At 54.2% G+C, this 57671-nt stretch carries 51 protein-coding genes, 7 tRNA genes and 2 other RNA genes (1 of these 60 running past the window's edge); 47 read left to right on the forward strand and 13 right to left on the reverse strand.

What is annotated here, in order from left to right; genetic code table 11:
• The first annotated feature begins 135 nt into the window (after positions 1-135).
• Together EPIR_RS00940 and EPIR_RS00945 are read left to right on the forward strand one after the other, a co-directional pair.
• A tRNA-Asp gene (locus EPIR_RS00940) sits at positions 136-212 on the forward strand.
• A 7-nt stretch (positions 213-219) separates the two neighbouring features.
• Positions 220-295: transfer RNA gene (locus tag EPIR_RS00945), tRNA-Trp, on the forward strand.
• A gap of 138 nt (positions 296-433) precedes the next feature.
• Here the strand turns inward: EPIR_RS00945 and hdfR are convergent.
• On the reverse strand, positions 434-1261 hold the full coding sequence (gene hdfR, locus EPIR_RS00950) for an HTH-type transcriptional regulator HdfR (protein WP_023653416.1): 828 nt from the start codon (positions 1259-1261) through the stop codon (positions 434-436).
• A gap of 120 nt (positions 1262-1381) precedes the next feature.
• On the opposite strand from hdfR, the gene EPIR_RS00955 reads away from it, so the two are divergent.
• Positions 1382-1720, forward strand: a complete 339-nt coding sequence (locus EPIR_RS00955; RefSeq protein ID WP_023653417.1) for a MaoP family protein — start codon at positions 1382-1384, stop codon at positions 1718-1720.
• Between the two features lie 34 nt (positions 1721-1754).
• Here the strand turns inward: EPIR_RS00955 and EPIR_RS00960 are convergent, their stop codons facing one another.
• Complete coding sequence (locus EPIR_RS00960; protein WP_023653418.1) at positions 1755-3275, reverse strand: YifB family Mg chelatase-like AAA ATPase; 1521 nt, start codon at positions 3273-3275, stop codon at positions 1755-1757.
• A 337-nt stretch (positions 3276-3612) separates the two neighbouring features.
• Here EPIR_RS00960 and ilvL point away from each other — a divergent pair, with 337 nt between their 5' ends.
• The 6 genes from ilvL to ilvA all read left to right on the forward strand — a co-directional run bounded on the left by ilvL (position 3613) and on the right by ilvA (position 10162).
• Positions 3613-3711: an ilv operon leader peptide gene (ilvL, locus tag EPIR_RS18640; RefSeq protein ID WP_157037486.1), complete on the forward strand. Its 99-nt coding sequence runs from the start codon at positions 3613-3615 to the stop codon at positions 3709-3711.
• A 139-nt stretch (positions 3712-3850) separates the two neighbouring features.
• On the forward strand, positions 3851-5497 hold the full coding sequence (gene ilvG / locus EPIR_RS00965) for an acetolactate synthase 2 catalytic subunit (protein WP_023653419.1): 1647 nt from the start codon (positions 3851-3853) through the stop codon (positions 5495-5497).
• The gene (ilvM, locus tag EPIR_RS00970) at positions 5494-5751 is read left to right on the forward strand and encodes an acetolactate synthase 2 small subunit (protein ID WP_004154896.1); all 258 of its coding nucleotides are present in this window, start codon (positions 5494-5496) and stop codon (positions 5749-5751) included. The genes ilvG and ilvM overlap by 4 nt, the downstream gene beginning before the upstream one ends.
• 18 nt (positions 5752-5769) lie before the next feature.
• Positions 5770-6696, forward strand: coding sequence for a branched-chain amino acid transaminase (locus EPIR_RS00975; protein ID WP_023653420.1), 927 nt, complete (start codon positions 5770-5772; stop codon positions 6694-6696).
• 65 nt (positions 6697-6761) lie between these two features.
• Entirely contained in the window at positions 6762-8612 is a 1851-nt protein-coding gene (ilvD, locus tag EPIR_RS00980) for a dihydroxy-acid dehydratase (protein WP_023653421.1), read from the forward strand.
• Between the two features lie 5 nt (positions 8613-8617).
• Positions 8618-10162, forward strand: coding sequence for a threonine ammonia-lyase, biosynthetic (gene ilvA, locus EPIR_RS00985; protein WP_023653422.1), 1545 nt, complete (start codon positions 8618-8620; stop codon positions 10160-10162).
• Here ilvA and ilvY read toward each other — a convergent pair.
• Complete coding sequence (gene ilvY, locus EPIR_RS00990) at positions 10159-11040, reverse strand: HTH-type transcriptional activator IlvY (protein ID WP_023653423.1); 882 nt, start codon at positions 11038-11040, stop codon at positions 10159-10161. The genes ilvA and ilvY overlap by 4 nt on opposite strands.
• 165 nt (positions 11041-11205) lie before the next feature.
• Here ilvY and ilvC point away from each other — a divergent pair, with 165 nt between their 5' ends.
• Positions 11206-12684 carry a ketol-acid reductoisomerase gene (ilvC, locus tag EPIR_RS00995; RefSeq protein WP_023653424.1) on the forward strand — a complete coding sequence of 493 codons (1479 nt, stop codon included), beginning with the start codon at positions 11206-11208 and terminating at the stop codon, positions 12682-12684.
• 58 nt (positions 12685-12742) lie between these two features.
• On the opposite strand, the gene ppiC is transcribed toward ilvC, so the two are convergent.
• Positions 12743-13024, reverse strand: coding sequence for a peptidylprolyl isomerase PpiC (gene ppiC / locus EPIR_RS01000; protein WP_012439957.1), 282 nt, complete (start codon positions 13022-13024; stop codon positions 12743-12745).
• 88 nt (positions 13025-13112) lie between these two features.
• Between ppiC and rep the strand changes: the two genes are divergently transcribed.
• Positions 13113-15131, forward strand: coding sequence for a DNA helicase Rep (rep, locus tag EPIR_RS01005; RefSeq protein WP_048696635.1), 2019 nt, complete (start codon positions 13113-13115; stop codon positions 15129-15131).
• A 41-nt stretch (positions 15132-15172) separates the two neighbouring features.
• Here rep and ppx read toward each other — a convergent pair whose 3' ends face one another.
• Both ppx and rhlB read right to left on the reverse strand, forming a co-directional pair.
• Positions 15173-16657 carry an exopolyphosphatase gene (ppx, locus tag EPIR_RS01010; protein ID WP_023653426.1) on the reverse strand — a complete coding sequence of 495 codons (1485 nt, stop codon included), beginning with the start codon at positions 16655-16657 and terminating at the stop codon, positions 15173-15175.
• A 6-nt stretch (positions 16658-16663) separates the two neighbouring features.
• Positions 16664-17956 (reverse strand): ATP-dependent RNA helicase RhlB, encoded by a 1293-nt coding sequence (gene rhlB / locus EPIR_RS01015; protein WP_023653427.1) that lies wholly within the window; start codon positions 17954-17956, stop codon positions 16664-16666.
• 130 nt (positions 17957-18086) lie between these two features.
• Between rhlB and trxA the strand changes: the two genes are divergently transcribed.
• The 21 genes from trxA (at position 18087) to EPIR_RS17910 (ending at position 34209) form a co-directional block, all read left to right on the forward strand.
• Positions 18087-18416 (forward strand): thioredoxin TrxA, encoded by a 330-nt coding sequence (gene trxA / locus EPIR_RS01020; protein ID WP_012439961.1) that lies wholly within the window; start codon positions 18087-18089, stop codon positions 18414-18416.
• A gap of 367 nt (positions 18417-18783) precedes the next feature.
• Positions 18784-20043, forward strand: a complete 1260-nt coding sequence (gene rho / locus EPIR_RS01025) for a transcription termination factor Rho (RefSeq protein WP_004154908.1) — start codon at positions 18784-18786, stop codon at positions 20041-20043.
• 292 nt (positions 20044-20335) lie between these two features.
• On the forward strand, positions 20336-21439 hold the full coding sequence (gene wecA, locus EPIR_RS01030) for a UDP-N-acetylglucosamine--undecaprenyl-phosphate N-acetylglucosaminephosphotransferase (RefSeq protein ID WP_048696637.1): 1104 nt from the start codon (positions 20336-20338) through the stop codon (positions 21437-21439).
• 29 nt (positions 21440-21468) lie between these two features.
• Positions 21469-22497, forward strand: a complete 1029-nt coding sequence (gene wzzE / locus EPIR_RS01035) for an ECA polysaccharide chain length modulation protein (protein ID WP_023653429.1) — start codon at positions 21469-21471, stop codon at positions 22495-22497.
• A gap of 50 nt (positions 22498-22547) precedes the next feature.
• Positions 22548-23678: a non-hydrolyzing UDP-N-acetylglucosamine 2-epimerase gene (gene wecB / locus EPIR_RS01040; protein ID WP_048696640.1), complete on the forward strand. Its 1131-nt coding sequence runs from the start codon at positions 22548-22550 to the stop codon at positions 23676-23678.
• Positions 23675-24937 carry a UDP-N-acetyl-D-mannosamine dehydrogenase gene (wecC, locus tag EPIR_RS01045; protein ID WP_023653431.1) on the forward strand — a complete coding sequence of 421 codons (1263 nt, stop codon included), beginning with the start codon at positions 23675-23677 and terminating at the stop codon, positions 24935-24937. Before wecB ends, wecC begins: the two co-directional genes overlap by 4 nt.
• Positions 24934-26007, forward strand: a complete 1074-nt coding sequence (gene rfbB / locus EPIR_RS01050) for a dTDP-glucose 4,6-dehydratase (protein ID WP_023653432.1) — start codon at positions 24934-24936, stop codon at positions 26005-26007. The genes wecC and rfbB overlap by 4 nt, the downstream gene beginning before the upstream one ends.
• A gap of 13 nt (positions 26008-26020) precedes the next feature.
• Entirely contained in the window at positions 26021-26902 is an 882-nt protein-coding gene (rfbA, locus tag EPIR_RS01055; RefSeq protein WP_023653433.1) for a glucose-1-phosphate thymidylyltransferase RfbA, read from the forward strand.
• On the forward strand, positions 26880-27578 hold the full coding sequence (rffC, locus tag EPIR_RS01060) for a dTDP-4-amino-4,6-dideoxy-D-galactose acyltransferase (RefSeq protein WP_048696644.1): 699 nt from the start codon (positions 26880-26882) through the stop codon (positions 27576-27578). The genes rfbA and rffC overlap by 23 nt, the downstream gene beginning before the upstream one ends.
• Positions 27578-28708, forward strand: coding sequence for a dTDP-4-amino-4,6-dideoxygalactose transaminase (gene rffA / locus EPIR_RS01065; RefSeq protein WP_023653435.1), 1131 nt, complete (start codon positions 27578-27580; stop codon positions 28706-28708). Before rffC ends, rffA begins: the two co-directional genes overlap by 1 nt.
• Position 28709: 1 nt before the next feature.
• Positions 28710-29960, forward strand: coding sequence for a lipid III flippase WzxE (gene wzxE, locus EPIR_RS01070; protein ID WP_023653436.1), 1251 nt, complete (start codon positions 28710-28712; stop codon positions 29958-29960).
• Positions 29957-31033 carry a TDP-N-acetylfucosamine:lipid II N-acetylfucosaminyltransferase gene (locus tag EPIR_RS01075; protein WP_023653437.1) on the forward strand — a complete coding sequence of 359 codons (1077 nt, stop codon included), beginning with the start codon at positions 29957-29959 and terminating at the stop codon, positions 31031-31033. The genes wzxE and EPIR_RS01075 overlap by 4 nt, the downstream gene beginning before the upstream one ends.
• Positions 31030-32382, forward strand: a complete 1353-nt coding sequence (wzyE, locus tag EPIR_RS01080; RefSeq protein WP_023653438.1) for an ECA oligosaccharide polymerase — start codon at positions 31030-31032, stop codon at positions 32380-32382. The genes EPIR_RS01075 and wzyE overlap by 4 nt, the downstream gene beginning before the upstream one ends.
• Positions 32379-33119 carry a lipopolysaccharide N-acetylmannosaminouronosyltransferase gene (gene wecG / locus EPIR_RS01085; RefSeq protein ID WP_023653439.1) on the forward strand — a complete coding sequence of 247 codons (741 nt, stop codon included), beginning with the start codon at positions 32379-32381 and terminating at the stop codon, positions 33117-33119. Before wzyE ends, wecG begins: the two co-directional genes overlap by 4 nt.
• Before the next feature lie 178 nt (positions 33120-33297).
• Positions 33298-33374: transfer RNA gene (locus EPIR_RS01090), tRNA-Arg, on the forward strand.
• A gap of 75 nt (positions 33375-33449) precedes the next feature.
• Positions 33450-33525 (forward strand) — tRNA-His (locus EPIR_RS01095).
• 13 nt (positions 33526-33538) lie between these two features.
• Positions 33539-33625: transfer RNA gene (locus EPIR_RS01100), tRNA-Leu, on the forward strand.
• A gap of 28 nt (positions 33626-33653) precedes the next feature.
• Positions 33654-33730 (forward strand) — tRNA-Pro (locus EPIR_RS01105).
• 30 nt (positions 33731-33760) lie between these two features.
• Positions 33761-33886, forward strand: a non-coding RNA gene (locus EPIR_RS17905) — RtT sRNA.
• Positions 33887-33975: 89 nt separating this feature from the next.
• Positions 33976-34052: transfer RNA gene (locus EPIR_RS01110), tRNA-Pro, on the forward strand.
• A 31-nt stretch (positions 34053-34083) separates the two neighbouring features.
• Positions 34084-34209: non-coding RNA, RtT sRNA (locus EPIR_RS17910), on the forward strand.
• 854 nt (positions 34210-35063) lie between these two features.
• Here the strand turns inward: EPIR_RS17910 and hemY are convergent.
• From hemY to hemC, 4 genes are all read right to left on the reverse strand, one after another.
• Positions 35064-36254 (reverse strand): protoheme IX biogenesis protein HemY, encoded by a 1191-nt coding sequence (gene hemY / locus EPIR_RS01115; RefSeq protein ID WP_023653441.1) that lies wholly within the window; start codon positions 36252-36254, stop codon positions 35064-35066.
• A gap of 2 nt (positions 36255-36256) precedes the next feature.
• A complete protein-coding gene (gene hemX / locus EPIR_RS01120; protein WP_023653442.1) occupies positions 36257-37396 on the reverse strand; it encodes a uroporphyrinogen-III C-methyltransferase in 1140 nt (379 codons plus the stop codon).
• A 96-nt stretch (positions 37397-37492) separates the two neighbouring features.
• Positions 37493-38230, reverse strand: coding sequence for a uroporphyrinogen-III synthase (hemD, locus tag EPIR_RS01125; protein WP_023653443.1), 738 nt, complete (start codon positions 38228-38230; stop codon positions 37493-37495).
• Positions 38227-39168, reverse strand: coding sequence for a hydroxymethylbilane synthase (gene hemC / locus EPIR_RS01130; RefSeq protein ID WP_023653444.1), 942 nt, complete (start codon positions 39166-39168; stop codon positions 38227-38229). The genes hemD and hemC overlap by 4 nt, the downstream gene beginning before the upstream one ends.
• Positions 39169-39461: 293 nt before the next feature.
• On the opposite strand from hemC, the gene EPIR_RS01135 reads away from it, so the two are divergent.
• The 9 genes from EPIR_RS01135 (at position 39462) to corA (ending at position 48979) form a co-directional block, all read left to right on the forward strand.
• Positions 39462-42017, forward strand: a complete 2556-nt coding sequence (locus tag EPIR_RS01135; RefSeq protein ID WP_023653445.1) for a class I adenylate cyclase — start codon at positions 39462-39464, stop codon at positions 42015-42017.
• A 104-nt stretch (positions 42018-42121) separates the two neighbouring features.
• Positions 42122-42322, forward strand: a complete 201-nt coding sequence (lptM, locus tag EPIR_RS01140) for an LPS translocon maturation chaperone LptM (RefSeq protein WP_084007824.1) — start codon at positions 42122-42124, stop codon at positions 42320-42322.
• Between the two features lie 27 nt (positions 42323-42349).
• Positions 42350-43174: a diaminopimelate epimerase gene (gene dapF, locus EPIR_RS01145; protein ID WP_023653447.1), complete on the forward strand. Its 825-nt coding sequence runs from the start codon at positions 42350-42352 to the stop codon at positions 43172-43174.
• Entirely contained in the window at positions 43171-43881 is a 711-nt protein-coding gene (locus EPIR_RS01150) for a DUF484 domain-containing protein (protein ID WP_023653448.1), read from the forward strand. The genes dapF and EPIR_RS01150 overlap by 4 nt, the downstream gene beginning before the upstream one ends.
• Positions 43878-44786, forward strand: a complete 909-nt coding sequence (gene xerC, locus EPIR_RS01155) for a tyrosine recombinase XerC (protein ID WP_023653449.1) — start codon at positions 43878-43880, stop codon at positions 44784-44786. Before EPIR_RS01150 ends, xerC begins: the two co-directional genes overlap by 4 nt.
• The gene (yigB, locus tag EPIR_RS01160) at positions 44786-45502 is read left to right on the forward strand and encodes a 5-amino-6-(5-phospho-D-ribitylamino)uracil phosphatase YigB (protein ID WP_023653450.1); all 717 of its coding nucleotides are present in this window, start codon (positions 44786-44788) and stop codon (positions 45500-45502) included. The genes xerC and yigB overlap by 1 nt, the downstream gene beginning before the upstream one ends.
• Positions 45503-45559: 57 nt before the next feature.
• Positions 45560-47722 carry a DNA helicase II gene (gene uvrD, locus EPIR_RS01165; protein ID WP_048696653.1) on the forward strand — a complete coding sequence of 721 codons (2163 nt, stop codon included), beginning with the start codon at positions 45560-45562 and terminating at the stop codon, positions 47720-47722.
• Between the two features lie 93 nt (positions 47723-47815).
• Entirely contained in the window at positions 47816-47872 is a 57-nt protein-coding gene (gene ysgD, locus EPIR_RS19255) for a YsgD/CorL family protein (protein WP_349842145.1), read from the forward strand.
• 147 nt (positions 47873-48019) lie between these two features.
• Positions 48020-48979, forward strand: coding sequence for a magnesium/cobalt transporter CorA (corA, locus tag EPIR_RS01170; RefSeq protein WP_023653452.1), 960 nt, complete (start codon positions 48020-48022; stop codon positions 48977-48979).
• Between the two features lie 19 nt (positions 48980-48998).
• Here the strand turns inward: corA and EPIR_RS01175 are convergent, their stop codons facing one another.
• Positions 48999-49469, reverse strand: coding sequence for a thioesterase family protein (locus tag EPIR_RS01175; RefSeq protein ID WP_023653453.1), 471 nt, complete (start codon positions 49467-49469; stop codon positions 48999-49001).
• A gap of 172 nt (positions 49470-49641) precedes the next feature.
• Here EPIR_RS01175 and pldA point away from each other — a divergent pair, with 172 nt between their 5' ends.
• Positions 49642-50520: a phospholipase A gene (gene pldA / locus EPIR_RS01180; protein ID WP_023653454.1), complete on the forward strand. Its 879-nt coding sequence runs from the start codon at positions 49642-49644 to the stop codon at positions 50518-50520.
• Between the two features lie 63 nt (positions 50521-50583).
• Entirely contained in the window at positions 50584-52416 is a 1833-nt protein-coding gene (gene recQ, locus EPIR_RS01185; protein WP_023653455.1) for an ATP-dependent DNA helicase RecQ, read from the forward strand.
• Positions 52417-52474: 58 nt separating this feature from the next.
• Here recQ and rhtB read toward each other — a convergent pair whose 3' ends face one another.
• Positions 52475-53098 carry a homoserine/homoserine lactone efflux protein gene (gene rhtB / locus EPIR_RS01190; RefSeq protein WP_023653456.1) on the reverse strand — a complete coding sequence of 208 codons (624 nt, stop codon included), beginning with the start codon at positions 53096-53098 and terminating at the stop codon, positions 52475-52477.
• 111 nt (positions 53099-53209) lie between these two features.
• On the opposite strand from rhtB, the gene pldB reads away from it, so the two are divergent.
• On the forward strand, positions 53210-54202 hold the full coding sequence (pldB, locus tag EPIR_RS01195; RefSeq protein WP_023653457.1) for a lysophospholipase L2: 993 nt from the start codon (positions 53210-53212) through the stop codon (positions 54200-54202).
• A 60-nt stretch (positions 54203-54262) separates the two neighbouring features.
• The gene (gene yigL, locus EPIR_RS01200) at positions 54263-55063 is read left to right on the forward strand and encodes a sugar/pyridoxal phosphate phosphatase YigL (protein WP_048696650.1); all 801 of its coding nucleotides are present in this window, start codon (positions 54263-54265) and stop codon (positions 55061-55063) included.
• A 279-nt stretch (positions 55064-55342) separates the two neighbouring features.
• On the opposite strand, the gene EPIR_RS01205 is transcribed toward yigL, so the two are convergent.
• Positions 55343-56371, reverse strand: a complete 1029-nt coding sequence (locus EPIR_RS01205) for a LacI family DNA-binding transcriptional regulator (RefSeq protein ID WP_023653459.1) — start codon at positions 56369-56371, stop codon at positions 55343-55345.
• A 249-nt stretch (positions 56372-56620) separates the two neighbouring features.
• On the opposite strand from EPIR_RS01205, the gene EPIR_RS01210 reads away from it, so the two are divergent.
• Positions 56621-57370 (forward strand): SDR family oxidoreductase, encoded by a 750-nt coding sequence (locus EPIR_RS01210; protein ID WP_023653460.1) that lies wholly within the window; start codon positions 56621-56623, stop codon positions 57368-57370.
• 28 nt (positions 57371-57398) lie between these two features.
• On the forward strand, positions 57399-57671 hold the start of the coding sequence (locus tag EPIR_RS01215) for an FGGY-family carbohydrate kinase (protein WP_023653461.1). Its footprint extends 1359 nt past the window's final position; 273 of the gene's 1632 nt are visible here — the first part of the coding sequence; its start codon is at positions 57399-57401; its stop codon lies beyond the right edge, outside the window.

A 57671-nucleotide genomic window follows, 5' to 3' on the forward strand; every position in this document is an offset into this window, starting at 1 on the left:
GGGTCTCCCCATGCGAGAGTAGGGAACTGCCAGGCATCAAATTAAGACCAGTTATCTGGTCGTGACTTTACCCCTGACAAGGTAAAGGTGATACACCTGAAATCAGACGGTTTCTGATATCAGTACAGAATCGGTGGAGCGGTAGTTCAGTTGGTTAGAATACCTGCCTGTCACGCAGGGGGTCGCGGGTTCGAGCCCCGTCCGTTCCGCCACCCTTTTAGGGGCGTAGTTCAATTGGTAGAGCACCGGTCTCCAAAACCGGGTGTTGGGAGTTCGAGTCTCTCCGCCCCTGCCAAAATAAGAAAAACCTTGCTTCGGCAAGGTTTTTTTTTGCCTTAAATCCCTGCTATTTCCTCGCTATAACTCATCACTCCAGACGGCGTCTTATAAAAAGGGCCAGCAATCTGACCCTGATATTCTTTTCTCCTGCTCTCTACGCTTGAGCATTTACTGGAAATTTGAGCAGCTGACTGATTTGCACCTGCCGATCGCTGCTCTCCAGCCATACTGCATACAGTGGTCTGGAAGCCACGGCCGTATCAGGAATACTCACAAGGTCGCCATACTCTTTGCCCCAGAACTCCGGCAAAAATGCACAGGCCCCTGTGGTATGGAGCAGCTGGCGGGTTAAATGTGCCGATGTTGTGCTTAACACTGGCACGTCATCAGCACCGACGAGAAAACTCGCATGCTGGTGAAAATCAGCACCCCAGTCCATCTTAATATATTGATATTTAGCTTGTTTACGCGAATGTCGTGATCGGAATAGCGACAATGAAATATGACCTATTTGCTGGCTGGCCAGTTCGTCCATTTTTGGTGCTTCAGTCGTAATCAGCAGGTCAAGATGACGTTCATGAAGTTGGTTAACCAGCAAATTCCGTTGTGCGACACGCGCTTCAATATGTAAATTCTCGTGCTGTTCGTACAATGTTTGTAACCAGGGGGTGAGATAAGCTTCCCATAGTGAGGCGCTGGCTCCTATCGACAGCTCGTGATGCAGCTGGGTATGTGCCAATTCTTTTTTTGCCGTCAGCCAGGTACTGATTAAATTTTCTGCATAGGGTAGCAAGCGTTCCCCTGCGGATGTCAGTCTGATGTTATTACGGTGACGTGTAAACAGATTCACCCCCAGCTGATTTTCAAGCTGCCTGATACGAAAACTAACGGCTGATTGAGTGAGGTAGAGCGCTTCGGCGGCGCGTCCGAAGTGTCGTGTCCTGCTCACTTCAAGAAAGGTTTTAAGTAATTCTGTATCCACATCCAACTCCCAAAAAACATTTATCGTCATGATTTAAATGTTTTGTTTTACACTCTGTCAAGCCTATCTAATACTCCGCGCCATAAATAGCACGGCCATATAAGAGTCAGGAGCGTGTACATGGCGGAAAGCTTCGCAACAACGAATCGTTTTTTTGATAACAAACATTACCCTCGTGGATTCTCACGCCACGGTGATTTCACCATTAAAGAAGCTCAACTTCTTGAGCGTTATGGTTACGCTTTCAATGAGCTGGATCTCGCAAAGCGTCAACCGACTACGGAAGAAGAGCATCTGTTTGTTGAGGTATGTCGTGGTGTACGTGAGCCGCAAACCGAGGCGGAAAAGGTGTGGTCAAAATATATGACCCGCATTAAACGCCCTAAACGTTTTCATACTCTTTCCGGCGGCAAACCGCAGATGGAAGGTGTTGAAGACTATTCGGACAGTGATGATTAATAATAAAAGGGCTTCGGCCCTTTTTTCATTTGTGTCAGTTCAGACTATTTTGCAAATGGATCAGCAGTCGATCGATAGCCCGATAGCTAACGGCCTCGGTCAGATGTTCCCGACCTATCGTTTGCTCCCCAGCTAAGTCCGCAATCGTGCGGGCAACCTTGAGTATGCGCTGCCAGGCACGCACTGACAGACCAAGTTGGATCATGACTTGTTCTAGCCATTCTGCATCCATAGGCAACAGTGTACAGCAAGCCCGGATTTCTTGGTTATTCATTGCCGAATTCATTTTATTACAGCGTGCCAGCTGATGCTCACGGGCCAATGCGACGCGCTCGCGCACCTGTTGACTGGACTCACTTTCGTGATGTTGATTGCTCAGCGTTCCTGGTGGTAGCAGCGGCACTTCAAGAGAAATATCGAATCGGTCGAGGAAGGGACCAGACAGGCGGCTGAGATAGCGTAATGTCTGCTGGGGTGAGGTGCGATTATGAGGGCCGCGATAATGCCCGGTTGGACTGGGATTCATTGCTGCAATCAACTGAAAGCGTGCCGGATAGGTAATTTTTGCTCTGGCGCGTGAAATAGTGATCTCTCCTGATTCAAGCGGCTCGCGTAGCGCATCAAGCGCACGGCGTTCAAACTCGGGTAGCTCATCCAGAAACAGTATCCCGTTATGGGCCAGAGATATTTCGCCGGGCTTAGGCAGCGATCCGCCACCGACCAGCGCATACAGTGATGCACTGTGGTGAGGGGCCCGGAATGGCCTCTGACGCCAATTGCGTTGCAGGTCGCTACTGTTGATCAGACTGGCGACACTGGCGCTTTCTAACGCCTCACGATCGTTCAGAGGCGGCATCAGGCCGTTAAGTCGGGAGGCCAGCATGGTTTTGCCGGTTCCCGGAGGACCGATAAATAACAGATTGTGGCCCCCCGCTGCTGCGATCTCAAGTGCGCGCTTAGCCTGCTGCTGGCCGATGATTTCGTTCAGGTCTCCTGAAGCCGGGAGAAGTTCCTGTGGTTCGCCTTGAGCAGCCTGCAACACGGGTTTGCCCTGTAAAAAGGCGCACACTTCCAGCAGGTGCCCGGCGATCAAACTTTCCCCCTGGCGGATTAACCCGACATCATGCTGATTATCTGCTGACAGGATCAGCTGCCGATGGGCGTCCAGTGCTGCCAGCGCGGCAGGTATGGTGCCCTGTACGCCACGTAGCGCACCTGTGAGGGCTAATTCACCCAGGAACTCATACCGCATCAGTTTTTCAGCAGGAACCTGTTCTGAAGCGGCGAGAATGGCGATAGCGATAGGTAAGTCATACCTGCCGCCTTCTTTCGGAAGATCCGCCGGAGCCAGGCTGACGGTGATCCGTTTAGCCGGGAAGGTAAACCCGCTGTTGATGATAGCGCTGCGCACTCTGTCACGCGCTTCCTTGACGGTCGTTTCTGGCAATCCGACCAGCGAAAGTGCGGGTAGCCCATTGCTGAGATGAACCTCTACGGACACCAACGGTGCCTGAATGCCAATTGCGGCGCGGGTGAAAGCAACAGATAGCGACATAAATTCTCCTTGTATCACTACTGTGCGCTGCCTTATTTCATACTGCGAGAAGGAAATCGGAGGATTATGCGCCATCTCGCAATGCTTTTTAATCCGGTCAAAGGCGTATCTTTTTTTTGCGAGGGCGATCGGGGGTTGCCACACGGGTGGATAAAAAAAGTAACGTGAAGTGATTAATGAAGAAAATTCATTAGAGGATTAATGATTGAATAACAGATATATTTTTAAAATCTGCGTCACCGCTCGTAAATAAAATAACGAAAAAAGTTGAATTAAAGCCACTTACTGTGATAACTCTGTAGGCATTACTTCGAACAAGTGAACAAAAAGAATTCCAATGAAAGCCCTTCTACGAGTCGTCAGCCTGGTCCTAATTAACGTCGTCGTGATTATTATCACGCCGTGCGGGGCTACGCTCGGAGAAAGAAAGGCTTAAAAATCAAGCCTGATTTCGAAAGAACCCCCGCACCGAAAGGTCCGGGGGTTTTTTTTTGTCAAGGCATCAAATACAGAGGAACGGATATTGAATAGCAGCATAAAATGCTGTTCTATCCGAAAGAGATGGTGGAATAACTATGAATGGTGCTCAGTGGGTAGTTCAATCTTTGCGTACACAGGGAGTTGAAACGGTTTTCGGCTACCCTGGTGGTGCAATCATGCCGGTCTATGACGCGCTTTATGACGGCGGGGTCGAACACCTGTTGTGTCGCCATGAGCAGGGTGCAGCAATGGCCGCTATCGGATTTGCCCGTGCTACCGGCAAAGTCGGCGTGTGCATCGCCACTTCGGGGCCGGGTGCGACTAACCTGATCACCGGGCTGGCTGACGCCATGCTGGACTCAGTGCCCATTGTTGCCATCACCGGGCAGGTCTCTTCAGCAGTGATGGGTACCGATGCTTTTCAGGAGATTGATGTTCTGGGCCTGTCACTGGCCTGTACTAAACACAGCTTCCTCGTTGAATCGTTGGCTGAACTGCCGTCGGTGATGGCTGAAGCTTTTGCTATCGCTAAATCGGGCCGCCCGGGGCCGGTGCTGGTTGATATCCCTAAAGATATTCAGCTGGCAGATGGCGAACTTACCGCGCACCTGGTGCAGGTTGCACCGGAGATGGCGCTCCCTCACGCAGAATTACAGCAGGCGCGTGAGCTGCTGGCGCAATCTGAAAAACCCATTTTGTATGTTGGTGGTGGAGTGGGAATGGCGGATGCGGTTGGCGCTCTGCGCGCTTTCGCCAGCACCAGCGGAATTCCTACCGTTGCCACCCTGAAGGGACTGGGGACGCCGGATGTCGATGATGCCTGTTACCTGGGGATGCTGGGTATGCACGGGACGAAAGCGGCGAACCTGGCGGTACAGCGCTGCGACCTGTTGATTGCCGTAGGTGCACGCTTCGACGACCGTGTCACCGGAAAGCTCGACACCTTTGCACCCCATGCCAGCGTGATCCATCTTGATATCGACCCGGCTGAACTGCATAAATTGCGTCGGGCGCATGTTGGGTTGCAGGGCGATATCAATAAGCTGTTACCGGATTTGCATCAGCCGACAAACATCAGCGCCTGGCGCGAAGAAGTCATGGCCTTAAAAGCCGAACACGGCTGGCGTTATGATCACCCCGGCGAAGCCATCTATGCTCCGCTGCTGCTGAAGCAGCTGTCAGACCGTAAACCACACAGCGCGGTGGTCACCACCGATGTGGGTCAACACCAGATGTGGGCAGCTCAGCACATGCGCTTCGGCCGCCCGGAAAACTTCATCACCTCCAGCGGGTTGGGCACGATGGGCTTTGGACTGCCAGCCGCCGTTGGTGCGCAGGTTGCGCGACCCAATGACACGGTAATCTGCGTCTCTGGCGATGGATCTTTTATGATGAACGTCCAGGAGCTGGGTACCATTAAGCGCAAACAGCTACCGGTGAAAATTCTGCTGCTGGATAACCAACGTCTGGGAATGGTGCGTCAATGGCAGCAGCTGTTCTTCGAAGAGCGCTACAGTGAAACCAATTTGTCAGATAACCCCGATTTCCTCGTGCTGGCCAGCGCTTTCGGGATTAAAGGCCAGCGTATTACGCGAAAAGATCAGGTCGATGCTGCATTAGACGCTCTGTTGCACAGTGAAGGGCCATACCTGCTTCATGTGGCGATTGACGAACATGAGAACGTCTGGCCTCTGGTTCCGCCGGGTGCCAGCAACGAAAATATGATGGAGAAAACCGCATGAAACAGCACCAATTGTCTATAGAAGCGCGCTTTCGCCCGGAAATACTGGAACGCATTTTGCGCGTCGTTCGCCACCGTGGTTTTCAGGTGTGCTCGATGAATATGGCATCGCTGGTCAATACGTCCAATATTAATATTGAGATGACCGTTGCCAGCCAGCGCTCTGTCGATTTACTGTCAACGCAGCTGAGTAAATTGATGGATGTTGCCTGCGTGCAGATCCAACAACAAACAACACAACAAATCCGCGCATAAGCGCGCAAGGAAACAAGAATGACGAAGAAAGCAGACTTTATCTGGTTCAACGGCGAGATGGTAAAGTGGGAAGAGGCTAAGGTCAGCGTCATGTCCCACGCATTGCACTACGGCACTTCGGTATTTGAAGGCGTCCGTTGCTATGACTCGCACAAAGGGCCAGTGGTCTTCCGCCATCGTGAACATATGCAGCGTCTGCGCGATTCGGCAAAAATCTACCGCTTCCCGGTGAGCCTGAGCGTTGATGAGCTGATGGAAGCCTGCCGTGCCACCTTGCGCAAAAACAACCTGAAAAGTGCTTATATTCGTCCTCTGGTATTTGTCGGTGATGTTGGCCTGGGCGTTAACCCGCCGGACGGTTACGATACTGATATTATTATCGCTGCTTTCCCGTGGGGCGCGTACCTGGGCGCAGAAGCGCTGGAACAGGGTATCGATGCGATGGTCTCGTCCTGGAACCGCGTTGCGCCAAACACCCTGCCAACCGCAGCGAAAGCCGGTGGTAACTATCTTTCATCGCTGTTGGTGGGTAGCGAAGCCCGCCGCCACGGCTATCAGGAAGGCATTGCGCTGGATACCCAGGGCTATATCTCCGAAGGTGCCGGTGAGAACCTGTTTGAAGTGAAAGACGGTATTCTGTTCACCCCGCCATTTACCTCTTCTGCCCTACCGGGGATCACCCGCGACGCCATTATCAAACTGGCGCAGGATATGGGCATTGAAGTGCGTGAGCAGGTGCTGTCACGCGAATCTCTGTACCTGGCCGATGAAGTCTTTATGTCCGGCACCGCAGCCGAAATTACGCCGGTGCGTAGCGTTGACGGCATTCAGGTTGGCGAAGGCAAACGCGGCCCCGTCACCGCACGTATTCAGTCTGCTTTCTTCGGCCTGTTTACGGGCGAGACGGAAGACAAATGGGGCTGGTTGGATCCGGTAAACCCATAAGAAAATATTTTTTCACGGTCGTCAAACGATGGCCGTGCACTGTCTGATTTTTGGAGTAAAAGAGCATGCCAAAGTACCGTTCTGCCACCACCACCCACGGACGCAACATGGCGGGTGCCCGCGCTCTGTGGCGCGCCACAGGAATGACCGATGATGATTTCGGTAAGCCGATCATTGCGGTCGTTAACTCCTTTACGCAGTTTGTACCGGGCCACGTTCATCTGCGCGATCTGGGTAAGCTGGTGGCAGAGGAGATTGAAGCGTCTGGCGGCGTGGCGAAAGAGTTCAACACCATCGCGGTGGATGATGGCATTGCGATGGGGCACGGCGGCATGCTTTATTCACTGCCGTCACGCGAGCTGATTGCCGACTCGGTCGAGTACATGGTTAACGCGCACTGTGCCGATGCGATGGTCTGTATCTCCAACTGCGACAAAATCACTCCCGGCATGCTGATGGCATCGCTGCGCCTGAACATTCCGGTGATCTTTGTTTCCGGTGGTCCAATGGAAGCCGGAAAAACCAAGCTCTCCGATAAAATTATCAAGCTGGATCTCGTTGATGCCATGATCCAGGGCGCGAACCCTAAGGTTAGCGATGCTGATAGCGATCAAATCGAGCGGTCTGCCTGTCCGACCTGCGGTTCCTGTTCCGGCATGTTTACCGCTAACTCAATGAACTGTCTGACCGAAGCGCTGGGCCTGTCGCAGCCGGGTAACGGCTCGCTGCTGGCCACCCATGCGGACCGCCGCGAACTGTTTCTTAATGCCGGTCGTCGCATCGTTGCACTGACTAAACGTTATTACGAACAGGATGATGACAGTGCGTTGCCGCGCAACATCGCCAGCAAAGCGGCGTTTGAAAACGCCATGACGCTGGATATCGCGATGGGTGGCTCGACCAATACGGTTCTGCACCTGCTGGCGGCGGCGCAGGAAGGGGAAATCGACTTCGATATCTCTGATATCGACAGGCTGTCGCGCCTTGTGCCGCATCTGTGCAAAGTGGCTCCCAGTACCCCGAAATACCATATGGAAGATGTCCACCGCGCCGGTGGCGTACTCGGCATTCTCGGCGAACTGGATCGTGCCGGGCTGATGGATAACAGCGTGCGTAATATTTTAGGGCTGAGCCTGCGTGAAACGCTGGATCGCTACGACATTATGCTGACGCAAGATGAAGCGGTGAAGAAGATGTTCCGCGCCGGCCCGGCCGGCATTCGTACCACGCAGGCGTTCTCACAGGATACCCGCTGGGAGACGCTGGATGACGATCGCCAGCAGGGCTGTATTCGCGCGCGTGAATTTGCCTTCAGCCAGGACGGTGGTCTGGCGGTTCTGTACGGCAACCTCGCGGAAAACGGCTGTATCGTGAAGACCGCTGGCGTTGATGAAGGCAGCCTGGTATTCAGCGGCCCGGCCAAAGTGTATGAAAGCCAGGATGACGCGGTGGCGGCGATCCTCGGCGGCAAAGTGGTGGCTGGCGATGTGGTGGTGATCCGCTACGAAGGCCCGAAAGGCGGCCCGGGCATGCAGGAAATGCTCTATCCCACCACCTATCTGAAATCGATGGGGCTGGGCAAGGCCTGTGCGCTGATCACCGATGGCCGTTTCTCCGGCGGGACTTCCGGGCTGTCGATTGGCCATGCGTCGCCGGAAGCAGCCAGCGGCGGCACTATCGCGCTGGTGAAAGATGGCGATATGATCAATATCGATATCCCGCAGCGCGGTATCCAGCTGGACGTGGCGGAAAACGAGCTGGCGGCGCGTCGTCTGGAAGAAGATGCACGTGGTGAAGCGGCTTATACCCCGCACGGGCGTGAGCGCCAGGTTTCCTTTGCTTTACGCGCCTATGCGACGTTGGCCACCAGCGCCGACAAAGGTGCCGTGCGTGATAAAAGTAAGCTGGGGGGCTAACAACAATGGCTGAGTCTCAACCGCTGTCCGCACAACCCAGTGGGGCCGAATATCTGCGCGCGGTGCTGCGTGCACCGGTCTATGAAGCGGCACAGGTTACACCGTTGCAGAAAATGGAAAAAATCTCTGCGCGCCTCGGCAATACGATTTTAGTCAAGCGTGAAGATCGCCAACCGGTACACAGCTTCAAGCTGCGCGGTGCCTATGCGATGATCGCCGGGCTGAATGAGGAGCAGAGAGCGCAGGGCGTGGTCACTGCTTCGGCGGGTAATCATGCCCAGGGGGTTGCGCTGTCGGCGACTAAGTTAGGCATCAAGTCCCTGATCGTGATGCCGGTTGCCACGGCAGATATCAAAGTCGATGCGGTGCGGGCGTTTGGCGGTGAGGCTTACCTGTTTGGTGCTAACTTTGACGAAGCGAAAGCCAAAGCGCTGGAGCTGGCGCAGGAGCATGGCTATACCTTTGTGCCTCCTTTCGATCATCCGATGGTGATCGCCGGGCAGGGCACGCTGGCGATGGAGCTGCTACAGCAGGATGCTCACCTCGACCGCGTGTTTGTTCCGGTGGGCGGCGGCGGGCTGGCGGCAGGTGTTGCCGTGCTGATCAAGCAGCTGATGCCGCAGATCAAAGTGATTGCTGTGGAAGCCGCCGATTCAGCCTGTCTGAAAGCGGCGCTGGATGCGGGTCATCCGGTCGATCTGCCGCGCGTTGGGCTATTTGCCGAAGGCGTGGCGGTAAAGCGTATCGGCAGCGAAACCTTCCGTTTGTGCCAGGCGTATCTTGACGACATCGTTACCGTTGACAGCGATGCCATCTGCGCCGCGATGAAAGATCTGTTTGACGATGTGCGTGCGGTGGCCGAGCCTTCAGGCGCGTTGGCGCTGGCCGGGATGAAAAAGTATATTCAGCAGCACCAGATCCAGGGAGAGCGCCTCGCCCATGTGCTGTCCGGGGCCAACGTCAACTTCCACGGTTTGCGCTACGTTTCCGAGCGCTGCGAGCTGGGCGAACAGCGGGAAGCGCTGCTGGCCGTCACCATCCCGGAGCAGAAAGGCAGCTTCCTGCGCTTCTGCCAGCTGCTGGGGGGGCGTGCGGTAACGGAGTTCAACTACCGCTATGCCAATGCCGACGATGCCTGCATTTTTGTCGGCGTTCGCCTGACGCGAGGAGCGGAAGAGCGGCAGGAGATCCTGCAACTGCTGGCCGAAGGCGGTTACAAGGTGGTGGATCTGTCCGACGACGAAATGGCGAAGCTGCATGTGCGCTATATGGTGGGTGGACGTCCTTCCAAACCGCTGCGTGAGCGCCTGTTCAGCTTTGAGTTTCCGGAAGCGCCCGGAGCGCTGCTGCGTTTTCTGCAAACGCTGGGCACCCACTGGAATATCTCGCTGTTCCACTATCGCAGTCACGGCACCGACTACGGTCGCGTGCTGGCGGCCTTTGAACTGAGCGACAGCGAGCCGCAGTTTGAAGAGCACCTGGCGGCGCTGGGTTATGACTTCCACGATGAAAGCGATAATCCGTCGTTCCGCTTCTTCCTGGCGGGTTAAAGCAGTTTCCAGAAAGCATCAATCAGCGGCTCCATGAGCCGCTTTTTTTGTACGCATACGCCCAGTTCCAGCGGGGCGACCATCTCGACGTCAGCCAGTTCCAGAATGCGGTTGCGCACCGCCTCTGGGCTGTTTTCCAGCACCACGTCCGGCAGCAGGGCAATCCCGCAGCCGACCGCCACCATAGAGACTATCGCCTCATGCCCGGACACCGTGGCATAGATCTGTGGGTTGGCGATGCGGCGGTGACGGAACCAAAGGTCGATGCGGCGGCGCGAAGGCCCCTGATCGGGCAGGATAAAGGGGATCTGCGACCAGTCAGGTTTTGGCTGGGTTGCCTGCACGCGTACCGGGCAGGGTAGCGCCGGGGCTATCAGCACCAACGGGATCAGCCCCAGCGGGGTAAAGCCAACGCTGGCGGGCAGGGTTTCTGGCCGTCCGGCAATGGCGAGATCCATCTCCCCGGACTGCACTTTTTCCACGGCATCGGCGGCGTCACCGGTGGTGAGTTTGATTTCGACTAGAGGATGTTCGGCGCGGAAGCGGTCGAGGATCGGTGGCAGATGGCTGTAGGCGGCAGTCACCGAGCAGAACAGTCTTAATTCTCCGCTGAGTGACGGGCCATTTTGCCCAAGCGCATGGCGCATTTGCTGATATTGCAACAACGTCTGCTGGGCGAACTGGCGCAGACGTTCACCGGCATCGGTCAGGGTCACCGTGCGGTTATCGCGTAAAAACAGCGTCTGACCGAGGTCGTCTTCAAGCCGCTGGATCTGCCGTGACAGCGTGGACGGACTGACGTGCATAGCGCGTGCGCTGCGCCCGAAATGTCGGCTGTCGGCAAGATGGAGAAACAGTTTCAGGTCACGCAGATCCATCGAATTCAGCCCTTATGTTCACGTTGCAAAATGTGCAATATCACGTTGTTAATATATCAATTTAAGCAATGCATTTCCTGTCATATGATAAGGTCTATTCAGGGCGGGGAAAACAATGCCCGGACAACGAACAATAATGCGAACACAACCTCATACGGAGTACCCATGGCTAACTATTTCAACACGTTGAACCTGCGCAACCAGTTGGCGCAATTAGGCAAATGCCGTTTTATGGCGCGCGAAGAATTTGCTGATGAAGCCAGCTATCTGAAAGGCAAGAAAGTGGTCATCGTAGGTTGTGGTGCTCAAGGTCTGAATCAGGGTCTGAATATGCGTGATTCAGGCCTGGACATTGCTTACGCGCTGCGTGCGGAAGCCATCGCCGAAAAGCGCGCCTCATGGCGTAAGGCGACCGAAAACGGCTTTAAAGTGGGCACCTACGAAGAGCTGATCCCACAGGCTGATCTGGTAGTTAACCTGACGCCGGACAAACAGCATACCTCAGTAGTACAGGCGGTTCAGCCATTGATGAAAGACGGTGCTGCACTGGGTTACTCGCACGGTTTCAACATTGTTGAAGTGGGCGAGCAGGTACGTAAAGACGTCACGGTAGTGATGGTTGCGCCGAAGTGCCCTGGTACAGAGGTTCGTGAAGAGTACAAACGCGGTTTCGGCGTACCTACACTTATCGCCGTTCACCCGGAAAACGATCCAAAAGGCGAAGGTATGGCGATTGCTAAAGCCTGGGCTGCCGCAACCGGCGGCCACCGCGCGGGCGTGCTGGAGTCATCCTTCGTGGCAGAAGTGAAGTCTGACCTGATGGGCGAGCAGACTATTCTGTGCGGCATGTTACAGGCCGGTTCGCTGCTGTGCTTCGATAAGCTGGTGGCTGAAGGCACCGACGCAGCCTATGCGGAAAAACTGATCCAGTTCGGTTGGGAAACCATTACCGAAGCGCTGAAGCAGGGCGGCATTACCCTGATGATGGATCGCCTGTCTAACCCGGCTAAAGTGCGTGCTTATGCGCTGTCTGAACAGCTGAAAACCATTATGGCTCCGCTGTTCCAGAAGCATATGGATGACATCATTTCCGGTGAGTTCTCATCCGGCATGATGGCTGACTGGGCCAACGACGATAAGAAACTGCTGGGCTGGCGTGAAGAGACCGGTAAAACCGCGTTCGAAACCGCCGCGCAGTTCGAAGGTAAAATCGGCGAGCAGGATTACTTTGACCAGGGTGTGGTGATGATCGCCATGGTTAAGGCGGGCGTTGAGCTGGCGTTTGAAACGATGGTCGCTGCCGGTATCGTTGAAGAGTCGGCTTACTACGAATCCCTGCACGAGCTGCCGCTGATTGCTAACACCATTGCGCGTAAGCGTCTGTATGAAATGAACGTGGTTATCTCTGATACCGCCGAATACGGTAACTACCTGTTCTCTTACGCGGCGGTACCGCTGCTGAAAGAGTTTATGACTACCCTACAGGCGGGCGATCTGGGCAAACAGGCGCAGGCGTCCACCAGCGTTGATAACGCGCAGCTGCGCGACGTGAATGAAGCGATCCGTCACCACGATATCGAAACCGTTGGCCGCAAACTGCGTGGCTATATGACCGATATGAAGCGTATTGCGGTGGCAGGCTAAGATTGCCGGGCGGATAAGTTATCCGCCCCGATAAAAAAAGCGCCTTGCGGCGCTTTTTTTAGTTGCGGTACAGCACCTTAATGATGTGATACCCGAACTGGGTATGCAGCGGTCCCTGTGGCTCGATCAGCGGGCAGGAAAACACCACTTTATCGAATGCCGGAACCATCGCACCCTGTTTGAATTCGCCTAAGTGGCCGCCTTTCTTACCCGACGGGCAGGTTGAGTGTTTTTTTGCCAGCTTTTCAAAATCAGCACCCTGTTTGAGCTGCTCTAACAGGTCGAGCGCCAGTTTCTCTTCTTTTACCAGAATGTGCAGTGCTGCTGCGTTTTTTGCCATGATGTTGCCTTGAGTTATGTGGATTGCGCTCGCTATACTACCACGCTGTAATTCCCATCCCCCCGCAATTTCACAGAGTAACTTATCTATGCGTCTTAATCCTGGTCAGCAACACGCCGTGGAATTTGTTACCGGGCCTTGTCTGGTACTGGCCGGAGCCGGGTCGGGTAAAACGCGGGTGATCACCAATAAAATTGCCCATCTGATCCGCGAGTGCGGCTATCAGGCGCGTCACATCGCCGCCGTCACTTTTACCAACAAGGCTTCGCGCGAGATGAAAGAACGCGTGGCGCAGACCCTGGGGCGTAAAGAAGCGCGCGGTCTGATGATCTCGACCTTCCATACGTTAGGACTGGAAATCATCAAACGTGAATACGCCGCGCTGGGGATGAAATCAAATTTCTCGCTGTTTGACGATCAGGACCAGCTGGCGTTGCTGAAAGACCTAACGGAACAGTGGCTGGAAAACGATAAAAATTTGTTGCAGCAGCTGGTCTCTACCATTTCAAACTGGAAGAACGATTTGATGGATCCGCCTCGGGCAGCCGCAGGGGCACTGTCAGAGCGTGACAAGCTATTTGCCCACTGTTATGCGCTGTATGATAAGCATCTTAAATCGTGCAACGTTTTGGATTTTGACGACCTGATCCTGCTGCCCACGCTACTGCTTCAGCGTAATCTGGATGTGCGCGAACGCTGGCAGCAGCGCATTCGCTATCTGCTGGTGGATGAATATCAGGATACGAATACCAGCCAGTATGAGCTGGTCAAACTGCTGGTGGGCGCCAGGGCGCGCTTTACCGTCGTGGGCGATGACGATCAGTCTATTTACTCCTGGCGCGGGGCGCGGCCGCAAAACCTGGTGTTGCTACAGGAGGATTTTCCGGCGTTACAGGTTATTAAACTGGAACAGAACTACCGTTCTTCAGAGCGTATTCTTAAAGCGGCTAATATTCTGATTGCCAATAATCCCCACGTTTTTGAAAAACGTCTGTTCTCTCAACTGGGTTATGGTGCCGAGCTGAAAGTGGTGACCGCCAATCACGAAGATCATGAGGCGGAGCGGGTGACCGGGGAGCTGATTGCCCACCACTTTATCAATAAGACGCAGTACAAAGATTACGCCATTCTCTATCGCGGTAACCATCAGTCGCGCGTCTTCGAAAAGATGCTGATGCAGAACCGTATTCCGTATCACATCTCGGGCGGCACGTCATTTTTCTCGCGCCCGGAAATCAAAGACCTGCTGGCCTACCTGCGGGTACTGACCAACGCCGACGACGACAGCGCCTTTATGCGTATTGTTAACACGCCGCGACGCGAAATTGGTTCGGCAACCTTGCAGAAGCTGGGCGAATGGGCGATGCAGCGCAACAAAAGCCTGTTTACTGCCAGCTTCGACGTGGGTCTGGGGCAAACCCTGACCGGGCGTGGCCTGGAATCGTTGCAGCGTTTCACCCACTGGTTGCAGGAGATCGCCCGGCTTGCGGAGCGTGAACCGGTAGCGGCGGTGCGCGATCTGATCCGTAGCGTTGACTATGAAAGCTGGCTGTTTGAAACCTCGGCCAGCCCGAAAGCGGCCGAAATGCGCATGAAAAACGTCAATACGCTGTTTCAGTGGATGACGGAAATGCTGGAAGGCAGCGACATTGATGAACCGATGACGCTGACCCAGGTGGTGACACGTTTTACCCTGCGGGACATGATGGAACGCGGTGAAAGTGATGAAGAATCCGACCAGGTGCAGCTAATGACGCTGCATGCCTCTAAAGGTCTGGAGTTCCCCTATGTATTTCTGGTAGGGATGGAAGAAGGGCTGTTACCCCATCAGAGCAGCATTGACGAAAACAACGTCGAAGAAGAGCGCCGCCTGGCCTACGTAGGCATTACCCGTGCGCAGAAGGAGCTGACGTTTACCCTGTGCCGCGAGCGCCGACAGTATGGCGAGCTGGTGCGCCCGGAGCCGAGTCGTTTTCTTCTGGAACTACCGCAGGATGATTTACAGTGGGAAAGTGAACGCAAGGTGGTGAGCGCCGAAGAAAGGATGCATACCGGCCAAAGTAGGGTGGCCGGTCTGCGTGCGATGCTGGATAAAGCCAGGAAGTAACGCCTGGCCAGCACTCGCCATCGAAGCATAAAACGGCGTTTTCAGACGATTATCAACGGCCAGTGCACGTAACTCTGCCAGCGTGCTTCCTGCTCCAGCAGTTCAGCACGTAACGGATGTGCTTCCAGCCAGCCAGGCGGCAGCGTCAACGTCAGAGTGTCATCATCGGCCTGCAAACGTACCGCCGGTAATCTGTCATCGCGTCGGCGGCTGGCAAAAATAATCGCCAGGCGTAGCAGGCGAGCCATACGCTCTGCGATGCGCGGGAGTATGGCATTTTGTTGGCTCAGCAGCGGGAGATCGATGTGACCAACCTGATTTTGTAGCAGGGTGGCCAGCAATTTTTTCTGTGCCGGAGTGAAACCTGGCAAATCCAGATGGCGAACCAGATAGGCCGCGTGCTGGGGTGCCTGGCGGAAATCGACGCTCAGCCCAATTTCGTGGATTTGGCAGGCGCTGGCCAATAATTCGCGGCTGCGATCGTCCAGCTTCCAATGCTGGCTGACCTGGCGGGCGAAGCTATCCGCCAGCTGGCGCACCCGCTCTGCCTGTTCCGGATCAACCGCAAAACGGCGCTGCACATCGTGCAGCGTGCGGCTGCGGATATCGCGATCGACCGGCAGATGCAACATGCCGTACAGCAGCCCTTCGCGCAGCGCTCCACCCGCCAGCGTCATGCTGCTGATATTCAGCTCGCTGAAAATGGCAATAAGGATCGACAGGCCACTCGGAAACACCAACGCACGCTCAAGGGTCAACCCCTCAATTTCCAACTCTTCCAGCTTGCCACACTCGATAGCACGCTGTTTCAGCTGTTGCAGTTTGTTCAGCGTAATGCGCTCGTCCATGCCTTGCGCCATCATGATTTCCTGTAGCGCCTGGACAGTACCGGATGCCCCTACGCACACCTGCCAACCCTGGGCTTTTAGCGAGCCGGCTATCGGTCGGATCATCTCGCGTGCGGCCTGTTCGGCCTGTTCGAAATTCACTTTGCCAAGCTGTCGATCGCTAAAATAGCGTTCCAGCCATGTGACGCAGCCCATAGAGAGGCTAAATAACGTGGTGGTTTGCGACCCCTTACCGGTGACCAGTTCGGTACTGCCGCCGCCGATATCGACGACCAGGCGTTTATCAGAACCACCGGTAGTATGGGCTACCCCCTGATAAATCAGGCGCGCTTCTTCTTCGCCACTGATCACGTTTACCGGGCAGCCGAGCAGCGCTTGTGCCTGTGCCAGAAAACTGCCCGCATTGGCGGCGATACGCAGGGTCGCCGTTGCCACCACGCGGATCTGTTCCGGGGGGATATCCTGTAACTGTTCGGAGAACAGCCGCAGACACTGCCAGCCGCGATCCATCGCCTCGGCGGAAAGGTTATTATCCGCATCGAGTCCGGCAGCAAGACGCACCTTCCGCTTGATGCGGGCGACGGTCTGGATGCTGCCAGCCACCTCACGCACCACCAACATATGAAAGCTGTTCGACCCTAAATCGATCGCAGCATAAAGTGATGATGCGCTCCGCATAATGGCTTAACCTGAACGTTTACGGTTAGGGCTACGTGGTGCACTGCTACGGCGGTTGTTATTTCCACCACGGCGTGGGCCATTTCCTGAACGGTTGCGGGTCAGGCGTTTAGGCGGCGGAAGATCAGTCATCAGCGCATCGCTGTTGTAACGGCTGACCGTAATGCTGTGACCAATATACTCTTCGATGGCCGGCAGGTTCAGCGCGTACTCTTCACAGGCGAGACTGATCGAGTGACCGTTAGCGCCCGCACGCCCGGTGCGGCCGATACGATGAACATAATCTTCGCGGTCGTCAGGCAGGTCATAGTTGAACACGTGAGTCACCGCAGGAATATGCAGGCCTCGTGCGGCAACGTCGGTGGCGACAAGGATATCGACATCACCTTTGGTGAAGTCATCAAGGATGCGCAGGCGTTTTTTCTGCGCAACGTCGCCGGTCAGCAGGCCGACGCGATGCCCGTCGGCGGCCAGATGGCCCCAGACGTCTTCACAGCGATGCTTGGTATTGGCGAAAATAATGGTGCGGTCCGGCCACTCTTCTTCGATCAGCGTTTGCAGCAAACGCATTTTTTCTTCGTTAGAAGGATAGAAAAGCTCTTCTTTAATGCGATGCCCGGTTTTCTGGTCCGGTTCGACTTCAACGTACTCGGCATTGTTCATGTTCTCAAAGGCCAGCTCACGCACGCGGAATGACAGGGTGGCAGAGAACAGCATATTCAGGCGCTGATTAGCCGCAGGCATGCGACGGAACAACCAGCGAATATCTTTAATAAAGCCGAGATCAAACATACGGTCAGCTTCGTCGAGTACCACTACCTGGATGGCGCCCAAATTGACGTGATTTTGTTTAGCGTAATCGATTAAACGGCCCGTGGTACCGATCAGCACATCGACACCGTTTTCCAGCACTTTTAGCTGCTTATCGTAACCGTCGCCGCCGTAAGCCAGCCCGAGCTTGAGACCCGTTATCTGCGCAAGCGGCTCGGCGTCTGCATGGATCTGAACCGCCAGTTCACGCGTTGGAGCCAGGATCAGTGCGCGTGGTTGGTTGGTCTGACGACCTTCCGGAGCAGGGTGAGAAAGAAGATGATGAAACGTTGACGTCAGAAACGCCATCGTTTTGCCGGTACCTGTTTGCGCCTGACCTGCTACATCACGCCCGGAGAGCGTAAACGGTAATGCCAGCGCCTGAATAGGCGTGCAATTATGAAACCCTTTAGTTTCAAGGGCTTCAATCACCTGAGGGTGCAGGGCGAAGTCGGAAAACTTCTGTTCTGTTAAGTGTGTTTTGCTCATAGTGTGGTAGAATATCAGCTTACTATTGCTTTACGAAAGCATATCCGGTGAAATAAAAGCAGTGATATAAACTCAGCCTGGTGCCGCTCGATGCGACATCACAAGGTAAAGATAATCTCCTGGAGTAAACATGAGCGATAAAATTGTTCACCTGACCGATGACAGCTTTGAAAACGACGTCCTTAAAGCGGATGGGTTAACGCTGGTCGACTTCTGGGCAGAATGGTGCGGCCCTTGCAAAATGATCGCCCCGATTCTCGACGAAGTGGCTGCTGAATATGAAGGCAAATTGACGATCGCTAAGCTGAACATCGATGAAAACCCGGCAACGGCGCCCAAGTACGGCATTCGCGGTATTCCTACCCTGCTGCTGTTTAAAAATGGTGAAGTTGCTGCGACGAAAGTTGGCGCACTGTCTAAAGGCCAGCTGAAAGAGTTCCTGAACGCGAATCTGGGCTAACCTTGCCCTGCCGGCGCCTTGCGGTTCGAATTTTTCGTTGACCGCTAGACGCCCGGCATTAAGCGTGCTAATTTAAGTCTACTGCACGACGAACTTACCTTTACCTTGTAGTTTTAATCTTTAGAATGACTCCTTTGTTGAACAGCTTATCTATTAAAGTCTTACAAACGTTCAGCAATCTGACGGCTAGTACCAACTGATTTCCGGCTTCCTTTCTACCGTCCCTCGTTTCAGATCTGCATTTTCCTACACGCGATCGTCGAGCGGGCTTCCGAACCAGGAACCGATATAAACAGGCATGGATCTTTCGCCATACCATTCACGACAAACAGTTCAAGATATACCCCGAGTTTAAGAACCCACCATTATGAATCTTACCGAATTAAAAAATACGCCGGTTTCTGACCTGATCACTCTCGGCGAAAATATGGGGCTGGAAAACCTGGCCCGCATGCGCAAACAGGACATTATATTCGCCATCCTCAAGCAGCATGCAAAAAGCGGCGAAGACATCTTCGGCGATGGCGTACTTGAGATATTGCAGGACGGATTTGGTTTCCTCCGCTCTGGAGACAGTTCCTACCTCGCCGGCCCCGATGATATCTACGTTTCCCCCAGCCAAATTCGTCGCTTCAACCTCCGCACTGGTGACACCATCTCTGGCAAGATCCGCCCACCGAAAGAGGGTGAGCGTTATTTTGCGCTGCTGAAGGTTAACGAGGTTAACTATGACAAACCGGAAAATGCACGTAACAAAATCCTGTTTGAAAACTTAACGCCGCTGCATGCCAACTCTCGTCTGCGCATGGAGCGTGGTAACGGTTCGACCGAAGACCTGACCGCCCGCGTACTGGATCTGGCTTCGCCGATCGGTCGTGGTCAGCGTGGTTTGATCGTCGCTCCGCCAAAAGCGGGTAAGACCATGCTGCTGCAAAACATTGCTCAGAGCATTGCTTACAACCATCCTGACTGCGTGCTGATGGTGCTGCTGATTGACGAGCGCCCGGAAGAAGTGACCGAGATGCAGCGTCTGGTAAAAGGTGAAGTTATCGCTTCTACCTTTGATGAACCTGCATCACGCCACGTCCAGGTTGCTGAAATGGTGATCGAGAAAGCCAAGCGTCTGGTCGAGCACAAAAAAGACGTCATCATCCTGCTGGACTCCATTACCCGCTTGGCTCGCGCCTATAACACCGTGGTTCCTGCTTCAGGCAAGGTACTGACCGGTGGTGTGGATGCGAATGCCCTGCACCGTCCAAAACGTTTCTTCGGCGCGGCACGTAACGTGGAAGAGGGCGGTAGCCTGACAATCATCGCTACCGCGCTGGTCGATACCGGCTCGAAGATGGATGAAGTGATTTACGAAGAGTTTAAAGGTACGGGTAACATGGAACTGCATCTGGCGCGCAAAATTGCCGAGAAACGCGTGTTCCCTGCGATTGATTACAATCGCTCCGGTACCCGTAAGGAAGAGTTGCTGACAACATCGGAAGAGCTGCAAAAAATGTGGATCCTACGCAAGATTATTCATCCAATGGGTGAAATTGACGCGATGGAGTTTCTGATTAACAAGTTGGCGATGACCAAAACCAACGATGAGTTCTTCGATATGATGAAACGTTCGTAACCCGGCAACGGTCTGCGAAGTTTCACGGCGATTAAATCGTTACGTCGCACGAACACCATCAATAAACAGTACAAAACTCGGGTAACGCCACGCTAAGTCGTGGCGTTTTTTGTTTTTGGTCTATAGGCTATTCTCAACAAGCCCAATTACACCATAATATACGGCACAGGATGAAAGCCACAGGCAGCATTGATTATGCTGGTCCTGATGAATAGAATCAGAATTAGACGAGTGTGCATGGCATAAATGTTGCCTATAACACATCGTCATTCTTAGCAGAGAGCTGGTTAATGTGAATTTACTCAATGTGAGTACGGAGCTTGCCCTAACTTTTTTATTTTCGTTGGCGTTTCTTTTTTTTGCGCGTAAAGCCGCCAAGAAAATTGGATTGGTGGATAAGCCCAACTATCGCAAGCGTCATCAGGGAGCGATTCCGCTAGTCGGCGGTATTTCAGTATTTGCTGGGAGTTGCTTCGCCTTTACATTGACGGATTTCTATATTCCCCATATCGGGTTGTACATGGTATGTGCAGGCTGTCTGGTTATGGTTGGCGCACTGGATGACCGCTATGATATCAGCGTGAAATTCCGCGCGGTTGTTCAGGCTGCCGTTGCCGTCGTCATGATGATGAAAGCCAAGATTTATTTGCTCAGTCTTGGCTATATCTTTGGCCCTTGGGAGCTTATTGTCGGCCCATTTGGGTATGTTCTGACGCTATTTGCCGTTTGGGCTGCAATCAATGCGTTCAATATGGTTGATGGTATTGACGGGCTGTTGGGTGGGTTGTCCTGCGTGACATTTTTCGCGATGGGCACGATCTTACTGTTTGACGGTCAGAATAGCCTCGCCATGTGGTGTTTCATCATGATTGCCGCCATCATTCCTTATATTTTGTTGAACCTCGGACTGCTGGGCCGCCGTTATAAAGTTTTTATGGGCGATGCGGGCAGTACACTGATTGGCTTTACCATTATCTGGATCCTGCTGGAAACCACTCAGGGCCAGAATCACCCGATAACACCTGTCACGGCGCTGTGGCTGATTGCTATCCCGCTGATGGACATGGTGGCAATTATGTATCGTCGTCTCAGTAAAGGCATGAGCCCTTTCTCCGCAGACCGTCAACATATACACCATCTGATCATGCGTGCTGGCTTTACCTCGCGCCAGGCATTTGTGCTGATCACCGCTGCTGCGGCCCTACTGGCGTTGATTGGTGGGGTTGGGGAATATCTGGTATTCGTGCCTGAGTGGGTGATGCTGGTCCTGTTTTTACTGGCATTTATGCTTTACGGCTACTGTATAAAACGCGCATGGCGCGTGGCGCGCATGATAAAACGCCTGAAGCGCCGATTGCGTAATAACAGTAACGGTAAGAAATCCTCTGCTGACTGAAAGACGCCCGATCAAAAGGAAAATGAAGTATGACCTATCCTGACGCTGCCGATAACGAACTGGATATTCGTGGCCTTTGCTGCGCGCTATGGTGCGGTAAAATTTGGATTATTGCTGGGGGTGCCCTGTTTGCTGTGCTGGCGTGGGTCTATTCACTGCTGGTGACGCCGCAATGGAGTACGACTGCCATCGTCGATCGACCGACGGTGAATGCGTTATCCGGATTTTATTCGCAACAGCAGTTTTTGAACAACCTGGATACGCCTACCGGCAGTGTGAATGTGGTTCCAACCACCGTCATCGATGAGGCGTATCAGGAGTTTGTTATGCAGCTTTTTGCCTGGGATACCAGGCATGACTTCTGGCTACAGTCCAGCTATTACCAGAAGAGGGAGAGCGGTAATGTGCGTCAGGATGCCGCGCTGCTTGACGAACTGATCGCCGATATTCAGCTACAGCCCGCCGACAGCGCAAAAAACATCAATGACACCGTCAAGATAGTGGCGGAAACGGCAGCTGATGCGAATACCCTGTTACGTCAGTATGTGGCGTTCGCCAATCAACGTGCTACAGCTCATCTTAATCAGGAATTGAGTGCTGCCTGGGCCGCACGCAGCATACAGTTAAAAGCTCAGATTAAACGCCAGGAAGAAGTCGCCAAAGCGATTTACGATCGTCAGGTCAACAGCGTGCAGCAGGCTCTGAAAATTGCGCAGCAGCATGGGTTTGAGCAGGCAAAAACGCAAACGCCTTCCGAACAGCTGCCAGACTCGGAACTGTTCCTGCTTGGGCGCTCTCTGCTACAGGCGCGGCTGGAAAATCTGCTGTCCAGCGGCCCGTCTTACGGACTTGATTACGACCAAAACCGGGCGATGATGATGACGCTGAACGTCGGGCCAACGCTGGTGAAATCATTCCAGACCTGGCGTTATTTACGTACCCCGGAAGAACCGGTGAAGCAAGACAGCCCGCGCCGCGCGCTGCTTATGATGATGTGGGGCGCAGTGGGCGTGCTGGTCGGCGCTGGCACGGCGTTGGTTCGCCGTCCCCGTCGTTAAGTCTGTCGCAGACTCGTACAGTTAAACAATTTCGGATGAAGAGAGCAACGGTGAAAGTATTAACGGTTTTTGGCACGCGCCCTGAAGCGATAAAAATGGCACCTCTGGTGCATGCGCTGGCGCAGGATGACGAAATAGAGTCGCGCCTGTGCGTGACTGCGCAGCATCGTGAAATGCTCGATCAGGTGCTGCATTTGTTCTCCATCGTGCCGGATTACGATCTTAATATCATGCAGCCGGGTCAGGGATTGACCGAAATTACCAGCCGTATTCTTGCCGGGCTGAAAACAGTATTTGCTGATTTTACCCCTGATGTGGTGCTGGTTCACGGCGATACCACCACGACGCTGGCTGCCAGTTTGGCCGCTTTCTATCATCGTATTCCGGTTGGCCATGTGGAAGCAGGGCTGCGCACCGGCGATATCTGGTCTCCGTGGCCTGAAGAAGCAAACCGTACGCTGACGGGGCATCTGGCCAGCTATCACTTCACCCCGACCGCCAGCTCGCAGCAAAACCTGCTGCGCGAGAATCTCCCTGCTGAACGTATCTTCGTTACCGGTAATACGGTGATTGATGCGCTGTTTTGGGTGCGCGACCGGGCGTTAAGTGATGATGCATTAAGAAACAGCCTTGCGGCACGTTACCCCTTCCTGTGTGCGGATAAAAAAATGATTTTGGTCACCGGACACCGACGTGAAAGCTTTGGCGATGGTTTTGAACGTATCTGCAACGCGTTGGCCGAGATTGCGCGCCTGCATCCGCAGGTACAAATCGTCTATCCGGTACATCTCAATCCCAACGTGAGTGAGCCGGTCAATCGCATTCTGCACGGAATTGATAACGTCATTCTTATTGAACCGCAGGAATACCTGCCGTTTGTCTGGTTGATGAATCGCGCCTGGCTGATCCTGACTGACTCCGGCGGCATTCAGGAGGAAGCGCCCTCATTGGGCAAACCGGTGCTGGTGATGCGTGACGCCACCGAACGCCCTGAAGCGGTGGCTGCCGGTACGGTTCGCCTCGTTGGCACTGACGGCGCGAAAATCGTCAGTGAAGTGACCCGTCTGCTGACTGATGATGAAGCCTGGCAAGCCATGAGCCGCGCGCATAATCCTTACGGAGATGGGCTGGCCTGCCAGCGAATTGTGCAGGCACTGAAAAAAAATTGGACAACACTATGATCTTCAAAACTATTTCAGTGATCGGGCTGGGCTACATTGGCCTGCCCACCGCTGCGGCTTTTGCCTCCTGTCAAAGGCAGGTTATCGGCATTGATATCAAAGAGCACGCGGTTGCCACCATCAATCGCGGTGAGGTTCATTTCGCCGAACCGGATTTGGATCGTGTGGTGAAAGCGGCGGTAGAGGGCGGTTTCTTACGTGCTGCCACCCAGCCGCAGCCTGCTGATGCCTTTTTGATCGCCGTACCTACGCCATTCAGGGGCGAGCATCACCCGGATATGGCTTATGTCCAGGCGGCAGCTGAGTCCGTTGCGACGGTGCTGAAAAGGGGCGACCTGGTGATCCTTGAGTCTACCTCGCCGGTGGGTTCTACCGAGCAAATGGCGCAATGGATGGCGGCTGCCCGTCCGGATTTGACCTTCCCGCAGCAGGCAGGTGACGCTGCCGATATCCAGGTGGCATATTGCCCGGAACGTGTCCTGCCGGGACGGGTGATGGCTGAACTGCGCAAAAACGATCGGGTGATTGGCGGCATGACCGCCACCTGTTCGCAGCGGGCCAGCGAACTCTACAAACTTTTCGTAGAGGGCGAGTGCGTGGTGACTAACTCGCGTACGGCGGAGATGTGTAAGCTAACCGAAAACAGTTTCCGCGATGTGAATATTGCTTTCGCCAATGAGCTGTCGCTGATTTGTACCGAGCAGGGAATCAACGTCTGGGAATTAATCCGGCTGGCAAATCGCCATCCGCGCGTCAATATCCTGCAGCCGGGGCCTGGCGTTGGCGGTCACTGTATCGCCGTCGACCCGTGGTTTATCGTGGCTCAGAATCCCGATCTGGCGCGCCTGATCCGCACCGCGCGTGAAGTTAACGATGGTAAGCCGCATTGGGTGCTGGAGCAGGTACAGCGGCAGGTTGCCGATTGTCTGATGACAAGCGATCGTCGTGGCAGCGAGCTGAAAATAGCCTGTCTTGGCCTGGCGTTTAAGCCCGATATTGATGATTTACGTGAAAGCCCGGCGGTACAGGTAACCGAAATGATCGCCGCCTGGCATCAGGGGACGACGCTGGTGGTCGAGCCAAACGTACAGCAACTTCCCGCTGCATTGCAGGAAAAAGCTACGTTGGTCACGCTGGACGAGGCGCTGCAACAGGCTGATGTGCTGGTGATGCTGGTCGATCACCGGCAGTTTAAGGCGGTCGATCCGTCTGTACTCACCCAACCGTGGATTGTTGATACTAAAGGGGTCTGGACATGAGGCGTATTCTGGTCACCGGAGGTGCCGGATTTATCGGCTCTGCCGTTGTCCGTCACATCTTATCTTCCACGCAGGATCAGGTTCTGGTGCTGGATAAGCTCAGCTATGCCGGCAATCTGGCCTCTTTAGATCCGGTTGCTGACAACCCGCGTTTCACCTTCAAAAAAGTGGATATCTGCGATCGCGCCGCGCTGGATGCGGCTATTGCGGCTTTTCAGCCTGAGCTTATCATGCATCTCGCGGCAGAAAGCCACGTTGACCGTTCCATTGATGGCCCGCTGGCGTTTGTTGAAACCAATGTTGTTGGCACCTATATGATGCTGGAAGCCGCCAGACATTATTGGGCGTCGCTGCCTGCACCAGAGAGATCGGCTTTCATTTTTCACCATATCTCTACCGATGAAGTTTTTGGCGATCTGGAAAACGAGACTGATTTCTTCACCGAAACCACGCCTTATGCCCCCAGCAGCCCCTATTCTGCGACGAAAGCGAGTAGCGATCATTTAGTGCGTGCCTGGCATCGGACTTATGGCCTGCCGGTGATCGTCACCAACTGCTCCAATAATTACGGGCCGTACCACTTCCCGGAAAAACTGATCCCTTTGATGATTATCAATGCGTTAGCGGGTAAGCCACTGCCGGTTTATGGCGATGGCGGGCAGATCCGCGACTGGCTGTTCGTTGATGACCATGCGCGTGCCCTTTATCGAGTGGTCACCACGGGTAAAGTGGGCGAAACCTATAATATCGGCGGACATAACCAACGGCGTAATATCGACGTTGTGGAAACACTGTGCGCATTGCTGGAAGAGCTGGCACCGGAGAAGCCGCGCGGCTTACTTTATTATCGCGACCTGATTACCCGCGTTGCCGACAGGCCTGGTCACGATCGGCGCTATGCCATTGACGCAGGCAAAATTGAGCGCGAGCTTGGCTGGCGGCCGCAGGAAACCTTTGAAAGCGGTATGCGTAAAACCGTGAGCTGGTTTATTAATAATCCCGGCTGGTGGCAAGGTGTGCTGGATGGCAGCTACCGTGGTGAACGTCTGGGGTTATCCTCAGGACAATGAAGAGAGGTAGAGGATGAAAGGTATCGTTCTTGCCGGTGGTACCGGTACGCGCCTGCACCCGATTACACGGGGGCTGTCCAAGCAGCTGCTGCCCATTTATGACAAACCGATGATCTATTACCCGCTGTCGGTGCTGATGCTGGCGGGTATCCGTGACATTTTAATTATCACCACGCCGGAAGATAAACCGCACTATCAGCGGTTACTCGGTACGGGGCGGGAGTTCGGTATTCGACTTAGCTATGCCGAGCAGGCGACCCCTGATGGTCTGGCGCAGGCATTTATCCTCGGTGAGGCGTTTATCGGCGGCGATAGCTGTTGTCTGGTACTGGGCGATAATATCTTCTTCGGCCAGGGGTTTAGCCCCAAGCTGAAGCAGGCGGTGGAAAATCCTGCGGGTGCGACCGTGTTCGGCTATCAGGTGATGGACCCGGAACGTTTTGGCGTGGTGGAGTTTGACGAAAACTTCCGCGCTCTGTCGCTGGAAGAAAAACCCAGCCAGCCGAAGTCGCGCTGGGCGGTGACGGGCCTCTATTTCTATGACAATCGTGTGGTTGAGTTTGCCAAACGGGTGCGTCCGTCAGCGCGGGGTGAATTAGAAATTACCTCCATTAATCAGATGTACTTGGACTGCGGTGAGCTGAACGTGCAGCTGCTGGGGCGAGGTTTTGCCTGGCTGGATACCGGGACGCATGACAGCCTGATTGAAGCCAGCACCTTTGTGCAGACGGTAGAAAAACGTCAGGGATTCAAGATTGCCTGTTTGGAAGAGATCGGCTGGCGCAACGGCTGGCTGTCGGATGATGAGGTGCGCCGCTCTGCGGCCGCGTTGGCGAAAACCGGCTACGGCCAGTACTTATCTGACTTGCTGCATGTCCGTCCACGCCAGTATTAAGCCCCTTGAGTGGGAAAGCGCCTTTTTTGGTCGCCGCTGTGCACTGCTAGAGCTGAAAGGCGATAGCGTGCTGGATGCGGCACGGCTGAATGACTGGGATCTGGTGCAGGTTAAAGTAATGGCGCAGCAGAGTGCTGAACTGGACGCGTTGAGCGCGCTGGGTTTTCGCCTGGTGGAAGGGGAAGCAGACTGCGTGTTGGGCATTGCTGCGGTTGAGCGCCCGGCCGGTATCCGAATCGCTCGCGTTGAGCATATCCCGCAGCTGCGCCATGCGGCGGCAGAACTCTTCACCTACAGCCGCTTTCGTTCCCCGTGGTTTGCTGTCGGCGACAGTGGGCGCTTTTACGCGCAGTGGATAGAGAATGCCGTGCGCGGCACCTTTGACCACCAGTGTCTGTTGGCGGTGGATGAAAAGGGCGCAATGCAGGGTTTTGTCTCGTTGCGAGAATTACCTGACGGCACGGGGCGTATTGGACTGCTGGCCGTGTTGCCAGAGTCTCAGGGGCTAGGCATCGGGCAGCGGCTAATGAATGCCGCCAATGACTGGTGCCGGGCCCGTCGTCTCACACGACTTCACGTTGCGACACAGTTGGGTAACCTGTCCGCGCTGCGCCTCTATCTGCGCTGCGGGGGCGTCATTGAACGTACCGCCTATTGGCTATACAGGGAAATATGATGATTCCGTTTAACGCCCCACCCGTGGTGGGCACTGAAATAGAATACATGCAGTCAGCCATAAGCAGCGGGAAGCTGTGCGGTGACGGTGGTTTTACCCACCGCTGCCAGCAGTGGATGGAGCAGCGTTTTGGCAGCCATAAAGTGTTGCTGACCCCATCCTGTACCGCTTCGCTGGAAATGGCGGCGATCCTGCTGGATATCCAGCCCGGTGATGAAGTGATTATGCCGAGCTATACCTTCGTCTCTACCGCCAATGCGTTTGTCCTGCGTGGTGCCATCATCGTGTTTGTCGACGTACGCCCAGACACGATGAACATAGATGAAAAGCTGATTGAAGCGGCCATCACAGAAAAAACCAAAGCGATTGTCCCGGTGCATTATGCTGGCGTGGCCTGCGAGATGGACACCATTATGGCGCTGGCGGAAAAGTATCGGTTATGGGTAGTTGAGGATGCTGCACAGGGTGTGATGTCGACCTATAAAGGTCGTGCTCTGGGAACTATTGGTCACATTGGCTGCTTCAGTTTCCATGAAACGAAAAACTATACCGCCGGTGGGGAAGGGGGGGCGACGCTTGTCAATGAGGTTACGCTGGTTGAGCGAGCTGAGATCATCCGCGAGAAAGGCACTAACCGCAGCCAGTTTTTCCGTGGGCAGGTGGATAAGTACACCTGGCGCGATATCGGCTCCAGCTACCTGATGGCCGATTTGCAGGCGGCTTATCTCTGGGCGCAGTTGGACATGGCGGAAGCGGTAAACCAGCAGAGGCTGCGCCTGTGGCAAAATTACCATGATGCACTGCAACCCATTGCCGCACGAGGGCGTATCACGCTTCCCACCCTACCTGCTGATTGCGAGCACAATGCACATATGTTCTGGCTGAAACTGCGCGATGGCTGCGATCGCAGCGCGCTGATTGCCTGGCTGAAAGAAGCGGAAATCCTTGCCGTGTTTCACTATATTCCGCTGCACAGTTCTCCTGCCGGACAGCGTTTTGGTCGCTTCAGCGGTGAGGATCGCTATACGCAGCAGGAGAGCGATCGGCTGCTGCGTCTGCCGCTCTTTTATAATCTCTCCGACAGCGATCAGAAAACGGTGATCGGCTCTTTATTAAGCTATTTCTCCTGATATGTCACTGGCGAGAGCATCAATGTGGACGGCGGCTTCCACGCTGGTAAAAATTGTCGCCGGACTGCTGGTGGTGAAGATGCTGGCGGTCTCTTACGGACCGGCCGGCGTCGGGCAGGCGGGAAATTTCCGTCAGTTGATTACCGTGCTGGGAGTACTGGCCGGGGCGGGTATTTTCAACGGCGTCACTAAATACGTGGCGCAGTATCAGCAGCAGCCCGCGCAGCTGCGTGCGGTTGTCGGTACCGCGTCGTCAATGGTGCTGGGGTTCTCGGTCCTGATGGGGCTGGTCTTTTTAATGTTTGCTGCGCCAATCAGCCGGGCGCTGTTCGGCAACGACCAATATCAGCAGGTGATCCGCATCGTTGCGTTTCTGCAAATGGGGATCGCCTGGGCCAATCTGGCGCTGGCGCTGATGAAGGGCTTTCGCGATGCCGCCGGCAACGCGATTGCCCTGATTGTCGGCAGCCTGATCGGCGTTGCCGCATGGTTTGTCTGCTACTGGCTGGGGGGCTACAGCGGTGCGCTGGTTGGACTGGCGATGGTGCCTGCGCTGGTGGTGGTGCCTGCTTTTGTTTTGCTGGCGCGGCGCGACCGCCTGCCCATGAACTATCTGTTACCCCGCTGGCGGCCGGAGTATGTTCGCAGCTTGGGGAAGTTCACTTTGATGGCGCTTATCACCGCCGTCACGTTGCCAGTGGCCTGGATGATGATGCGTAACCTGCTGGCGCAGCATGCCGGATGGCAGCAGGTGGGACTGTGGCAGGGGGTCAGCAGTATCTCGGATGCCTGGTTGCAATTTATTACCGCGTCTTTCAGCGTCTGGCTGCTGCCCACTCTGGCGCGCCTACAGCATAAGGCGGATCTGACGCGCGAAATCGTTAAGGCTCTGCGCTTCGTGTTACCGCTAGTGGCGGCTGTGGCCTTTGCCGTCTGGCTGCTACGCGATTTTGCCATCTGGCTGCTGTTCTCCAGCGAGTTTCACGCCATGCGCGATCTGTTTGTCTGGCAGCTAATTGGCGATGTGCTCAAAGTGGGCTGTTACGTGTTTGGTTATCTGGTGATCGCCAAAGCCTCACTGCGTTTTTATCTCCTGACGGAAGTGAGCCAGTTTGTACTGCTTAGCGGATTTTCCCGTTGGCTGATCCCGCTGCATGGCGCAACAGGGGCGGCTCAGGCCTACATGGCGACCTATATCGCTTATTTTGCACTCTGTGCTGGCGTTTTTATTATTTATCGTAGAAGAGTATGACCACAGTAATTCACCTTTTAGGCTCAGATATTCCGCACCATAACCAGACGGTGCTGAATTTCTTCAGCCAGACCTTATACGACGAGGTGCCCACGGCGGCGGCGCGTCAGTTTTGGCTGGTCAGTGGGCAGTCAGAACAGATAAATCAGTTTCCCCGGCTGAATATCCGCGTCTTTGCCGATAAATCGGCACTGGCCAGCGCCGTGATTGACGCCGCACGCCAGCAGCGCAAGCTGCGCTTCTTTTGTCACGGCCAGTTCAATTTGCGTCTGTGGCTTGCTCTCCTGTCTGGCAAACTCCGGCGCAACCAGGTTTACTGGCATATCTGGGGAGCCGATCTGTATGAAGATGCGGCAGGGCTGAAATTTCAGCTGTTTTACCTGATGCGGCGGCTGGCGCAAAAACGCGTGGCGCATGTGTTCGCCACGCGCGGCGATATTAACCATTTTCACCAGCGCAACTCGCAGATCCCGGCATCGCTGCTCTATTTTCCTACCCGCCTGGCACAGCATGTCGCGGCCAGCGGGCAGCCGGATGGACCATTGACCATTCTGCTCGGGAATTCGGGAGATGCCAGCAATCGCCATATTCAGGCCCTGCAGGAAATTCATCAGCAGTTTGGCGCGGGGGTTAAGGTGGTCGTGCCGTTGGGATACCCACCCAATAATGAAACCTACATCCAGCGCGTGCGTGAAACCGCTGACGATTTGTTTGCGCCAGGAGACGTGCAGCTACTGACGGAAAAGCTGGCATTCAGTGATTACTTACAGCTGCTCAGCCGTTGCCATCTGGGCTACTTTATTTTTCAACGTCAGCAGGGCATTGGCACGCTCTGCCTGCTGATGCAGGCGAATGTGCCTTTTGTACTCAGTCGCAAAAATCCTTTCTGGCAGGATTTGGTCGAACAACAGGTGCCGGTGCTGTTTAATAGTGACCGACTGGATACGGCAACGATAAATGAGGCCCGGCGCCAGATGCAGCAGGTCGATAAAAAACAGGTCGCCTTTTTCGAACCGAGCTATCTGGCGGGCTGGCGGCAGGCATTGCATCTGGTAGAAGGAGATAACGCATGACGTTATTACAGTTCGCTGGCTTGCTGCTGGTCTGGCTGGTGTGCTGCGGCTTTATCCTTACGCTGACCTGGCGTGAATTCCGTCGTGTACGCTTTAACTTTAACGTGTTCTTTTCGATGCTGTTCTTGCTGACGTTCTTCTTCGGCTTTCCACTGACGTGCACGTTGGTCTTTGGCTTTGATGTCGAGGTGGTTCCGGCGGAGTATCTGTTGCAGGCGCTGCTTTCGGCAGGCTGTTTTTACGCTATCTACTACGTCACCTACAAAACCCGTCTGCGAAAACGCCATCGCGCTCCGTCTCGTCCGGCATTTACCATTAATCGCATTGAGGCGCACCTGAGCTGGATGATCATGGCGCTGGTGGCCTTAGTCACCGTGAGTGTGTTCTTCCTGCACAATGGCTTCCTACTGTTTAAGCTGCAAAAATACAGTCAAATCTTCTCGGCTGACGTCTCCGGCGTGGCGCTGAAACGCTTTTTCTATTTCTTCATTCCGGCCATGCTGGTGGTCTATTTTCTCCAGCAGAATATGCGCAGCTGGCTGCTGTTCCTGGTCGGCACCGTGGGGTTTGGCCTGTTAACCTATGCCATCGTCGGCGGTACGCGCGCCAATATTATTATCGCCTTCGCTCTGTTTTTGTTTATTGGCATTATTCGTGGCTGGATAACACTCTGGATGCTGGCTTTAGCCGGCGTCGGGGCGATTGTCGCCATGTTCTGGCTGGCGCTGAAGCGCTATAACCTTGACGTTAGCGGTTCGCAGGCATTTTACACCTTCCTCTATCTGACGCGGGATACCTTCTCGCCGTGGGAAAACCTGGGCCTGCTGCTGCAAAACTACGACAAGATTGATTTCCAGGGCCTGGCACCGATCTGGCGTGATTTCTATGTGTTTATCCCAAGCTGGCTATGGCATGGAAGACCTTCTGTGGTTCTCAATAGTGCTAATTACTTTACCTGGGATGTGCTGGATAACCATTCTGGCCTGGCTATCTCTCCCACGCTGATCGGTTCGTTAGTGGTCATGGGCGGCGCGCTGTTTATTATGCTGGGAGCCGTCATGGTGGGACTGATTATCAAATGGTTCGACTGGCTGTATGAAAAAGGTCGTCAGGAACAGAACCGCTATAAAGCGGCTATCCTGCAAAGTTTTTGCTTCGGCGCGGTCTTTAATATGATTGTGCTGGCGCGTGAGGGTTTAGATGCGTTTGCTTCTCGCGTGGTCTTTTTCTGCGTTATTTTTGCTGCCTGTGTGCTGGTGGCTAAACTGCTTTATTGGTTGCTCGACAGTGCCGGACTGGTGCGCTCTCGGCCCAGTCTTAAACACTGCTTTGTAGGGAATGAATCATGAGTGCCTCTGCCATCGTGCCGCAGTATCAGATACGTGGTCTAACCCTGTCAGGCTTTGCCGATATGGCGCAGTTTGTGGATTACCTCAATCAGCAGGGAGAGTTGAAAAAAGGCACGCTGGTGGCCATCAATGCGGAGAAAGTGTTGACCGCTGAAGCCAATCCTGCGGTTTATCAACTGCTGAATGAGGCAGAGTACAAATATGCCGACGGCATCAGCATCGTGCGTTCCATCCGTAAAAAGTATCCGCAGGCCAAGGTATCGCGTATTGCCGGTGCCGATTTGTGGGAGGCTCTGATGGAGCGCGCCGGACATGAAGGCACGCCGGTGTTTCTGGTGGGAGGTCGGCCTGAGATCCTCGCCAAGACGGCAGATAAGCTCAGTACGCAGTGGAATGTCAATATTGTCGGTTCACAGGATGGCTTTTTCACGCCGGACGAACGTGAGGCGCTGTTTGCGCGCATCAAGGCCAGCGGTGCGCGGCTTATTACTGTTGCTATGGGGTCTCCGCGTCAGGAGATGCTGATGCAGGCTTGTAAGGCCGTTTATCCTGATGCGCTATATATGGGGGTGGGGGGAACCTACGATGTGTTCACCGGGCAGGTGAAGCGTGCGCCCAGGATTTGGCAAAAGATGGGGCTGGAATGGCTTTATCGCCTGATTTTGCAGCCTTCACGCCTCAAACGTCAGCTTGGTCTACTGAAATACCTCAACTATCACTGGCGTGGAGACCTTTGACCGGCGGTGTATTTGTTCACTCCACGGCGTATAAGCGCTGTTTTCGCAGCAAAAAGCACAAAAAACGCTGCGACTTTAGACGGAATGCACAAAGCGTAAGCAAACGCGTTTTTTTGTGAAAAAAGCACTGGACAGGTAGGGCTCTCGCCCGTAGTATGCACATCCGCAACGGCGCTACGCGCCCGTAGCTCAGCTGGATAGAGCGCTGCCCTCCGGAGGCAGAGGTCTCAGGTTCGAATCCTGTCGGGCGCGCCATTAATTTTGTGCGCAAGAGCTGCGGTGGTAACACTTACCGCGTTAGTAAGAAGTAAGGTTGTTCTGGTAGTAGTGGTGGCTATAGCTCAGTTGGTAGAGCCCTGGATTGTGATTCCAGTTGTCGTGGGTTCGAGTCCCATTAGCCACCCCAGATTTTGTAGTATGCGAAGGTGGCGGAATTGGTAGACGCGCTAGCTTCAGGTGTTAGTGTCTTAACGGACGTGAGGGTTCAAGTCCCTCTCTTCGCACCACAAAATCGTCAGCAGTAAATGCAGTTTTCGGCGAGTAGCGCAGCTTGGTAGCGCAACTGGTTTGGGACCAGTGGGTCGGAGGTTCGAATCCTCTCTCGCCGACCAATTTTAACAATCTGCTTGTAAAGCAGGTTGTGTGCACCACAAGGTTGCAGGATGAGAACCTCCGAAGGAGGTTTGAGCCGAGCGAAGTGAGACAACGTTGCTTTAGCAACGGCCCGCAGGGCGGCTCAACGAGCCGTAATCCTCTCTCGCCGACCAATTTTAAAAACCTGCTAAGGCGGGTTTTTTGCTTAAACCCTAAGGGTTTTGGCGAATAAAAAGAAAAGTAGTGGCAATAAAGAAGTATTCGGCGAGTAGCGCAGCTTGGTAGCGCAACTGGTTTGGGACCAGTGGGTCGGAGGTTCGAATCCTCTCTCGCCGACCAATTTAGAAACCTGCTTGAAAAAGCAGGTTTTTTTTCGCCTGAAGCCAACAGGATGAGAACCTCCGAAGGAGGTTTGAGCCGAGCGAAGCGAGACAACGTTGCTTTAGCAACGGCCCGAAGGGCGGCTCAACGAGCCGTAATCCTCTCTCGCCGACCAATTTAGAAACCTGCTTGAAAAAGCAGGTTTTTTTTCGCCTGAAGCCAACAGGATGAGAACCTCCGAAGGAGGTTTGAGCCTGCTGATTATATGCACGGGATCATGTCACAAACAAATCAAGTTTGGTTGATGCTATAACGAAAAGTGCCAGACTTTCCCCTTGTTGACAGATACAAGCAGCATTGTTCCTGAAAGCGACTACCCATCGCCCCGGAACAGAAAAAACCGGCTTATAAGGCCGGTTTTTTTATCTCTGCTTAAAGTGTTTTTGCGCCAAAATCTCCATTTGAACAAGGCATAGGTCATGGTGGCGACCAATAAGCCGTTGGCACGAATTGTCGCTGTTCGAAGACGTATAATCCCCTGTTTTATAAGTGATTGATTTAATCATTCGCGATTTGTCTTTCACTGGCGACGTTTACGCCACCGCTCCGTTCTCTGCTGGCTTCAGTCAATTTAGTCAGTAGTGAGCATTTGAAAGAAATAATCTTAAAAATCAGAAGAGTATAAGTTTTTACGGTGCCGTTGCCATTTTGGCATGCAGTGTGCAAGAATGACTGCGTAGATGCTCATTCCACCTCCTATGTTTGCGTAAGCTTCATAAACCTGGGAATGACGCAGAGCCACTTTATGGTACCTGTTGCCCAACAGCCAATATCGCTCCGGCCTTATTGGATCTCGGGCACCACGTTGAGTCGGGTACCAATCGGTTGTCTTACCGACCTGATATTTATACCTGCCGATCGGCAGGTTTTTTTTTCCTGTCTGTTTATCGCTACCTTATCGTTGGCTTGTACATTTGCGGGCATAAAAAAGCCGGGCTGTGTGCCCGGCATGATGAAATCCTGGATGATTCAGGGATTGTTTTTTAGTGTCAACAGCAGGCCGTCGCGACGCATGGTTGCGGCCTCTTCCGTCTTATGCTGACGGTCAAGCGTATCGGCCAGCCACGCATAGTCGAAGGCGTCCGGGCGCTGTTGCAGTGCGGCCCTGAACGCTTCGCTTGCCTGCTCCCACTCGCCGTGTTTCATCAGCAGCTGGCCCAGCGTACTGTGTAGCAGCGGTGTGGCGCCGTGTTGCTTGATCTGTTGGCGTAACGTTTTTTCCAGCTGTTCCGGATTACCGGTTTTCAGACGGGGCATCAGCAGCACCAGACGCTCATCATAGTGACGTTTCAGACCTTCCAGCACAATTTTCTGCGCGGTATCGTGATCGTCACAGACGATAAGATGGTCAGCCATCGCCACCTGTAGCGCGGTTTCATGGCGAGTTTTGCGACTTTGATTTTGCCACCAGCGTTTCAGACCATCGCTGCCCTGATCGGCCATTGCCTGATTCATCAGGCCAAGCCAGGACTGTTGTTGCAGCTCGATACGATGATTTGCATCGCCTAACTGAATTTTCTCCATAGCGGGCAGAATGTTCAGCAGCGCACCCCAAGCCTGAGTGCGTATGTAAGCCTGTTCCGCCAGACGCAACACTTCAGGATGGCGCGGCGCGATTTCCAACAGGCGGTCGATACCATGACGTGCCGCATGATCTTCATTACGTGCCAGCTGAATACGCACACGGGTGATCTCAACCGGCAGTGGGTCGCCATCATTGAGTTCGCTGGCGCGTTCCATGTGCTGGTTGGCGCGCTTCTCGTCACCGCGCTGCTGCGCTGCTTCAGCGGCCAGCAGGTAGTTGACCATTGGCTGTTCGGCATGGTCGGCATGATGTGACAGCAGCTTTTCAACCTGCTTGTAATCGCCTTCCGCGAGCTTTATCAGCGCGGCATTAGTCTGCTTGTGTGCACGACGCCTTTTGCGGCCGGTAAACCAGCCACGGGTACGGGCACCGGTACGAAATACCCGGCGCAGCAGCCACTCAATGGCCAGAATAACAACCAGGGACAGCAACAGGATGATAACCAGACCTGTGACACTGGTTTCAATATTCCAGTTATCGGTCTGAATCAGCACATAACCCTGGTGCCCGGCTATCATCGGCCCTACGACGACACCGGCAATCAACAGCAGAAATAACAGCAGAACTTTTAACATGATTATTCTCCCTGTTTCGGCTGCGGAACCGCTGTAGCGGAAGGTTGTGCAAGGAGATTGCGCACGCGAGTCTGCGTCAGTTTATCGATAACGGGCTGGCTGAGTAATGTTTCCGGCACATCCATTGAGATACTCTGCTCGCTCAAACTATCTAACTGGCTAAGATAAGCCTTGGTATTCGCGTCGCTGGTATCGTACCAGGCACGTATCCATGCGGAAACGGTGTCGATCGACTGTTTATAGATTTCGTCCTGATGACGAGGAACTGCCTGAGCCGCAATCAGCAGACGTGAACGGATATTCTCGCGCAGATAAACATCCTGATTCGGTGCCAGCAGGGGTTCAGCGGTGGCATCACGGCGGCGAACGGTGATGAAATCATCCATAAAGTTATGCCAGCTTTTCACCAGATTCTGACGCCATTCACGCAGTGAGGAAGAGAGCGCACCGCTGTCGGCATCCATCGGCTCGTCATCGCTGTTGTTATCGGCAAGACGCAGATTATCGATGCTGTTAGACAGCTGATTCAGCTTGAGAATGACGCCGTCATAATCCACCTGGCTAAGAGCGGAAAGCGTGCTGATATCCTGGGCAAGCGCACGGCGTGCGCCGATAAGGCTGGGATCATTCATATCCGCCAGGCTGGCATCGGCACTTTTCAGCAGGGCGGCAGCGCTGGTGACATCGCGGTCGTTCCAAAGTTTGCGTCCGGCCATTTTGACCAGATAGTCTGCCTGGGACAACATCCAGGTTTGGGCATCACTGCCTGAAATAGTGGCGACTTTTTGTTTCAGCTCGTCCAGCTGCTGGTTCAGGGCGGTCTGCTGCTGTCGTGACGTATCCAGCGCGCTGGTTTGCACTGTCAGCTTATCAACCAACGATTGTTTATCGTTCGCGGATTGCTGTTGCAGCTCAGAGAGCTGTGCTGCCAGTGTTTGATTGGTGACGGCCTGAAGTTGCGCCTGATGTTTTCCATACATATAGAGACCCGCGCCTACCGCCAGAGCAATAGCGATAGCGACTGCGCCGAGCACCTTTCCGCTACGTCCAGCTTGCGACGGCGGCTGTGGTTCAGAAGCGGAGGTTTCAACCGCTGGGGTGGTCTCTTCAACCATGGCGGAGGAATCTTTGTGTTCCGTCATAATGGCTCATCCCATTTTTAAGTGATAAAGCCTTAATCTTTCGCATTGCAGGCGTAATGACTGCCTTCCTGTCACGCGAAGTCTTTAAGGATATAATTATATCGCACACAATAGTGCATCATTATCCGCACCGTCGGCGACATCAATGTTCGCCCACCCGAGTTTTCTCGCCAGGGTGGCCAAACGCTCACTGACGACCACTAGCCGACAGTGTAATAGCCATTCATCCCGATCGACATCGGTGAATAGCGAGTAGAGCTGTTGCAACATTTCACCGCTGGTCACCACGATCGTATCAACCCCCTGGTTGCGCCAGCGACGGCCCTCTTCTGCGCCGTGATAGTACTTTTGACAACGTTGATAACACTCAATAAATTCTATTTGAGCGCCCCGGCTAAGCAGTGTTTCCGCGAGTAATTCACGCCCACCGTTGCCGCGCAGAATCAACGCGCGTTTGCCCGCTACGGCTTGCAAATCGGGCAGTTGGATCAGTATTTCACTGGTATCCTGCTCGTGTGGCCAGGAAATTTGATGCCCACTGGCGGCATGAAACGCCAGTGCGGTACTACGTCCTATTGCATAATAGTCCAGGCTGGCAGGCCATGTGGAATCTACACGGTTAAATGTGGCTTGAGCATAGTGAATGACCTGCTGTGACAGAATGAAAACCAAGTCTCCTGCTTTCAGTGACTTTAGGCGATCGGGCAAAATATCCAGCTGAGTACCCGGGGTGAATTCTATCAGTGGGAACGACCAGGCCACTCGCCCGCGCAAACGCAGACGGCTAACCAGCTCATCTGCGGCCGGTGACGGGCGGGTGACCAAAATGCTCATGCCGGTGAGTTCCCCTGATAGACGGCAGCGAGAATATCGTGTGCGCCATTGTCCAATAGTTCTTCAGCCAGTGAGATGCCCATTTTTTCGGCATCTGCTCGCGGGCCGCGGCGTTCGCCGCGTACCATCTCGTTACCGTCCGGTGAGCCAACCAGCCCGCGTAGCCAAAGTTGGTCGCCTTCCAGCAGTGCATAACTGCCAATGGGCACCTGGCAACCGCCTTCCAGTCGGGTATTCATCGCCCGCTCGGCGCTTACCCGGCAGGCGGTGTCATCATGATTTAACGCCGCGAGCAAACCGATCGTGTGCGTATCGTCAAGACGACATTCAATACCGACCGCGCCCTGGCCAACCGCAGGCAGCGACTCTTCAGCGGGCATCACCTGGCGGATACGATCGCCCAGGCCCAGTCGTTTCAATCCGGCAACGGCCAGAATAATGGCATCGTATTCACCCGCATCCAGTTTACCGAGACGGGTACCGACGTTACCCCGCAGTGAGCGGATCACCAGGTCCGGGCGACGGGCGCTGAGCTGGCATTGACGGCGCAGGCTGGATGTACCGACAATCGCACCCTGTGGCAGTGAGTCCACCGATGCGTAATGAGGTGAAACAAACGCATCATGGGGGTCTTCGCGCTCACAGATAGCCACTAATCCCAGCCCTGGCGGGAAGGCAACCGGCACATCTTTCATTGAGTGCACGGCAATATCGGCGCGGCCTGACAGCATCGCCTGCTCAAGCTCTTTCACGAATAATCCCTTACCGCCCACCTTCGCCAGCGGGGTGTCGAGGATCACATCTCCACGCGTCACCATTGGTAATAGCTCCACGCGCAGCCCCGGATGACAGGCGATTAAGCGCCGTTGTACGTACTCCGCCTGCCATAAAGCAAGAGGACTTCTCCTGGTGGCAATTCTTAAAATTTTGTCTGACATGCTTGATACCGTTTTGATCGTTCACTGATTATCCTATCATTGAACCGGGAAGGCTGTCAGTTAAACGGCGGTGAAGGATGGTATTGCGGTGGTTTGAAAGTAAAATGTGCTAGACTAGCAGGTAGCGTAAATTTCTTTATGGTCAATCTGACGGGTGTCAGGTTGGTCACGTTTCCAGCCATAATCTGAACCCTTATTTTTAAAGCAAACGGCAGATTGCGGAAACAGAACTTTTTTATACCCTTGTCGGTCATCAACGGGGTATAGGCACTGGGATAATCAGGTGAGACGTCTTGTACCTCTACATAGAGACACTGAAACAGAGACTGGATGCCATCAATCAGCTGCGCGTTGACCGCGCTCTGGCTGCGATGGGGCCTGCATTCCAACAGGTTTACAGTCTTCTGCCAACCTTATTACATTATCACCATCCACTGATGCCGGGTTACCTGGAAGGTAACGTCCCGCACGGCATCAGCTTTTACACGCCTGATGAAAATCAACTCGCTTATCTGCGCACGCTGGAAGAAAAATCTGGCTCCGATGTTGCCACTCTTGCGCCGGGTGAAATGCCGATTACCGGCGTGTATTCAATGGGTAGTACCTCTTCCGTTGGGCAGAACGCCACTTCCGATCTTGATATTTGGGTTTGCCACCAGTCGTGGCTGGACAATGACGAACGCCTCAGCCTACAGAAGAAATGCATTCTGCTGCAAAACTGGTGTCAGGAAATGGGCATTGAGGTCAGTTTCTTCCTGATCGATGAAAATCGCTTCCGTCACAATGAAAGTGGCAGCCTCGGCGGTGAAGATTGCGGTTCAACTCAGCATATTCTGCTGCTTGATGAATTTTACCGCACCGCCGTCCGCATGGCCGGTAAACGCATTCTGTGGAATATGGTGCCGCGTGAAGAAGAAGACCAGTACGATGACTATGTCATGTCGCTGTATCAACGCGGGGTGTTGACGCCTAATGAATGGCTGGATCTCGGCGGTCTCGGCACGCTATCGGCAGAAGAGTATTTTGGTGCCAGCCTGTGGCAGCTGTATAAAAGTATCGACTCGCCGTATAAGGCGGTGTTGAAAACCCTGCTGCTTGAAGCTTACTCCTGGGAGTATCCTGACACGCGCCTGTTGGCGATGGACATTAAACAGCGCCTGCATGACGGCGAGATTGTTTCTTACGGTCTTGATCCCTATTGCATGATGCTTGAGCGCGTGACCCGATATCTCACCGGCATTGACGATCATGCCCGCCTCGATCTGGTACGCCGCTGTTTCTATTTAAAGGTGTGTGAGAAGTTGTCACTGACATCAGAAAACAGCGGCTGGCGGCGTGAAATTCTCAGTCAGCTGGTGCGGGAGTGGGGCTGGGATAAGCAGCGACTGGCGATGCTTGATAGCCGTGCGGACTGGAAAATCGGGCAGGTACGCGAAGCGCACAATGAGCTGCTGGATGCGATGATGCAGAGCTACCGCAACCTGATCCGCTTTGCCCGGCGTAATAATTTAAGCGTGAGCGCCAGCCCGCAGGATATTGGCGTGCTAACGCGCAAACTTTACGCCGCGTTTGAAGCGTTACCGGGTAAAGTGACGCTGCTTAATCCGCAGATATCGCCCGATCTTTCCGAACCGCATCTTACGTTTATCCATGTGCCCAATGGCCGGGCAAATCGTGCGGGCTGGTATCTGTATAACCAGGCGCCGGACATGGATTCGATTATCAGCCATCAGCCACTCGAATATAACCGCTATCTGAATAAGCTGGTGGCATGGGCGTGGTTTAACGGTTTGCTGACCAGCAACACGCGCCTGTATATCAAAGGTAATGAGAGCTTCGAGCTGTCTCGTTTGCAGGAGCTGGTGGCGGATGTAACGCACCATTTCCCCGTGAGGCTACCGACACCGACACCGAAAGCGCTCTACAGCCCGTGTGAAATTCGCCATCTGGCCATTATTATTAACCTGGAAGCGGACCCGACGGCAGCCTTCCGCAACCAGGTGGTGCACTTCGATTTCCGCAAGCTGGACATCTTCAGTTTCGGTCAGCAGCAGCAGTGCCTGGTGGGCAGCGTTGACCTGCTATATCGCAATTCGTGGAATGAAGTGCGTACTCTGCATTTCAACGGCGAACAGTCGATGATTGAAGCGTTAAAAACGATCTTGGGCAAAATGCATCAGGATGCCTCGCCGCCCGATTCGGTTGACGTGTTTTGCTACAGTCAGCACTTGCGTGGATTGATTCGCACCCGTGTGCAACAGCTGATCTCTGAATGTATTGAACAGCGTCTTTCGAGCACGCGCCAGGAGCCGGGCCGTTTTAAAGCGTTGCGCGTGGCCGGTCAGACCTGGGGGCTGTTCTTCGAGCGTCTCAGCGTCTCGGTACAGAAGCTGGAGAACGCGGTGGAATTCTACGGAGCTATCTCAAATAATAAACTGCACGGCCTGTCGCTGAAGGTAGAAAGCGACCAGACTCGGCTGCCAGCGGTGGTCAATGGCTATGCCAGTGAAGGCATTATCCAGTTTTTCTTTGAAGATACCCATGACGATCACGGTTTCAATATTTATATCCTCGATGAAACTAACCGTGTTGAGATCTATCACCATTGTGAGGGCAGTAAAGAGGAGCTGGTGCGCGACGTAAGCCGCTTTTACTCATCTTCTCACGATCGCTTTACCTACGGGTCAAGCTTTATCAATTTTAACCTGCCACAGTTCTATCAGATTGTGCAGGTCGACGACCGTTTCCAGGTGATCCCTTTTCGCAGCCAGGTGATAACGCAGCTGTGCGCCAATTTGCCGGACGCGGCGGCGGGTGAAGGCAGCGACCGTTGCTACCAGATGCAGTAACATTCAGTACTTCCCGCCGGGCCAGATTCGCTTTTCCTGTTGCTTTTCGGACTTCAACTGCGATGATAGGCGGCATATACAGATTGAAGATGAGCAGAATGAGAATGAAAAAACGAATTAGCCAGCTGGCCTTGATAATGGCTGCCGCGAGCCTGACGGGATGTGGTCTGAAAGGCCCGCTTTATTTTCCAAATCAGCAGCAGGACAAGCCGAAAACCACCCAGGCAGCGCCATCGACACCTTCCGGCAGCCATGCACAACAGTCTGCCACGGCGAAAGGGCAGAGTGCGCAACCGACTCAGTAAATTATGACGCACTCGGCGGAGCAGAAAATGCAGTTCTCGAAAATGCACGGTCTCGGCAACGACTTCATGGTGGTGGATGCCGTTACGCAAAATGTCTATTTCTCTCCAGAACTGATCCGTCGTCTGGCCGATCGCCATCTGGGGATCGGCTTTGATCAGTTACTGATCGTCGAACCGCCTTACGATCCCGACCTCGACTTCCACTACCGTATTTTTAATGCTGACGGCAGCGAAGTGGCGCAGTGTGGTAATGGCGCGCGCTGCTTTGCCCGTTTTGTCCGGCTTAAAGGTCTGACAAATAAGAATGAGATCCGCGTCAGCACCCAGTCGGGTCGAATGGTATTGAGCATCACTCAGGATGAGTTGGTCTGCGTGAATATGGGCGAACCTAATTTTGAACCGCAGCAGATACCGTTCCGGGCCCAAAAAGCAGAAAACATTTATCTGATGCGCGCCGTTGAACAAACCGTCATGTGTGGAGTGGTATCAATGGGTAATCCTCACTGCGTATTACAGGTTGATAACGTCAAAACGGCGGCTGTTGAAACACTCGGCCCGGTTCTGGAGAGCCACGAGCGCTTCCCGGAACGGGTTAACGTCGGCTTTATGGAAGTGGTTCACCGTGAGCATATCCGCCTGCGCGTTTATGAACGTGGTGCGGGTGAAACCCAGGCCTGCGGCAGCGGAGCCTGTGCAGCGGTGGCGGTGGGCATCCAGCAGGGGCTGCTGGCAGAAAAAGTGCGGGTCGATTTACCCGGCGGTTCGCTGAATATTGCCTGGAAAGGGCCAGGACATCCCCTGCATATGACCGGGCCAGCCACTCACGTTTATGACGGATTTATCCATTTATGAAACAGGTCGGAGAACACGCACAGAACGCCGAAGCCACTCTGCTGGACGATGACATCGTGAGTGATTTCCTGCGGCAAAACCCGGACTTCTTTATGCGCAATGCCCGGCAGGTCGAGCAGATGATGATACCTCACCCGGTGCGCGGTTCGGTGTCTCTGGTTGAGTGGCAGCTGAAACGTCAGCGCCATCATATCCAGCAGCTGGAGGAAGAGATCACGCTATTGATGGAGCAGGCCAGCGCGAACCAACAGCTGTTTGAGCGTTTACTCGCCTTACAGGGGCATCTGGTTTCGGCTTCCAGCCTGCATGACATGCTTAATCGTCTGCATCGCTGGGCGCGCGAATTTGGCCTGGCCGGGGCAAATATCCGTTTATTCAGCGAGAAATGGCGCATTGGAGCCCCTTCTGATTTCACCCAACTGGCACTGTCTCGCCAGGCATTTGAGCCGTTACGCATTCAGCGGCTGGGCAAGCAAAATCATTACCTCGGCAGCCTGAATGGCCCAGAATTACTGTTGCTGCTTCCGCAGGCAAAAGCGATCGGTTCGGTGGCCGTGTCGCTGTTAGGTGAAGACGGCGATCTTGGCGTGCTGATTTTCAGCAGCCGTGACGGCCAGCATTATCAGTCCGGTATGGGAACGGTGCTGTTACAGCATCTGTCCGTGATGCTGCCACAGCTGCTGTCGCGTTGGATTGAGCGCGTGTGAACAGCGTATCCCCTCTGCTTGCTGCCGTAGAGGGTTTTCTGCGCTTTTTAAAAGTGGAGCGTCAGCTTAGTCCGCTCACCCAGATCAACTATCGCCGTCAGCTTAGCGCGCTTATTGTCCTGCTCGACGAACTCAGGGTCAGTGACTGGGCGCGACTGGATGCCGCACTGGTACGTTCTCTGGCCGCACGTAGTACCCGCAGTGGATTAAAACCTGCCAGCCTTGCCCTGCGCCTTTCTGCATTACGCAGCTTTCTTGACTGGCTGGTGAGCCAGGGCGTGATCAAAGCCAACCCGGCGAAAGGCGTGGCCACGCCGCGTGCGGCACGCCATCTGCCGAAAAACATGGATGTCGATGAAGTGAATCGCCTGCTGGAGATCGATCTTAACGATCCGCTGGCGGTACGCGATCGCGCCATGCTGGAGGTAATGTATGGTGCCGGGCTGCGTTTATCCGAACTGGTGGGCATTGACCTCGGGCATCTCGATCTGGCGTCCGGCGAGGTATGGGTTGTGGGTAAAGGGAGCAAAGAGCGCCGCCTGCCGATGGGGCGTACTGCCGTATACTGGATTGAAAACTGGCTGGAAATGCGCGAACTGTTTGACCCGGAAGACAACGCTCTGTTCCTGTCGAATAAAGGCAAGCGCATTTCGACACGGAATGTGCAAAAGCGCTTTGCCGAATGGGGAGTGAAGCAGGGCTTATCCAGCCATATTCATCCGCATAAGCTGCGGCATTCATTCGCCACGCATATGCTGGAATCGAGTGGCGATCTGCGTGCGGTGCAGGAGCTGCTAGGTCATGCTAACCTGACCACCACCCAGATCTATACACATCTCGACTTTCAACACCTGGCATCAGTTTATGATGCTGCTCATCCCCGTGCGAAACGAGGAAAATCCTGATGCACTTTTACCGCTCGCTGCGTCCTATTGCGGCCATGACCTTCGACCTCGACGATACCCTGTATGACAATTTCCCAGTGATCCGCCGCACCACGCAGGCCTCTCATGCCGCGTTGCAGGCACATCATCCGGCGCTACAGGACTTTAGCGTGCAGCAGTATCAGCAGGTGCGTGAACGGCTGCTGGCCGCTGAGCCGGAAATTTATCACGACGTGACGGAATGGCGGCGTCGCGCCGTCGAACAATCGATGCTGGATGTCGGTATCCCTTCCGCACAGGCAGCCAGCGGTGCGCATACCGTCATGGACGTTTTCGCTCACTGGCGTAGCCAGATTGACGTGCCCACAGAAACGCACAATACGCTGGCCTCGCTGGCCGCGCGGATACCGCTGGTGGCGATCACCAACGGTAACGCTGAACCTCATCTGTGCGGACTGGATAAATACTTCCAGTTTATTTTACGTGCCGGGCCAGATGGTCGCGCCAAGCCCTGGCAGGACATGTATCACCGTGCTGCTGAACGCCTGAACCTGCGCCCGGAACATATCCTGCATATCGGTGACGATCTGACGACCGATGTGGCTGGCGCAGTACGCTCCGGGATGCAGGCGTGCTGGATTAACCTGCATGAAGGGAATCTGATGCACATCAATGATTCCCGTCTGCTCCCCACGCTGGAAATTTCGCAGTTGGCATCGCTGACTGCGCTGATATAATAACCTGGTTATTTAACCAGTGGAGCGGCCTGCCGCTCCCGATCCCTGATGGTGCCTATGGACGTTTCTGACCTGCTCGATAGCTTGAATGACAAACAACGTGAAGCCGTGGCCGCGCCGCGCAGTAATCTGCTGGTGCTGGCCGGAGCGGGCAGTGGCAAAACGCGCGTGCTGGTACATCGCATCGCCTGGCTGATGGCGGTAGAAAACTGTTCTCCTCATTCGATCATGGCGGTAACGTTCACCAACAAGGCGGCGGCGGAAATGCGCCATCGTATTGAACAGCTGATTGGCACCAGCCAGGGCGGCATGTGGATCGGCACCTTCCACGGTCTGGCGCACCGCTTACTGCGTGCGCACCATCTGGATGCCAACCTGCCGCAGGACTTCCAGATCCTCGACAGTGAAGATCAGCTACGCCTGCTGAAACGCCTGATTAAAGCGATGAATCTGGATGAGAAGCAGTGGCCAGCCCGTCAGGGGATGTGGTACATCAACGGCAAGAAAGACGAAGGCCTGCGTCCGAAGCATATTGAAAGCTACGGCAACCCGATTGAGCAAACCTGGCTGCGTATTTACCAGGCCTACCAGGAGGCATGCGATCGCGCCGGGCTGGTGGATTTCGCCGAGCTGCTGCTGCGTGCGCACGAGCTGTGGCTGAATAAACCGCATATCCTTAACCACTATCGTGAAAGGTTCACCAACATCCTGGTGGACGAATTCCAGGATACCAACAATATCCAGTATGCCTGGATCCGTATGCTGGCCGGTGACACGGGGAAAGTGATTATCGTCGGTGATGACGATCAGTCGATCTACGGCTGGCGTGGGGCGCAGGTGGAAAATATCCAGCGCTTCCTGAACGATTTCCCGGCGGCAGAAACCATTCGTCTTGAGCAGAACTACCGTTCGACGAACAACATCCTGAAAGCCGCGAATACCCTGATTGCCAACAACAACGGCCGCTTGGGTAAAGAGCTGTGGACCGAAGACAGCGACGGCGAGCCCATTGCGATTTACTGCGCCTTTAACGAGCTGGATGAAGCGCGCTTTGTGGTTAATCGCATCAAGGTATGGATGGAGAAGGGCGGAGCGCTGAATGACTGCGCCATCCTGTACCGCAGTAACGCCCAGTCGCGCGTGCTGGAAGAAGCACTGTTACAAACCAGCATGCCGTACCGTATTTATGGCGGCATGCGCTTCTTCGAACGCCAGGAAATCAAGGATTCTCTCGCCTATCTGCGCCTGATCTCCAACCGTAATGACGATGCGGCTTTTGAGCGCGTGGTGAATACCCCCACGCGCGGTATCGGCGACCGCACGCTTGATGTGGTTCGCCAGACGGCGCGTGAGCGCCAGCTGACCTTATGGCAAACCGCCCGCGCGCTGTTACAGGAAAAAGCGCTGGCCGGGCGTGCGGCTTCCGCACTGCAACGTTTCACCGAACTGGTGGACTCGCTGGCGCACGAAACCAGCGAAATGCCGCTGCACGTTCAGACGGATCGGGTCATTAAAGACTCCGGCCTGTGGCTGATGTACGAGCAGGAGAAAGGCGAGAAGGGCCAGGCGCGTATCGAAAACCTTGAAGAACTGGTCAATGCCACCCGCCAGTACAGCTATCAGGATGAGGATGAAGACCTGATGCCGCTACAGGCATTTTTGTCTCATGCCGCGCTGGAAGCGGGGGAAGGACAGGCCGATAAGTGGCAGGACGCCGTGCAGCTGATGACCATGCACGCCGCGAAAGGTCTTGAATTTATGCAGGTATTCATCGTCGGCATGGAGGAAGGCATGTTCCCCAGCCAGATGTCGCTTGAAGAGGGCGGCCGACTGGAAGAGGAGCGCCGTCTTGCCTATGTCGGCGTGACGCGGGCGATGCAGAAGCTGACGCTGACCTACGCTGAAACCCGGCGGTTGTACGGCAAGGAGGTCTATCATCGGCCTTCGCGCTTTATTGGAGAGCTGCCGGAGGAGTGTGTCGAAGAGGTGCGACTGCGTGCCAGCGTCAGTCGGCCGGTCAGCCATCAGCGTATGGGCACGCCGGTGGCGAAAAATGACAGCGGCTTTGCCCTCGGCCAGCGGGTACACCATGCGAAATTTGGCGAAGGGACGATCGTCAACCTCGAAGGCAGCGGTGAGCATAGCCGTCTACAGGTGGCGTTTCAGGGCCAGGGAATTAAATGGCTGGTCGCCGCATACGCCAAATTGGAAGCAATGTAATAGCGGACGGGGCGCACGGGCCTGCTGCTGGCTTGACGCCTTTTTCGTCTCGGCGTAACATGCGCCCATCACTATCATAAGAGGACATTCGCCTTGGACACACCCAGTAGATACTGGCTCACTGACCTGGACAACAGGTACAACTCCTAAGGCTATCCTCCTTTGCCGATAGCCTTCGTGGTTGTTGGCGATGCTATTTTCCCGTCGCTGTGAGTCCTTCCCTATCTCTGACTGAAACGCATGTTTCCGTGTTCGAGCGCTTTGTCCCAATCATCACTGCGAATTGGGAATACAGCCATGCTGAGCGCATTTAAACTGGATAAAAGCCGTCTGACTCGTCTTGAACTGGATGATGCGGGTGGTAGAGACGATCTGAGCGATTCCGTTTGGGTGGATCTGATTGAACCCGAAGATGCCGAACGCGCACGCGTTCAGGACGAACTGGGCCAGGTCCTGGCAACCAGCCCGGAGCTGGAAGATATCGAAGCCTCTGCGCGTTTCTTTGAAGATGAAGACGGTCTGCATATCCACTCCTTTTTCTTTTATGAAGATGCTGAAGATCATGCCGGTAACTCGACGGTGGCCTTCACTATCCGTGAAGGGCGTCTGTACACCCTGCGTGAGCGCGAGCTTCCGGCGTTTCGCCTTTACCGTATGCGTGCACGTAGTCAAACCCTGATCGACGGCAATGCCTTTGAGCTGTTGTTGGATCTGTTTGAAACCAAAATTGAGCAGCTGGCGGACGAGATCGAAACCGTTTATAGCGATCTGGAAAAACTCAGCCGGGTGATTATGGAAGGGAAGCAGGGCGATGAGTTTGACGCCGCCCTGTCGACGCTGGCCGGACAGGAGGATGTTGGCTGGAAGGTGCGTCTGTGTCTGATGGACACCCAGCGAGCGCTGAATTTCCTGGTACGAAAAGCGCGGCTGCCGGGTAATCAGCTGGAGCAGGCGCGTGAGGTTCTGCGCGATATCGAATCCCTGCTGCCGCACAATGAGTCGCTGTTCCAGAAGGTCAACTTCCTGATGCAGGCGGCGATGGGCTTTATCAATATTGAACAAAGCCGCATTATCAAAATCTTCTCGGTCGTTTCGGTGGTGTTCCTGCCGCCTACGCTGGTGGCATCAAGCTACGGCATGAACTTTGAATTTATGCCGGAGCTGAAGTGGAGCCTGGGTTATCCGGGGGCGATTGTCCTGATGATCCTCGCCGGGCTGGCACCTTATGCTTACTTTAAGCGCAAAAACTGGCTGTAGATCACCCGCCGTTTCTTCTTCAACCGACCAGATAAGTCGCGCTGGCGCTGGCAATATGTACGCCAGCGTCATTATGCAGCTCAACCCTTGCAACGGAGATCTTGTTACCACCGCGCAACAGGCTGCTGCTGGCAATAAAGTGTTCCCCGCGTCCTGGCCGCAGATAATCCACCCGCAGGTCGATGGTGCCCATACGCGACAGGCGCTGGCGCAGTTCGTCTTCGTGAATGCTTTGCTGGCGGGTCAGGGCGCTACTGACACACACCAGACCGGCAGCCACATCCAGTACTGAGGCGATAACGCCACCGTGCAAAATGGCCTGGGCGGTATTACCGACCAACGTAGGCTGATTAACCAGGCTTAACTGTGCGAATTCGGATTCAAGACGGTCCAGTGTCAGACCAAGTTGACGATTAAACGGCATATCATAAACAAAAATCTTGCCAATCAGACGGCGCGCGGCCATCGGGTCTAAAGTGAGCACGGACATGATAACAAAGTTCCTTCTGACGCAGTCGACCTGAAAATGTTAACCGGAAGGCATATTTTATGCTGAATATTCAGCCGTTTCTATATTCGGAAATATGGACTCATAGACTAAGAATTTTCTGTGTAGAATGGCGTGCTTTGAACCACCTTATCTGCCTCTCCCGGGAGAATATATGACTCTGCTGAAAGGACTGCTGGCAACCGCTCTGCTGTTGCCGACGTTAGTAGTGGCTCAGGAAGCCACGATTAAACAGGTGCATGACCAGCCTGCGGTGCCTGGCAGTATTATCGCCAATCTGCTGGAAAAACATGACAACCCCTTCGTGATGTACCCTTACGAAAGTAATTATCTGCTGTATACCGACACCAGCAACCTGAATAAAGAAGCGATTCGGACTTACAGCTGGAGCGATAAAGCCAAGCACGATGAGGTGAAATTTCAGCTGAGCCTGGCATTCCCGCTGTGGCGCGGTATTGTTGGCGACAACTCAGTGCTGGCCGCTTCCTATACGCAGAAATCCTGGTGGCAGCTCTCCAACCGCAGCGAATCTTCACCCTTTCGTGAGACCGATTATGAGCCACAAATTTTTCTCGGCTGGGCCACGGACTACCGCTTTGCTGGATGGACATTACGTGACGTCGAAACCGGTTTCAATCATCAGTCTAACGGACGTTCTGAACCCACATCCCGCAGCTGGAACCGGGTTTATGCCCGTCTGATGGCGGAAAACGGCAACTGGCTGGTAGAAGTTAAACCCTGGTACCGTCTTCCAGAAAGTGAAAATAATGACGATAACCCGGATATCACCAAGTACATGGGGTATTATCGCCTGACGGTGGGCTACCAGTTGGGTGACAGCATCTTCAGCCTGAAGAGCAACTACAACTGGAACAGCGGCTACGGCGGTGCCGAGCTGGGCTGGAGCTATCCACTGACAGAACATGTGCGCTTTTATACCCAAGTGTTCAGCGGGTACGGGGAATCCCTTATCGACTACAACCATCGCCAAACGCGCGTGGGTGTCGGCGTAACGCTTAACGACCTGTTCTAAGGTTACAGCAACCGGGCAGTGCTGCCCGGTTGGAATTTATGTCATTGCAGATATGGGGACAATGTGTCTACGGCAGCAGTCATCAATAACGAAGCGCTGGCAGACCAGGTATTGCGTGATACCTTCGGCTATCAGCAGTTTCGCCCGGGACAACAAGCCATCATCCAGGAGTCGTTGAACGGACGTGACTGTCTGGTGGTGATGCCAACCGGTGGGGGTAAATCGCTCTGCTATCAGATCCCGGCGCTGGTGCGTCAGGGGCTGACGCTGGTGGTTTCCCCGCTGATCTCGCTGATGAAAGATCAGGTCGATCAGCTGTTGGCCAATGGGGTGGCAGCAGCCTGCCTCAATTCGACGCAAAACCGTGAAGAACAGCAAAACGTCATGGCTGGCTGTCGTAGCGGAAAAGTGCGTTTGCTCTACATCGCGCCTGAACGCCTGATGATGGACAACTTCCTTGAGCAGCTCACGCACTGTCACCCGGCAATGCTGGCGGTGGATGAAGCGCATTGTATCTCGCAGTGGGGTCACGATTTCCGCCCAGAATATGGCGCTCTGGGCCAGCTGCGTCAACGGCTGCCCGATGTGCCGGTGATGGCATTGACGGCCACAGCTGATGAAACCACGCGTAACGATATTGCCCGCCTGCTACAGCTCAACGATCCGCTGATCCAGATCAGCAGTTTTGATCGACCGAATATTCGCTATACGCTGGTGGAAAAATTTAAGCCAACTGAACAGCTGCTGCGCTACGTTCAGGACCAACGCGGCAAGTGCGGTATTATTTACTGCAACAGCCGGGCGAAGGTTGAAGATACTGCGGCCCGTTTACAGAGTCGGGGTTTGAGCGTCGGGGCTTACCACGCCGGAATGGACAACGCGCACCGCGCCCAGGTGCAGGAAGCATTCCAGCGTGATGACCTGCAAATCGTCGTGGCGACGGTGGCGTTCGGGATGGGCATCAACAAGCCCAACGTGCGCTTTGTGGTTCACTTCGATATCCCACGTAATATCGAGTCCTATTACCAGGAAACCGGACGCGCCGGGCGTGATGGCCTGCCTGCTGAGGCGCTGTTACTGTACGACCCGGCGGATATGGCCTGGCTGCGCCGCTGTCTGGAAGAGAAGGTTCAGGGGCCGCTGCTGGACATTGAGCGCCATAAGTTGAATGCGATGGGAGCCTTTGCCGAGGCGCAAACCTGTCGCCGTCTGGTGCTGTTGAACTACTTCGGTGAAGGACGTCAGCAGGCGTGCGATAACTGTGATATCTGCCTTGACCCACCCCGGCGCTACGATGGCCTGGTCGAAGCGCAAAAAGCGCTTTCCTGCGTTTATCGCGTGGGCCAGCGCTTTGGCATGGGGTATATCGTCGAGATCCTGCGCGGTGCCAATAACCAGCGTATTCGCGATATGCAGCACGATAAGCTGCCCGTATATGGCATTGGCCGCGATCAAAGCCATGAACACTGGACCAGCGTGCTGCGCCAGCTGATCCATCTCGGTTTGATGACGCAGAATATCGCCATGTACTCTGCCTTGCAGTTAACCGAAGCGGCCCGTCCGGTGCTGCGGGGTGAAGTATCCCTGTTGCTGGCCGTACCGCGCCTGGTGAGCGTGAAAACACGCAGCAGCAGCCAGAAATCCTACGGCGGCAACTACGACCGCAAGCTGTTTGCGAAGTTGCGTAAACTGCGCAAGGCGATCGCTGATGAGGATAATCTTCCGCCGTACGTGGTATTTAATGACGCAACGCTGATTGAAATGGCGGAGCAGATGCCGATCACCGCGTCAGAGATGCTGAGTGTTAACGGCGTCGGGCACAAAAAGCTGGAGCGCTTTGGTAGGCCGTTTCTGATGATGATCAAAGAGCATGTTGACGGCGGTGACGAAGAGTAATCTCTGCGGCGCAGGTCACGAAAAAGCAGGCTGCTGGCGCGGAGCCTGCATTTTTTATTCAGGCAATCCGTCTTGCTGATGCCAGTAAAGCGCCCACCGCCATAAACAGGCCGCCAAAGATGCGGTTTAGTAATTTCATCTGATGCGGGCCTTTAATCCATGCTGAAATCCGTCTCGCCAGCGTGGCGTAACCTATCATGACGATGATATCGACCACTACCGTTGTCGCTCCCAGCACCAGATACTGCATGGCCTGTGGCCGATCGGGCATGATAAACTGCGGGAAAAGCGCCGCCAGAAAGATAATACTTTTGGGATTGGTCAGATTCACCATCACCGCACGGTTAAACAGCTTACGGCGCGGCATCGCCGTGGCCAGCGCATTCAAATCTATCGCTCCGGCAGATCGCCACTGCTGAATACCCAGCCACACCAGGTAACCCGCACCGGCCCATTTCAGTATCTCAAAGGCCAACAGGGATTGGGAGAACAGCGCGCCCAGCCCGACACCGACCAGCACAATGTGCAGCGATAATCCTACCTGTAGGCCGGAAATTGAGGCGACAGTACCGCGATAACCGTGGCTGATGCCGGTACTCATGGTATTGATAGCGCCGGAACCCGGCGACAGGCTTAAGATGATGGTTGTTAACAGATAAGTCAGCCACCATTCGGTAGTCATGGTAACACTCCCGGAAAACGTTCAATTGTGACACAATACGTTATTGTTGAACGCCTTGCTACGGGTAACTCTGTTCACGTTGAATGAAGCGCCCCGAGTGGAAAACGTCTGATGAAACTGCGCCAAAAAAGCTGGTTAACGCGTGAAAAAGCCTTTGCGGCTTTTGCTACCGGCCCGCTGCTGGATTTCTGGAGGCAGCGCGAAGAGGACGAGTTTGTCGGGGTGGAAAACGTTCCAATCCGCTACGTCCGCTTCATCTCACCGCAACATGACAAGGTTATTTTATTGTGTCCGGGGCGCATTGAAAGTTATGTCAAATATCCAGAGCTGGCCTACGACCTGTTCCATAGCGGATATGACGTTTTCATTATCGACCATCGCGGACAGGGGCGATCGGGCAGGCTACTGAAGGATTCACATCGTGGGCACGTTGCGGCGTTCGAAGACTACGTCGACGATTTGGAAACGCTGTATTTGCAACAGATCGTAACGCGTCACTATCGCTTTCGCTACGCGCTGGCGCATTCGATGGGGGGAGCGATCCTCGCCCTGATGCTGGTACGACAGCCGGCGGCTTTTGATGCGGTGGCGCTGGCTGCGCCGATGTTTGGTATTTTTCTGCCGATGCCGTTATGGATGGCGCGCCGCATCCTCAACTGGGCGGAAAAACGCCCGTCGGTGCGCGATGATTATGCGCTGGGTACCGGGAAATGGCGCGCGCGCCCGTTTTCGATAAACGATTTGACTCATAGCCGCGAACGCTATCGCCGCAATGTGCGTTTTTATGCCGACGATCCCGGTATACGCGTCGGCGGCCCGACGTATCACTGGGTGCGGGAAAGTGTTCGTGCCGGGCAAAGCGTCTTGAATCAGGCTGCGCAGATCTCTACTCCACTGCTGCTATTGCAGGCCGCCGACGATAAGGTGGTTGATAACCGCGCTCAGGATCTTTTTTGCCAGACGATGGTGGCGGCTGCTCAGCCCTGCGAGGGCGGCAAGCCGTTGATTATAGAAGGTGCTCGCCACGAGATCCTGTTTGAGAAAGACCGGATGCGTGCAGCGGCGCTCGAAGCCGTCCTCACCTTTTTTGCCCGGCATACCTGAGTCGACAAAATGACATTACCGGTGGGCGCTTCCCACCAGGAAAAATTAACCAGAGGTGTTATGTACCCTATTGTTGCTTCAGACCTGGACGGCACGCTGCTGCTGCCAAACCATACGCTTTCCCTCTTTGCCCGTGAAACGCTTCAGCTGCTGGCCCGCAAAGGCATTCATTTTATCTTTGCCACCGGTCGTCACTATATTGACGTGGCGCAGATGCGCGACAGCCTCGGCATTGATGCCTGGATGATCACCTCTAACGGCGCACGCGTGCACAACACCGCCGGTGAGCTGGTATTCAGTCATAACCTTGATGAAGATATCGCGCGTGAGCTGTTCACCATGCAGCATAGTCATGCGGATATTTACACTAACGTTTACCGGGATGAAGAGTGGTTCCTCAACCGTCATCGCCCCGATGAAATGGATTTCTTCCAGGAATCTGACTTCGGTTACCAGATTTACCAGCCGGGGCAGCTGGCAGCCGATGGCATTAGCAAAGTTTTTTTCACCTGTGCCATTCCCGAACTGCTCATCCCGCTGGAGCAGGCGCTGGTAGCACGCTGGGGCGACCGGGTAAACGTCAGTTTCTCGCTGCCAACCTGTCTGGAAGTGATGGCCGGCGGCGTATCGAAAGGCCATGCGCTGGATGCGGTGGCAAAATCATTGGGTTACTCGCTGGAGGAGTGCGTGACTTTCGGTGATGGGATGAACGACAAAGAGATGCTCAATATGGCGGGCAAAGGTTACATCATGAATAACGCCCATCAGCGCCTGAAAGACATACTGCCAGAACTGGAAGTGATCGGTAACAATGGCGAGCAGGCGGTGCCGCATACCCTGCGCCAGCTGTATGAAGTTTAGAAAAGCGTTGAGATGCGCCCGGAAGTTCCACCATCAGCAGAGCTAACCCGCTGACTATACCTGTGGGAAAAAGGATTAACGAGAGGTCATGGTCAAAATTTGCACGCAGTGCACATTGGGTTTACTGTGACACGGTTAGTTAAAGACAGTTCTGTTCTGGCCGGGAGCACCCGCTCTGGGTCGGAAAAAAACCTGACCTCACCCGTCAGGTTTTTTATAAGTAAAATTTTAGTGCATGAGGGTGCATAGGGCTTTATCCGGGAAGCATCCGCTTTTCTCTCATTGGTGCTTGCTACCGATCGGCAGAGGCGGTATTTCACTCAGTCCCGTACCCTTTATGCCGTTTTCCATCATACTAAATACTTGTGCCATCATGGCGTTAACGTCCTGTCTGACCATAATAATATCTTGACCCAGCATGGCGACGAAGGGGTCCCAGTCGAAGCATCCAATAGCCTGACGCCTGTTCACCTCCAGCGCGTCGCGACCGCTTAAAAAGCGCAGCACTCCCTCAAGCGATATCGTCGAATTAACAAAGAAACCCGTGTGGACTTCTTGCCCGATGGCGAAATATTTTTCCAGAGCCTGTTCGGCTTTTTCATGTTCGTAGCCGCACATACATATGTTTTCAGTGGGGACATCCAGCTGAAATTGCTGATGTGCGTCAAGAAACCCCCTCAGACGCTCTTTGGTATTATGATCGGTAGCACGGCCCCCGATGAAGATCAGTGGCTTCAGCAAGTTTCCCAGCTGCTGGTTTTTAGTCAGAATTTGTCGTGTCAGTTCAAGTGCGCCCCGGTAGTTATCTGAGATAACGGAGGGTGCCAGCGTGCCGGGCAGGTCAAGATTCAGCGTCGGAATGCCCGAGGTGGCACAGAGTTCGGTGATTTTATCGGGATCTGTCGCCCCGGTGACCACCATACAGTCAATCTGCCATGAGAGCATGGTTCTGGCCGCTTCCAGTTCCAGTGCGGGATCGCGCCGGGTGCAGGTAATGACTGGAAAAAGTCCGCGATCGCGTGCCATTTCCTCAAATTTTTCCACGATTGAGCCGAAATAATGATTATCGTATTTGGGGACGATCATCCCTATGATTCTGGACTGAGAAGAGCGCAGCATGCTGGCCTGCCGGTTGACTTCATACCCTTCTTCTTCGGCAATTTGTGACACCTTTTCAGCAAGGCGGGCGCTAATGCGCCGTTTTTTCCATGTCCCATTTAGAATGGCACTGACTGCACTTGCCGACACGCCCGTTATTTCCGCCAGGTCATAAATGGTTGTCTTCTTGCTTTTACCGACCTCTGTCACAGAATATAAACCTCTAATTAAATTTCATTTGGTGATTATTTTAAAAAGTGATAAAGATGCTTCATCGATTGAGCTAATTCTTAAAAACCCCGCTGCTAACCTCTTTTACTGTCGGTTACTGGCAATACCTATAGCCATTTATTGCTCATTAAGAAGTAAAACTTTTATTTCCAGGAGTTTAATTTCATTCAGGATAAAATATCTGACTGAATGGATCATCTGTTACGGCCTAAGTTTAAGGATTATAAGATGAATTCTTCGCCCGTCTATGTAAATACTTCCCTTGTTGGAAAAGTCGCTGCCGTGACCGGCGCAGCTGCCGGTATAGGGCTTGAATGCGCCAGAACCTTACACCGGGCCGGTGCCACAGTCGTGCTTATTGACCGCGATGAAGAGCGGCTTCAGCAGGCGTTAAGCGGCCTGAATGAGCGGGCATTCGCGTTACAAGTTGATTTAATGAATGGGCCTCAGGTAGACAACATGCTTAAAGGCATCCTTGACCTGGCTGGCGGACTTCATATCTTCCATGCCAATGCCGGTGCCTATATTGGCGGTGCGGTTGCTGAAGGCGATCCCGATGTTTGGGAAAAGGTGCTGAAACTGAATACCAGTTCCGCGTTCCGCTCTGTGCGCGCCGTGCTGCCTTATCTGATTGAGCAGAAGTCCGGTGACATTGTCTTTACCAGCTCTATTGCTGGCGTTGTGCCGGTTGTCTGGGAGCCGATTTACACCGCATCCAAGTTTGCCGTACAGGCCTTCGTTCATGCCACGCGCCGCCAGGTTGCTCAGTATGGGGTGCGTGTGGGTGCTGTGCTACCGGGGCCGGTAGTCACCTCGTTGCTTGATAACTGGCCCAAAGAAAAAATGGAAGAGGCGCTGGCAAATGGCAGCCTGATGCAGCCCATCGAAGTAGCCGAATCCGTGCTTTTTATGGTGACCCGTTCACCGGGCGTCACCGTACGCGATCTGGTTATTCTGCCGAACAGCGTCGATCTCTGAAAATATTTAAACGGGTAACGATAATAATATGAACAGCAGAACCAGATACCTGATAGGAATTGACGTCGGGTCGGCCAGTGCGCGGGCAGGGGTCTTTGATATTCAGGGTCATCTTCTCGCCTATACCAAACACAACATCACGACTTTCCGTAGCGGTGGGCACATTGTTGAACAGTCCGGCAATGACATCTGGCGCGCTGTGTGTCACTGCGTGCGGCAGTCGGTGGCAGATGCGGGCATCAATCCGGCAGACGTGGTGGGGATAGGCTTTGATGCGACATGTTCACTGGTGGTGGTTGGT

Origin of the sequence: Erwinia piriflorinigrans CFBP 5888 (assembly GCF_001050515.1) — a bacterium.
Lineage (GTDB): Bacteria > Pseudomonadota > Gammaproteobacteria > Enterobacterales > Enterobacteriaceae > Erwinia > Erwinia piriflorinigrans.

Bases quoted from the DNA above. Each gene is read 5' to 3' on its own strand.
- yigB (WP_023653450.1), top strand. From the start codon at position 44,786: ATGCACTTTTACCGCTCGCTGCGTCCTATTGCGGCCATGACCTTCGAC.
- ppiC (WP_012439957.1), bottom strand. From the start codon at position 13,024: ATGGCAAAAAACGCAGCAGCACTGCACATTCTGGTAAAAGAAGAGAAA.
- ppx (WP_023653426.1), bottom strand. From the start codon at position 16,657: ATGCGGAGCGCATCATCACTTTATGCTGCGATCGATTTAGGGTCGAAC.
- corA (WP_023653452.1), top strand. From the start codon at position 48,020: ATGCTGAGCGCATTTAAACTGGATAAAAGCCGTCTGACTCGTCTTGAA.
- hemD (WP_023653443.1), bottom strand. From the start codon at position 38,230: ATGAGCATTTTGGTCACCCGCCCGTCACCGGCCGCAGATGAGCTGGTT.
- EPIR_RS00975 (WP_023653420.1), top strand. From the start codon at position 5,770: ATGACGAAGAAAGCAGACTTTATCTGGTTCAACGGCGAGATGGTAAAG.
- wecC (WP_023653431.1), top strand. From the start codon at position 23,675: ATGATCTTCAAAACTATTTCAGTGATCGGGCTGGGCTACATTGGCCTG.
- EPIR_RS00955 (WP_023653417.1), top strand. From the start codon at position 1,382: ATGGCGGAAAGCTTCGCAACAACGAATCGTTTTTTTGATAACAAACAT.
- EPIR_RS01175 (WP_023653453.1), bottom strand. From the start codon at position 49,469: ATGTCCGTGCTCACTTTAGACCCGATGGCCGCGCGCCGTCTGATTGGC.
- hemX (WP_023653442.1), bottom strand. From the start codon at position 37,396: ATGACGGAACACAAAGATTCCTCCGCCATGGTTGAAGAGACCACCCCA.
- EPIR_RS01150 (WP_023653448.1), top strand. From the start codon at position 43,171: ATGAAACAGGTCGGAGAACACGCACAGAACGCCGAAGCCACTCTGCTG.
- wzyE (WP_023653438.1), top strand. From the start codon at position 31,030: ATGACGTTATTACAGTTCGCTGGCTTGCTGCTGGTCTGGCTGGTGTGC.
- pldB (WP_023653457.1), top strand. From the start codon at position 53,210: ATGAAACTGCGCCAAAAAAGCTGGTTAACGCGTGAAAAAGCCTTTGCG.
- rhlB (WP_023653427.1), bottom strand. From the start codon at position 17,956: ATGAGCAAAACACACTTAACAGAACAGAAGTTTTCCGACTTCGCCCTG.
- trxA (WP_012439961.1), top strand. From the start codon at position 18,087: ATGAGCGATAAAATTGTTCACCTGACCGATGACAGCTTTGAAAACGAC.
- ilvC (WP_023653424.1), top strand. From the start codon at position 11,206: ATGGCTAACTATTTCAACACGTTGAACCTGCGCAACCAGTTGGCGCAA.
- ilvA (WP_023653422.1), top strand. From the start codon at position 8,618: ATGGCTGAGTCTCAACCGCTGTCCGCACAACCCAGTGGGGCCGAATAT.
- yigL (WP_048696650.1), top strand. From the start codon at position 54,263: ATGTACCCTATTGTTGCTTCAGACCTGGACGGCACGCTGCTGCTGCCA.
- EPIR_RS01075 (WP_023653437.1), top strand. From the start codon at position 29,957: ATGACCACAGTAATTCACCTTTTAGGCTCAGATATTCCGCACCATAAC.
- hemY (WP_023653441.1), bottom strand. From the start codon at position 36,254: ATGTTAAAAGTTCTGCTGTTATTTCTGCTGTTGATTGCCGGTGTCGTC.
- wzxE (WP_023653436.1), top strand. From the start codon at position 28,710: ATGTCACTGGCGAGAGCATCAATGTGGACGGCGGCTTCCACGCTGGTA.
- ilvM (WP_004154896.1), top strand. From the start codon at position 5,494: ATGAAACAGCACCAATTGTCTATAGAAGCGCGCTTTCGCCCGGAAATA.
- EPIR_RS00960 (WP_023653418.1), bottom strand. From the start codon at position 3,275: ATGTCGCTATCTGTTGCTTTCACCCGCGCCGCAATTGGCATTCAGGCA.
- EPIR_RS01210 (WP_023653460.1), top strand. From the start codon at position 56,621: ATGAATTCTTCGCCCGTCTATGTAAATACTTCCCTTGTTGGAAAAGTC.
- rfbB (WP_023653432.1), top strand. From the start codon at position 24,934: ATGAGGCGTATTCTGGTCACCGGAGGTGCCGGATTTATCGGCTCTGCC.
- ilvD (WP_023653421.1), top strand. From the start codon at position 6,762: ATGCCAAAGTACCGTTCTGCCACCACCACCCACGGACGCAACATGGCG.
- lptM (WP_084007824.1), top strand. From the start codon at position 42,122: ATGAAAAAACGAATTAGCCAGCTGGCCTTGATAATGGCTGCCGCGAGC.
- wzzE (WP_023653429.1), top strand. From the start codon at position 21,469: ATGACCTATCCTGACGCTGCCGATAACGAACTGGATATTCGTGGCCTT.
- rho (WP_004154908.1), top strand. From the start codon at position 18,784: ATGAATCTTACCGAATTAAAAAATACGCCGGTTTCTGACCTGATCACT.
- rffC (WP_048696644.1), top strand. From the start codon at position 26,880: ATGTCCGTCCACGCCAGTATTAAGCCCCTTGAGTGGGAAAGCGCCTTT.
- dapF (WP_023653447.1), top strand. From the start codon at position 42,350: ATGCAGTTCTCGAAAATGCACGGTCTCGGCAACGACTTCATGGTGGTG.
- pldA (WP_023653454.1), top strand. From the start codon at position 49,642: ATGACTCTGCTGAAAGGACTGCTGGCAACCGCTCTGCTGTTGCCGACG.
- uvrD (WP_048696653.1), top strand. From the start codon at position 45,560: ATGGACGTTTCTGACCTGCTCGATAGCTTGAATGACAAACAACGTGAA.
- wecG (WP_023653439.1), top strand. From the start codon at position 32,379: ATGAGTGCCTCTGCCATCGTGCCGCAGTATCAGATACGTGGTCTAACC.
- rffA (WP_023653435.1), top strand. From the start codon at position 27,578: ATGATTCCGTTTAACGCCCCACCCGTGGTGGGCACTGAAATAGAATAC.
- rfbA (WP_023653433.1), top strand. From the start codon at position 26,021: ATGAAAGGTATCGTTCTTGCCGGTGGTACCGGTACGCGCCTGCACCCG.
- rhtB (WP_023653456.1), bottom strand. From the start codon at position 53,098: ATGACTACCGAATGGTGGCTGACTTATCTGTTAACAACCATCATCTTA.
- ilvG (WP_023653419.1), top strand. From the start codon at position 3,851: ATGAATGGTGCTCAGTGGGTAGTTCAATCTTTGCGTACACAGGGAGTT.
- ilvL (WP_157037486.1), top strand. From the start codon at position 3,613: ATGAAAGCCCTTCTACGAGTCGTCAGCCTGGTCCTAATTAACGTCGTC.
- hemC (WP_023653444.1), bottom strand. From the start codon at position 39,168: ATGTCAGACAAAATTTTAAGAATTGCCACCAGGAGAAGTCCTCTTGCT.
- rep (WP_048696635.1), top strand. From the start codon at position 13,113: ATGCGTCTTAATCCTGGTCAGCAACACGCCGTGGAATTTGTTACCGGG.
- ilvY (WP_023653423.1), bottom strand. From the start codon at position 11,040: ATGGATCTGCGTGACCTGAAACTGTTTCTCCATCTTGCCGACAGCCGA.